This window comes from Bradyrhizobium sp. AUGA SZCCT0177, from assembly GCF_018130125.1.
Classification (GTDB): domain Bacteria; phylum Pseudomonadota; class Alphaproteobacteria; order Rhizobiales; family Xanthobacteraceae; genus Bradyrhizobium.
In genome coordinates, this window is record NZ_JAFCMA010000014.1 from 112379 (window position 1) to 169146 (window position 56768).

At 63.0% G+C, this 56768-nt stretch carries 52 protein-coding genes (1 of these 52 cut by a window edge); 28 read left to right on the top strand and 24 right to left on the bottom strand.

Annotated features, from left to right (window positions below; translation table 11 throughout):
* Together JQ597_RS18135 and JQ597_RS18140 are read right to left on the bottom strand one after the other, a co-directional pair.
* Positions 1–1000, bottom strand: the 5' portion of a protein-coding gene (locus tag JQ597_RS18135; RefSeq protein ID WP_212265602.1) for a hypothetical protein. It extends 518 nt beyond the left edge of the window; 1000 of the gene's 1518 nt are visible here — the first part of the coding sequence; it begins with the start codon at positions 998–1000; its stop codon lies beyond the left edge, outside the window.
* A gap of 203 nt (positions 1001–1203) precedes the next feature.
* A complete protein-coding gene (locus tag JQ597_RS18140; RefSeq protein WP_212265603.1) occupies positions 1204–2181 on the bottom strand; it encodes a phosphatase PAP2 family protein in 978 nt (325 codons plus the stop codon).
* Positions 2182–2446: 265 nt separating this feature from the next.
* Between JQ597_RS18140 and JQ597_RS18145 the strand changes: the two genes are divergently transcribed.
* Complete coding sequence (locus JQ597_RS18145) at positions 2447–3121, top strand: TetR/AcrR family transcriptional regulator (RefSeq protein WP_192736811.1); 675 nt, start codon at positions 2447–2449, stop codon at positions 3119–3121.
* A 125-nt stretch (positions 3122–3246) separates the two neighbouring features.
* Entirely contained in the window at positions 3247–3672 is a 426-nt protein-coding gene (locus JQ597_RS18150; protein ID WP_212265604.1) for an OsmC family protein, read from the top strand.
* Between the two features lie 123 nt (positions 3673–3795).
* On the opposite strand, the gene pyk is transcribed toward JQ597_RS18150, so the two are convergent.
* A complete protein-coding gene (gene pyk / locus JQ597_RS18155; protein WP_212265605.1) occupies positions 3796–5232 on the bottom strand; it encodes a pyruvate kinase in 1437 nt (478 codons plus the stop codon).
* Complete coding sequence (locus JQ597_RS18160; protein ID WP_212265606.1) at positions 5229–5813, bottom strand: DUF1036 domain-containing protein; 585 nt, start codon at positions 5811–5813, stop codon at positions 5229–5231. Before JQ597_RS18160 ends, pyk begins: the two co-directional genes overlap by 4 nt.
* 196 nt (positions 5814–6009) lie before the next feature.
* Between JQ597_RS18160 and JQ597_RS18165 the strand changes: the two genes are divergently transcribed.
* The 3 genes from JQ597_RS18165 (at position 6010) to JQ597_RS18175 (ending at position 8805) form a co-directional block, all read left to right on the top strand.
* Positions 6010–6312, top strand: a complete 303-nt coding sequence (locus JQ597_RS18165; RefSeq protein ID WP_212265607.1) for a DUF1244 domain-containing protein — start codon at positions 6010–6012, stop codon at positions 6310–6312.
* Positions 6313–6583: 271 nt separating this feature from the next.
* Entirely contained in the window at positions 6584–6856 is a 273-nt protein-coding gene (locus JQ597_RS18170; RefSeq protein WP_212265608.1) for a DUF2312 domain-containing protein, read from the top strand.
* A gap of 182 nt (positions 6857–7038) precedes the next feature.
* Entirely contained in the window at positions 7039–8805 is a 1767-nt protein-coding gene (locus JQ597_RS18175) for an adenylate/guanylate cyclase domain-containing protein (protein WP_212265609.1), read from the top strand.
* Positions 8806–8891: 86 nt separating this feature from the next.
* Here the strand turns inward: JQ597_RS18175 and mepK are convergent, their stop codons facing one another.
* From mepK to JQ597_RS18200, 5 genes are all read right to left on the bottom strand, one after another.
* Positions 8892–10541 carry a peptidoglycan L,D-endopeptidase MepK gene (gene mepK / locus JQ597_RS18180; protein ID WP_212265610.1) on the bottom strand — a complete coding sequence of 550 codons (1650 nt, stop codon included), beginning with the start codon at positions 10539–10541 and terminating at the stop codon, positions 8892–8894.
* Positions 10542–10824: 283 nt separating this feature from the next.
* Entirely contained in the window at positions 10825–12987 is a 2163-nt protein-coding gene (locus JQ597_RS18185; protein ID WP_212265611.1) for a L,D-transpeptidase family protein, read from the bottom strand.
* Positions 12988–13340: 353 nt separating this feature from the next.
* The gene (locus tag JQ597_RS18190) at positions 13341–14846 is read right to left on the bottom strand and encodes a sigma-54-dependent transcriptional regulator (RefSeq protein ID WP_212265612.1); all 1506 of its coding nucleotides are present in this window, start codon (positions 14844–14846) and stop codon (positions 13341–13343) included.
* Between the two features lie 101 nt (positions 14847–14947).
* A complete protein-coding gene (locus JQ597_RS18195) occupies positions 14948–15583 on the bottom strand; it encodes a TerC family protein (protein ID WP_212265613.1) in 636 nt (211 codons plus the stop codon).
* A gap of 126 nt (positions 15584–15709) precedes the next feature.
* Positions 15710–16051 carry a hypothetical protein gene (locus tag JQ597_RS18200; RefSeq protein ID WP_212265614.1) on the bottom strand — a complete coding sequence of 114 codons (342 nt, stop codon included), beginning with the start codon at positions 16049–16051 and terminating at the stop codon, positions 15710–15712.
* A 101-nt stretch (positions 16052–16152) separates the two neighbouring features.
* On the opposite strand from JQ597_RS18200, the gene JQ597_RS18205 reads away from it, so the two are divergent.
* From JQ597_RS18205 to JQ597_RS18270, 14 genes are all read left to right on the top strand, one after another.
* Positions 16153–16485 (top strand): helix-turn-helix domain-containing protein, encoded by a 333-nt coding sequence (locus tag JQ597_RS18205; protein WP_212265615.1) that lies wholly within the window; start codon positions 16153–16155, stop codon positions 16483–16485.
* On the top strand, positions 16482–16925 hold the full coding sequence (locus JQ597_RS18210) for a hypothetical protein (RefSeq protein WP_212265616.1): 444 nt from the start codon (positions 16482–16484) through the stop codon (positions 16923–16925). Before JQ597_RS18205 ends, JQ597_RS18210 begins: the two co-directional genes overlap by 4 nt.
* Before the next feature lie 40 nt (positions 16926–16965).
* Positions 16966–18843 (top strand): M3 family oligoendopeptidase, encoded by a 1878-nt coding sequence (locus JQ597_RS18215; protein WP_212265617.1) that lies wholly within the window; start codon positions 16966–16968, stop codon positions 18841–18843.
* A 74-nt stretch (positions 18844–18917) separates the two neighbouring features.
* On the top strand, positions 18918–19505 hold the full coding sequence (locus JQ597_RS18220; RefSeq protein ID WP_212265618.1) for a dioxygenase family protein: 588 nt from the start codon (positions 18918–18920) through the stop codon (positions 19503–19505).
* Positions 19506–19618: 113 nt separating this feature from the next.
* Positions 19619–19879: an AbrB/MazE/SpoVT family DNA-binding domain-containing protein gene (locus JQ597_RS18225; RefSeq protein ID WP_192736949.1), complete on the top strand. Its 261-nt coding sequence runs from the start codon at positions 19619–19621 to the stop codon at positions 19877–19879.
* Complete coding sequence (locus tag JQ597_RS18230; RefSeq protein WP_212265619.1) at positions 19876–20262, top strand: type II toxin-antitoxin system death-on-curing family toxin; 387 nt, start codon at positions 19876–19878, stop codon at positions 20260–20262. Before JQ597_RS18225 ends, JQ597_RS18230 begins: the two co-directional genes overlap by 4 nt.
* 80 nt (positions 20263–20342) lie before the next feature.
* The gene (locus tag JQ597_RS18235; RefSeq protein ID WP_212032862.1) at positions 20343–20495 is read left to right on the top strand and encodes an aa3-type cytochrome c oxidase subunit IV; all 153 of its coding nucleotides are present in this window, start codon (positions 20343–20345) and stop codon (positions 20493–20495) included.
* Positions 20496–20631: 136 nt separating this feature from the next.
* Complete coding sequence (locus tag JQ597_RS18240; RefSeq protein ID WP_212265620.1) at positions 20632–21756, top strand: Re/Si-specific NAD(P)(+) transhydrogenase subunit alpha; 1125 nt, start codon at positions 20632–20634, stop codon at positions 21754–21756.
* Positions 21757–21775: 19 nt separating this feature from the next.
* A complete protein-coding gene (locus JQ597_RS18245) occupies positions 21776–22093 on the top strand; it encodes a proton-translocating transhydrogenase family protein (protein ID WP_009398926.1) in 318 nt (105 codons plus the stop codon).
* A gap of 43 nt (positions 22094–22136) precedes the next feature.
* A complete protein-coding gene (locus JQ597_RS18250) occupies positions 22137–23534 on the top strand; it encodes an NAD(P)(+) transhydrogenase (Re/Si-specific) subunit beta (protein ID WP_212265621.1) in 1398 nt (465 codons plus the stop codon).
* 17 nt (positions 23535–23551) lie between these two features.
* Positions 23552–24358 carry an alpha/beta hydrolase gene (locus JQ597_RS18255; RefSeq protein WP_212265622.1) on the top strand — a complete coding sequence of 269 codons (807 nt, stop codon included), beginning with the start codon at positions 23552–23554 and terminating at the stop codon, positions 24356–24358.
* Positions 24359–24415: 57 nt separating this feature from the next.
* Positions 24416–25513 (top strand): calcium:cation antiporter, encoded by a 1098-nt coding sequence (locus JQ597_RS18260; protein ID WP_212265623.1) that lies wholly within the window; start codon positions 24416–24418, stop codon positions 25511–25513.
* Positions 25514–25544: 31 nt separating this feature from the next.
* Positions 25545–25829 (top strand): cupin domain-containing protein, encoded by a 285-nt coding sequence (locus JQ597_RS18265; RefSeq protein ID WP_192736790.1) that lies wholly within the window; start codon positions 25545–25547, stop codon positions 25827–25829.
* Between the two features lie 226 nt (positions 25830–26055).
* Positions 26056–27015: a hypothetical protein gene (locus tag JQ597_RS18270; RefSeq protein WP_349628852.1), complete on the top strand. Its 960-nt coding sequence runs from the start codon at positions 26056–26058 to the stop codon at positions 27013–27015.
* A 214-nt stretch (positions 27016–27229) separates the two neighbouring features.
* On the opposite strand, the gene JQ597_RS18275 is transcribed toward JQ597_RS18270, so the two are convergent.
* Positions 27230–27862, bottom strand: coding sequence for a tetratricopeptide repeat protein (locus JQ597_RS18275; RefSeq protein ID WP_212265673.1), 633 nt, complete (start codon positions 27860–27862; stop codon positions 27230–27232).
* 194 nt (positions 27863–28056) lie between these two features.
* Complete coding sequence (gene rpsU, locus JQ597_RS18280) at positions 28057–28365, bottom strand: 30S ribosomal protein S21 (RefSeq protein ID WP_192736788.1); 309 nt, start codon at positions 28363–28365, stop codon at positions 28057–28059.
* A gap of 264 nt (positions 28366–28629) precedes the next feature.
* On the opposite strand from rpsU, the gene aqpZ reads away from it, so the two are divergent.
* Complete coding sequence (aqpZ, locus tag JQ597_RS18285; protein WP_212265624.1) at positions 28630–29352, top strand: aquaporin Z; 723 nt, start codon at positions 28630–28632, stop codon at positions 29350–29352.
* A gap of 43 nt (positions 29353–29395) precedes the next feature.
* Here the strand turns inward: aqpZ and JQ597_RS18290 are convergent, their stop codons facing one another.
* Positions 29396–30496 (bottom strand): 5-(carboxyamino)imidazole ribonucleotide synthase, encoded by a 1101-nt coding sequence (locus JQ597_RS18290; protein WP_212265625.1) that lies wholly within the window; start codon positions 30494–30496, stop codon positions 29396–29398.
* On the bottom strand, positions 30493–30981 hold the full coding sequence (purE, locus tag JQ597_RS18295; RefSeq protein ID WP_212265626.1) for a 5-(carboxyamino)imidazole ribonucleotide mutase: 489 nt from the start codon (positions 30979–30981) through the stop codon (positions 30493–30495). Before purE ends, JQ597_RS18290 begins: the two co-directional genes overlap by 4 nt.
* A gap of 151 nt (positions 30982–31132) precedes the next feature.
* Between purE and JQ597_RS18300 the strand changes: the two genes are divergently transcribed.
* Positions 31133–31819 (top strand): GGDEF domain-containing protein, encoded by a 687-nt coding sequence (locus JQ597_RS18300; protein WP_212265627.1) that lies wholly within the window; start codon positions 31133–31135, stop codon positions 31817–31819.
* A gap of 135 nt (positions 31820–31954) precedes the next feature.
* Here JQ597_RS18300 and JQ597_RS18305 read toward each other — a convergent pair whose 3' ends face one another.
* The 3 genes from JQ597_RS18305 to JQ597_RS18315 all read right to left on the bottom strand — a co-directional run bounded on the left by JQ597_RS18305 (position 31955) and on the right by JQ597_RS18315 (position 32983).
* Complete coding sequence (locus JQ597_RS18305; protein ID WP_212032854.1) at positions 31955–32206, bottom strand: hypothetical protein; 252 nt, start codon at positions 32204–32206, stop codon at positions 31955–31957.
* 23 nt (positions 32207–32229) lie between these two features.
* On the bottom strand, positions 32230–32442 hold the full coding sequence (locus tag JQ597_RS18310; RefSeq protein ID WP_212265628.1) for a hypothetical protein: 213 nt from the start codon (positions 32440–32442) through the stop codon (positions 32230–32232).
* A gap of 334 nt (positions 32443–32776) precedes the next feature.
* The gene (locus JQ597_RS18315) at positions 32777–32983 is read right to left on the bottom strand and encodes a YdcH family protein (protein WP_079538570.1); all 207 of its coding nucleotides are present in this window, start codon (positions 32981–32983) and stop codon (positions 32777–32779) included.
* Between the two features lie 239 nt (positions 32984–33222).
* Between JQ597_RS18315 and JQ597_RS18320 the strand changes: the two genes are divergently transcribed.
* On the top strand, positions 33223–33408 hold the full coding sequence (locus JQ597_RS18320) for a YdcH family protein (protein WP_192736781.1): 186 nt from the start codon (positions 33223–33225) through the stop codon (positions 33406–33408).
* 101 nt (positions 33409–33509) lie between these two features.
* Here the strand turns inward: JQ597_RS18320 and JQ597_RS18325 are convergent, their stop codons facing one another.
* Positions 33510–34613: an NAD(P)/FAD-dependent oxidoreductase gene (locus JQ597_RS18325; protein ID WP_212265629.1), complete on the bottom strand. Its 1104-nt coding sequence runs from the start codon at positions 34611–34613 to the stop codon at positions 33510–33512.
* Between the two features lie 259 nt (positions 34614–34872).
* Between JQ597_RS18325 and JQ597_RS18330 the strand changes: the two genes are divergently transcribed.
* Together JQ597_RS18330 and JQ597_RS18335 are read left to right on the top strand one after the other, a co-directional pair.
* On the top strand, positions 34873–37575 hold the full coding sequence (locus tag JQ597_RS18330) for a sensor domain-containing protein (protein ID WP_212265630.1): 2703 nt from the start codon (positions 34873–34875) through the stop codon (positions 37573–37575).
* 156 nt (positions 37576–37731) lie between these two features.
* The gene (locus JQ597_RS18335) at positions 37732–39225 is read left to right on the top strand and encodes a glycerol-3-phosphate dehydrogenase (protein WP_212265631.1); all 1494 of its coding nucleotides are present in this window, start codon (positions 37732–37734) and stop codon (positions 39223–39225) included.
* Between the two features lie 51 nt (positions 39226–39276).
* Here JQ597_RS18335 and JQ597_RS18340 read toward each other — a convergent pair whose 3' ends face one another.
* Positions 39277–40590, bottom strand: a complete 1314-nt coding sequence (locus tag JQ597_RS18340) for a tetratricopeptide repeat protein (protein ID WP_212265632.1) — start codon at positions 40588–40590, stop codon at positions 39277–39279.
* A gap of 267 nt (positions 40591–40857) precedes the next feature.
* Between JQ597_RS18340 and JQ597_RS18345 the strand changes: the two genes are divergently transcribed.
* Genes JQ597_RS18345 through JQ597_RS18355 form a run of 3 tightly spaced genes read left to right on the top strand, consistent with a single transcriptional unit; the run spans position 40858 to position 43684 of the window.
* Complete coding sequence (locus JQ597_RS18345; protein ID WP_249133838.1) at positions 40858–41958, top strand: ABC transporter ATP-binding protein; 1101 nt, start codon at positions 40858–40860, stop codon at positions 41956–41958.
* Positions 41955–42869: an ABC transporter permease gene (locus JQ597_RS18350; RefSeq protein ID WP_212265634.1), complete on the top strand. Its 915-nt coding sequence runs from the start codon at positions 41955–41957 to the stop codon at positions 42867–42869. The genes JQ597_RS18345 and JQ597_RS18350 overlap by 4 nt, the downstream gene beginning before the upstream one ends.
* Positions 42869–43684, top strand: coding sequence for an ABC transporter permease (locus JQ597_RS18355; protein WP_212265635.1), 816 nt, complete (start codon positions 42869–42871; stop codon positions 43682–43684). Before JQ597_RS18350 ends, JQ597_RS18355 begins: the two co-directional genes overlap by 1 nt.
* Positions 43685–43785: 101 nt before the next feature.
* On the opposite strand, the gene JQ597_RS18360 is transcribed toward JQ597_RS18355, so the two are convergent.
* From JQ597_RS18360 to JQ597_RS18385, 6 genes are all read right to left on the bottom strand, one after another.
* Entirely contained in the window at positions 43786–44652 is an 867-nt protein-coding gene (locus JQ597_RS18360; RefSeq protein WP_212265636.1) for a carbohydrate ABC transporter permease, read from the bottom strand.
* Positions 44649–45521, bottom strand: coding sequence for a carbohydrate ABC transporter permease (locus JQ597_RS18365; RefSeq protein WP_212265637.1), 873 nt, complete (start codon positions 45519–45521; stop codon positions 44649–44651). Before JQ597_RS18365 ends, JQ597_RS18360 begins: the two co-directional genes overlap by 4 nt.
* Positions 45522–45710: 189 nt before the next feature.
* Positions 45711–47096: an ABC transporter substrate-binding protein gene (locus tag JQ597_RS18370; RefSeq protein ID WP_212265638.1), complete on the bottom strand. Its 1386-nt coding sequence runs from the start codon at positions 47094–47096 to the stop codon at positions 45711–45713.
* Positions 47097–48141: 1045 nt separating this feature from the next.
* Entirely contained in the window at positions 48142–48528 is a 387-nt protein-coding gene (locus JQ597_RS18375; RefSeq protein ID WP_212265639.1) for a response regulator, read from the bottom strand.
* The gene (locus JQ597_RS18380) at positions 48525–52685 is read right to left on the bottom strand and encodes a GAF domain-containing protein (protein WP_249147976.1); all 4161 of its coding nucleotides are present in this window, start codon (positions 52683–52685) and stop codon (positions 48525–48527) included. Before JQ597_RS18380 ends, JQ597_RS18375 begins: the two co-directional genes overlap by 4 nt.
* A gap of 1153 nt (positions 52686–53838) precedes the next feature.
* On the bottom strand, positions 53839–55761 hold the full coding sequence (locus tag JQ597_RS18385) for an AsmA family protein (protein WP_212265641.1): 1923 nt from the start codon (positions 55759–55761) through the stop codon (positions 53839–53841).
* 250 nt (positions 55762–56011) lie between these two features.
* On the opposite strand from JQ597_RS18385, the gene JQ597_RS18390 reads away from it, so the two are divergent.
* A complete protein-coding gene (locus JQ597_RS18390) occupies positions 56012–56719 on the top strand; it encodes a CoA transferase subunit A (RefSeq protein WP_212032631.1) in 708 nt (235 codons plus the stop codon).
* The last annotated feature ends 49 nt before the right edge of the window (positions 56720–56768 follow it).

Here is a 56768-nt window from a genome sequence, read left to right on the forward strand (position 1 = left end):
TTCCCAACTGCTCGGCAAACGGCTTGGCCACGACCAGTGGTGCGATGAAGGCGAAGATTTCGATGTTCCGGGAATGCGACAGCGCCATCCAGAGCAGGCCGAGCAGCAGGATGATTCGCGGCACCGACAATGAGAGGCCACGATAGAAGCCGAGACCGATCAGGCCGAGCAGCGTGAATTCGAAAAAGCTCCAGGTGGCGAAATTGGCCGGCATCCATTCCCAGATCATGGACAGCAGCTTGCCGAGGCTGAGGATTTTTGCCGCGCCGATCAGCGTGTTCCAGCCATAGGGGGTGCAGCAGCACGCCGCGACGGCGGCAACACCGAACATCGCCCATTGCATCGTCAGCCTGATGCGGTCCTTGCGTTCGCAGGTCCAAAGCGCTTCCAGGCCAATCGGTCCGATCAGTGCCAGTCCGAGAACAAAACCGCCGTGCAGATTGGCCCAAAGGGCAAGCACCGGCAGCAGCCACCATGACGGCGCGCTCCGGCGATCCGCGGCCGCCAGCAGCCCGCCGAGGAACGCGACCATGAACGGGAACGCCAGCATGTGGGGGCGTGCCAGGAAGTGGGTCGCCGACTCCAGCACCGCAAGCGTGACCAGCAGGATCGCGCGGGTGGGGTCGAGATAGTCGGCAAACAGGTACATGAAGATCGTGACCGTCGCCCCGATCGCGAGCGAGGTCAGGACGACCGGGCCGGCCCAACCTAAAGATTCATAGGAAACGGCATAGAGCACCTGGGACAGCCAGGAGCTCGACATCCAGGGTTCGCCAAACCGGGTGAAGGTATGAACGTCGGTGTAGGGCACGGCGCCGTTCTCGACGATCCACTGCCCGATCCTGATCTGCCAGAGCGTGTCGGAATCCCGCAGCAGGATTTCCCCGAGCGACAGGAAGATCAGATAGGCGACGAGCCCGGTCAGCAGCGGAATCAGCACGCGCCCGAGGCTGCGGACACTGGCGCCATTAACAATCGGATTGGCGAAGGAAATGGTCATCGGATTTTGGGCCGGCTTCTTGCGTTGATTTGACAGGCACGGCGTGCCGCAGGAACTTTCGCCAGCTGACCATGGCAGCGATACATTTTGGTGAATTGCGGGCTCACGCGCCTGACAATGACGATGTTTGGCGAAGAAGCCGTTAACCAGGCGGACAAGCGTTTTAGTCAGAATTTACCATCGCGAGGGACGACGATGGCGGCCTAATCCAATGCCGGCACCAGGGCTACCTGCGGCGCGGCGTGTGCCTTCGACGACGCGGGCACCACGATGTTCACGAGATATTTGGCAAGGCAGATGCCGATCACGGCCAGCGCGATACCGCCGAACACGTCGATCATGTAGTGGGCGCCGATCACCGGCGTCGAAGCCATCATCAGGATATTGAGGACGACGGCGGCCCCTCCAACATAGCGCACCGGCCAAAGCGCCCAGATGTAGAGCACGGCGGATGCCGCGTGGAAGCTCGGGAAGGATACGATGCCTGTGATCTTGAGCAATTCGAGATGCCGCAGCGAGCCGTCGCGCAGCGCCAGGATGTCGCGCAGCTGCGCCTGATACATCGAGGCATCCAGGGACGAGAATTGCGCAGGGTCGATGTTGAGGCCGTAGTAAGTTCCGACCGCCGGCGTGAACGTCGAAATCACGAGCGTCATGATCAGCGTCAGGCTGAACGCAAGCACGAACACCTGCAGCCGCACAAAACGCGATGTCAGGGCAAGGACCAGCGGGATCGCGACCAGGATGATCTTGATCAGGGTGTAGCTGCGCACCAGCAAAGCGCCCAGCCACTCACGGTCGTTGACGTATCGCGCGATCATTTCCGGATCCATGCCCATGGCGCGATCGATCGCGAGCAAGGCGCGGTCCTGCAGCGGCCAGTTGGTCACAGCAGCGACGTAGGTCAGCGGTCCCATGATCGTCGCGATCAACAGCAGCTGGGAAATCGCCCCCAGTGGAAAGATCAGCTTGGGATCCGCCTGATCGCCCTTGGCGAAGGCATGGAGGTAGGCGATCAGCGCCAATGCCGCTGATATCCCCAGGGTAATGGCCAGCGCGAGCGGTTTCATCGTGAAACCGCAGAGCGCGCCCCCGAGCAGCACCACGGCGCCCATGGCAGCAATCGGAATCCAGTTCAGCTGAAACAGCCGCCAGGCCGTGAAAGCGTTCGAATTGACCATGCCGCACCCTGCGAGGTTGTAGGGCACAGTTGCGCGGGAAGGCTTAATATTCGGGAAACGGCTATGGTTATCGGCCCACCAATTAGACGCTGCGTTCAGTGGGCATTTGTGTCCCATACCGTCATATTTGCTTCTTGTCTTCTGGCCTGAATAGTTGTTCAGTTCTTCAAAGCGATTGGGGACAATTGCTCAAAACATTGAAGACGCAGCGCGATCTTGCAACCCCTCCCGGGTGCGGACGCGCCCGGGGATGGGGAAGCGCGCCATGGTCTATCGGCGAACCCAGCAAGTGGTGAAACGGCTGGCGGCGCGGCGCAGCGCCATTCTGGCGGCGGCGCGGGACGCTGCGGCGGACGGCGGCATGGCGGCCGTGCAGATCGCCCCCGTGGCGGTCCGCGCCAATGTCGCGGCCGGAACCGTCTATCGCTATTTCCCGTCCAAGGCCGAACTGATTTCCGAATTGATCGCCGAAGTCTCGCGCGACGAATTGGCCGCGATCCGCCGCGCGGCGGAGGCGGCGCCCGGGCCGTCCTCGGCGCTGGCCGCGGCGGTCACGACGGTTGCCGTCCACGTGCTGTCACAGCGCAAGCTCGCCTGGGGGATTCTGGCGGAGCCGGTCGATGTCGACGTGTCGGCTTCGCGGCTCGCCAGCCGCCGCGAAATCTCCGGCGAGATCGCAGCAAGGATCGAGGCGGCCGTGCGTGCCGGACATCTGCCGGCGCAGGATACCGCGCTCGCCGCCACCGCGCTGCTCGGCGCATTGCACGAGGCGCTCGTCGGCCCGCTGGCCCCGGACAATATGGACGATTCCGCAAAACTGCGTGACGCCGTGCAGACCGTGACGCTACTGGCGTTGCGCGCGGTCGGTGTCATGGACGCCCGCGCCCGCGGCCTCGTGGTGCAGGCGGTGCTGCCGGCCAAGGCGCTGGTGGGTGCGTAGGGCATGATCGCTCGCGACAAACGCGGAACGCGTTTGCGCTGATATCACCGGCAATTGACATCGCTCTGACGCAACCATCAGCCAGATTGCGCATGATCGGTCATTCAGCGGTGAACGAGCATTCCATGACGACGACATCAGGCTCGGCCAAATGGCAGGGCGGCATCAAGGACGGCAAGGGCGCGATCTCGACCAAGAGCGGCGCGCTGAACGACTATCCCTACGGTTTCGCCAGCCGCTTCGAGGGCAAGCCGGGCTCGAACCCGGAAGAATTGATCGGAGCCGCGCACGCCGCCTGCTTCACCATGGCGCTGTCGCTGATCCTCGGTGAAGCCAAGCTCACCGCCGAGCAGATGGAAACCAAGGCCGACGTCACGCTTGAGAAACAAGGCGACGGCTTTGCCATCACCTCGGTGCATCTGACGTTGAATGCGAAAATTCCCGGCGCCGACAAGGCGAAGTTCGAGGAACTGGCGGGCAAGGCAAAAGCCGGCTGCCCGGTATCGAAGCTGCTGAATACCAAGATCACGCTGGACGCGACGCTGCAGTGATCATGTCATTCCGGGGCGATGCGAAGCATCGAACCCGGAATCTCGAGATTCCCCGGGGCGCAATTGCGCCCCTGAGGTCTGGTCCTCGGACCATCCCGGAATGACGGCGCTAAGGGCACGCCGTCACTTATCCGCTTTGCCTTCCGGGCCGACATAGGCGATGCGCACCATGTTGGTGGTGCCGGCGATGCCGAGCGGTACGCCGGCGACGATGATCACGCGCTGGCCCGCCTTGGCGAAGCCGTCGCGGAACGCAATCGAGCCGGCGCGATCGACCATGTCGTCCTGGTCGTGCGCGTCTTCCGCGACCACGCAATGCACGCCCCACACGACAGACAATTTGCGCCCTGTCGCCAGGTTCGGCGTAATCGCCACCACCGGCGGCTTCGGCCGTTCGCGCGCCACGCGGATCGCGGTCGAGCCCGAACTGGTCCAGCAGATGATCGCGGATAATTCCAGCGTCTCGGCGATCTGCCGCGCGGCGTCCGCGATGGCGTCGCCGACGGTCTGCTCCGGCTCGGGCCGCTGCGCCGTCAGCACCGAGCGATAGGTCGGATCGCGCTCCACTTCCTCGCCGATGCGGTTCATGGTCGAGACCGCCTCGACCGGGAATTTGCCGGCGGCGGATTCCGCCGACAGCATGATTGCGTCGGCGCCCTCATAGACCGCGGTCGCGACGTCGGAGACTTCGGCGCGCGTCGGCACCGGCGCCTGGATCATCGATTCCAGCATCTGGGTAGCGATCACCACCGGCTTGCCGGCGCGGCGCGCCATGCGCGTCATTTGCTTTTGAAGACTGGGCACCCGCTCCAGCGGCAGTTCGACGCCAAGATCGCCGCGCGCCACCATCAGCGCGTCGGAGACCTCGAGGATTTCGCCGAGCCGGTCGATCGCCTGCGGCTTTTCGATCTTGGCCATCACGGCGGCACGGCCGCGGATCAGCCGCTTGGCCTCATTGACGTCCTCGGCGCGCTGCACAAAGGAAAGCGCGACCCAGTCGATCCCCGTCGTCACCGCCGCTTCGAGATCGGCGCGATCCTTCGGCGTCATCGCCGAGACCGGCAGGTCGGTGTCGGGCAGGCTGACGCCCTTGCGGTCCGACATCTTGCCGCCGATCACCACCCGCGTCACCGCGCGATCGGGCGAGGTTTCCTCGGCGATCAGCCGCACCTTGCCGTCGTCGAGCAGCAATGCGTGACCCGGCCGCAGCGCCGCCAGGATTTCCGGATGCGGTAGCTGGACGCGGCTGTTGTCGCCCGGTGCCTTGTCGGAATCCAGAACAAAACTCTGGCCGTTCTTGAGCTGGGTGGCGCCTTCATTGAACGAGCCAAGACGCAGCTTCGGTCCTTGCAGATCGACCAGGATGCCGATCGGCCGGCCGTAGCTGCTCTCGACATTGCGAATGGTCGCGACCAGTTCGCGCATCTTGTCGTGCGAGGTGTGGCTCATATTGATGCGGAACACATCGGCGCCGGCCTCGAACAGCTTGCGAATCATCGCGCTGTCCGACGATGCCGGGCCGAGGGTGGCGAGGATCTTGATACGACGGAGGCGCCTCATTGCTTGGGCGCCGAAGCTGGCGGCTGCCCGGATCCGCCTTGCGGCGGTCCGCCCGGCGACAGGCCCGGTACACCACCGGGACCGACCGTTCCCGGAATCCCCGGCACGCGCTGCTGCGCGGGTTGTTCATTGGCTTCGGTCAATTGCACGGTCCATGCTCTCTGTTCGCCGGTGTCGACCTCGAAGAACCCGGTGCGGTCAAAACCGCGCGCCAGGCAATTCTCGGTACCCTTGATGGTGAATTCCTTGTCACGCGAACACATGAAGGCCTGCCCCGACCATTCGCCGCCGCGGTCATAGTCGAGCGCGTAGATATAATAGAACCGTGCGACAAGCGTTCCGCGCAGCAGCGTCTCGCAACTGCGCGAGGAAACGTTCCACCAGCCCTCGGTGGTCCAGCCCTCGGCGTCCTTGTAACCGAGCGCGATGCCGACCCGGCTCGAGGTGTTATTGCAGAGGCGAAAGTCAGCCGCTGCCGAACTGTTCCACAGGCCCGTCACCGCCAACGCCAGCGCCGGCAGGAGGCCGGCAGGCAGGCGAGCGGGGAAGGGGCGTGAAGGCAGAGAATCTGTTCCGATCATATGGCGAAGCTATATCAAATCATTGACGATTTCGCTTGCCCGGCGGGAGCTGTCAACGCCGGGCAAGCGCGTTTCCCACGATGCGGGACGTCCGGATTAACCGGTCCCGTGCTGGTTTGCGCGCCGATATGGCAAAATCTGTGACAATTCCCACCTGATATTAATATGCTCAGGAATAACCCTGCGGGACCAAGCCATGACAATTGACGACAAAACCAGAACAGAACTGGAAGCCGCCGTTTTCCGGCGCCTGGTCGAGCACCTGCGCGACCGGCCCGACGTCCAGAACATCGACCTGATGAACCTGGCCGGCTTCTGCCGCAACTGCCTGTCGAACTGGATGAAGGAAGCGGCCGACGGCAAGGGTGTGGCGATCAGCAAGGATGAGAGCCGCGAGGCGGTCTACGGCATGCCCTATGAGACCTGGAAGTCGAAGTTTCAGGGCACCGCCAGTCCCGAGCAGCTGGAGGCGATGAAGAAGACCCATAGCGGGCATTAAAGCGTTGGCGCGCTTCGTAGCCCGGATATCCGGGAAGATCGTGCCTCCGTCCCGGATGTCGCGGAGCCTGTCATCGGGCGCGCATTCGCGCGACCCGTTGGCTCATCCGGGCTACAATGTACCTTCCTGTGGGCGCGCTGTGGATGAGCGCGATGGTGCCTTGACGCAAGGCGCCGCACTCTTGAGGGTCAATCTCAGAAAGCGCCGCGCGGTGAAGCGTGCGGCGCTTGATCTTTCAGCCCTACCATTCAGTTCCACTCAGGAGTACCCGATGGCCAACTCTGCCGCCGCCGTCCAGGAAGAACCCGCGACGAAGTTCGCAAAAGACCAGCTCAAGGCCATCGTCGAGCGCATCGAACGGCTGGAAGAGGAAAAGAAGACGATCTCCGACGATATCCGCGACGTCTATGCCGAAGCCAAGGGCAATGGTTACGACGTCAAGGCGCTGCGCACCATTGTTCGCCTGCGCAAGCAGGACGCCAATGAGCGCGCCGAGCAGGAGACGATTCTGGAAACCTACATGCAGGCGCTCGGGATGCTGTGAGGCGCCAGCCAGAGCCCCGTTCCGATGGAATCGGAACGGGGCTCTGGATTCTTGGTTTGACGCGTTTTCTTGACGCGAACCGGCGTCCACTTCGCTGGAAAACGCTCTAGCAGGCACTTCCGGGGAAACCAGCTTGGGCCACGGCTCCGCCTCTGTTAGGCTGCCCGCAAGGGAACCTGGAAATGGACGTGCCTGGACCAGAGCGGAGGCTCGCAGCGGTCCTTGCCGCCGACATGGTCGGTTATAGCCGGCTCATGGAGGTTGACGAGACGGGGACGCTTGCCCGTCTCAAGACCCACCGGATCGAACTCATCGATCCGGTCATCACGAAGAACCATGGCCGCATCATCAAGACCACCGGCGACGGCATGCTGGTCGAATTCCGCAGCGTCGCCGATGCCGTGCTGTGTGCTGCCGAGATTCAGCGCCGGATGGCGCGGCGCAACGCCGACGTCTCGCCGGCGCGCTGGATACAGTTCCGGATCGGCATCAATCTTGGCGACATAATCGTCGAGGACAACGACATCTTTGGCGACGGCGTCAACGTTGCGGCGCGTCTCGAAATGCTCGCCGAGCCTGGCGGCATCTGTGTCTCCGGCGCGGTGCGCGATCAGGTCGGCCAACGGCTGGATGACGTCGCATTCGAGGATCTCGGCGAGCAGAGCGTCAAGAACATCGTCCGTCCGATCCGCGTCTTCCGGGTTCGGCTCGACGCCGATCCGGAAGCCGCGCCAGAGGGCGCGAAGGACGCTGCGGTGGCGGCGCCGGCCTCCAAGAAGCCGTCGATTGCCGTGCTGCCGCTCGCCAACATGAGCGGCGATCCGGAGCAGGAATTCTTCGCGGACGGCCTCACCGAGGACATCATTACCGAGCTGTCACGGTTCCGCGATTTGCTCGTCATCTCGCGCAACTCGACGTTCGTGCACAAGGGCAAGGCGGTCAACGTGCGGGAGATCGCGCGCGAATTCGGCGTCGATTACGTCCTCGAGGGGAGCGTGCGCAAGGCGCGCGATCGCGTCCGCGTCACCGTGCAGCTGATCGATGCAGAAACCGACCAGCACGTCTGGGCCGAACGCTACGACCGCGAGCTTGAAGACATATTCGCCATCCAGGACGAGATCACTCATGCGATCGTCGCGACGCTCCCCGGCAGGGTCGAGGCCGCCAGGCACGACCGCGCAAAACGCAAGCCGACCGACAGCATGGCGGCTTACGAGTGCGTGCTGGCTGCCAAGGTGCGGCACCACCGCTCGACGCGCGAGGACAATGCTGAAGCGCAGCGCCTGCTCGACCGCGCCCTCGCGCTCGACCCGAACTATGCGCATGCCCACGCCTGGAAAGCATGCGTGCTGGGCCAGACGTGGGTCTATGGCTGGTGTGCCGATCGCGATGCCACCTTCGAGCAGGTGGCCGCGGAGCTGGAGGTCACGCTGGCGCTCGACGACAATGACAGCGACGTGCACCGGATTCTCGCCGCGCTGAACCTGAACCGTAACGACCATGACAAGGCCGCGTATCACCAGGAGCGAGGGCTCGCGCTCAATCCCAACTACGACCTTGTCGTGGTGCAGCAGGGCGAGCTTCTAACCTGGCTCGGGCGGCCGGAGGAAGGCATCGACTGGATCAAGAAGGCGATGCGCCTCAACCCGTACCACCCGGAGCGCTTCTGGAGCCACCTCGGGCGCGCTTGCTACTGCGCCGAGAAATATGCCGACGCCATCGAGGCCTTTTCGCGGATCACGCGGCCCGACTACACCCATCATGCCTTCCTCGCAGCCACGTTTGCGCAAATGGGCAACGCGGTCGCCGCCGCTGCGCACGTCGCCGAGGTTCTAAAGTCAGAGCCGGCATTCTCGGTGGCCGTTTACCTCGTCACCCAGCACTACAAGCACGCCATCGACCGCCAGCGTCACGAGGCTGGCCTGCTCAAGGCAGGCTTGCCGGCCTGACGCAGCCGAGCACGAACACGGTGATCACGGCGCAGGGGCCGCGCTCTCGCGAGGATGATTTCGAGACCGATGGAAGTTGTGCCTGCTTAGCGCAGTGACGCCGTGCGCACGACGAAAGACTGCGTGGTGAGCTTGGCGGTCGCCGATCCGGTAAACCGGTCGGTGGTCATCCCCAGCATCGGATCTTCCGAGAAGCCCATCGTGATCGCGTACGGCGGCTTGACGAAGTAGCTACGCATCAGCGTCATGTCGGTATCGCCCAGCACGGTCGTCGACATCGCGTTGCTCGCGCTCGGTGCCAGCATCACGACCCGCATCCAGACATCGTTGCCCTTGGCGGCGGCAAGCCGCGTCGAGGTCGAAATCACGCCGGCCTGACCCTGCGACCCCTTGGCGACGACACTGTTGATTTCGGTGGCGGCAGCGGCGGCATTACGCGCCGGCCGCACGGTGCGCGGGATCGGCGCGGAGGCTGCGACGACGTTGGCGCGGTCAACCGGCGAGGAGGCGGCCGGCGCGTAGGCCAGTGCCTTGTTGAAAGCCTCGGCAACGCTGGCAGTCGGCTGCGGATCGGCGGCGCCGACGGCCTGACGGGCCCTGAGGGCTGCGAGCTGCACGGGGGTGGGCTGATTGGCCGTCGTCGGCGCATCGCCCCAGAAGCCGCGGGCGTTGATGATGTCGGCGGGTGTCTGCGGTTTCGGCTCGGCTGGCTTGTCGGCGGAAGCCTGCGCGGCCGGTTTGGATGGCTCCGGTTTGGATTTGGGCGCCGGAACGATCTGCGCATCAGCCGAGGCCAGCTGGATCGTTGCCGCGACCGGCTTTGCGCGCGGCGTCGGCACGATCTCGGCGGATTTGGTGTCGGCGGCCTTCGGGGCCGCGGCGGCGGCCACCACAGAAGGAGCGGGCTTCTCGTTCCTGACGGTGACGGGGGCGCCGCCCTCATCATCCTCGTCACTGGATTTGCCGCCCTTGAACAGCGAGGCGAACAGGCTGGGCTTCTTGCCCACCGTTGCAGCGTCGTCGCCACTGCCGCGCTTCTCGATGTCGGCGCGGGCCAGTTCATAACCCTTCAGCGGACCACCATTCGAGGGCAGGTGGACGGTGCGGCCATTGGGGAACACCCGGGCTAGCTGATCATGCGTCATGCGCGGCCAGTGACGGACGCTGCCGGTATCGAGATGAACGAACGGCGATCCCGAGGTCGGGTAGAAGCCGACGCCACCGCGCTGCAGGCGAAGTCCGGCGGCGCGGATCTGCTCGAGCGCAATGCCTGGGATGAAGAAATCCATCGCGTGGCCGAGCGTGTGCTGGCTGTGGCGGGCCACGCCGGACGAGCGGCGGCGGAGCATGGCATTGGTGGCGGGGGAGCGGTAGGCGGAGATGATCTGGATCGGCTGCTTGCCGTCGACGTCGCGGTTGACTTCCCAGAGGATGTCGAAGAGGTGACGATCCATCGTGGTCTGGTCCTGGCTGCGCCAGTCGCGGAGGAAGTGATTGAGTTTCTTCAGCGCCTCTTCGTCGTAACGCCCGTCGCGCTTGAAGGTGACGGTGAGGTCTTCGTTGGAGTGGGTGTGGTGGAAAGAAAGCGTCCGGGTCTCGTTCAGCGCGGTCGCGTCATGCACCGACCCGGCTCCGGCAAGGAGCAACAGCGAAGTCAGGCCGATTTGATATCCGGCCTTCGGCAGACGAAGCGAATTGATTTGGCGCGCGAAACCAGTCAGCACGTATGAGCCCACCCAGTCGACGAGCGATCACGGATCTCTTTCGCAAACCAGGCCTCCCAAGGACCTGCGAAAGAGGGTGAACGCTTTATTAAAGCGGGAGGGTTAACCGAAGTTTACCGACCCGCCCCCAAGTTAGGCTTAACCTAACCCGTCGACTGTGGCGAAAAAGTGCCCTGTGCCAAAACCGAGATGGATAATGGTTAACGTAAACGATCTCGCCAAAGCGGCGAGATCGTTGATTTTACTTAAAAATTTCGAGAGGCAGCCGGGACCCGGGGATTAAGACCCCCGGGGTTTAACGGGTGATCACCCGTCGCTGCTGCTGGGGTTGCGCTTGCGGCCGGCGGCCGACTGGCGCGGGGGGCGTGACCGATGGTCCGCCGAACAGCCGCTCGAAGAACGAAGGACCGGAGCTGCCGTAATCATTGTTGAAGGCGACGTTGGACGGCAGTGACGCGCCGCTCGGCCGGACGTAGCTCGGGTTGGCATGGGCCACAACGTTCTCCAGGTCCCTGCTCCCGGAATTCTTGAGCAGCGGCAGCATCCTTGCGTCGCGGCCGTAGACGTCCCTGCGCAACTGCAGCTTGCCGGAATCATCCACGAACGCGGTCTGATAGGTGATGTGGACCGGGACCGGGGTCGGGAATTTCAGGTCGATCTCGCTGCGGCCATACATGCTGCGGATTTTTTCCGGCGTGTATTTGTCGTTCGGCATGACGATGTTGAGCAGCGTCGAGGCGTATTGATCCGGATTCTGCACCCGCATGCAGCCATGGCTGAAGGCGCGCTCTTCCTTGGCGAACAGGTTTTTGTCGGGGGTGTCGTGCTGATAGACCAGGAACTTGTTCGGGAAGTTGAAGCGGATCCGGCCGAGCGCATTGGCCTCACCCGGCGGCTGCGAGATATGGATCGAGCCGTCACGGTTGCGTTCGAGCTTCAATCCCATGCGTTGCAGCACGGTCGGATCCTGCTGCAGCGCCGGCAGATATTCGTTGTAGATGATCGACGGCGGCACGTTCCAGGTCGGATTGACGGTGATGAACTTCATCGTCTCGGTCAGCATCGGCGTGGCGTGGTTTCCCGGCTTTCCGGTCACGACGCGGGTGGTCCAGACCTGGGCGCCGCCCTGCATCACCTTGAGCGTGAAGTCGGGGACGTTAAGAATGACATAGGCGTTGTTGAGCGACGGCACACCGAGCTGGCGCGGCAGCCAGCGCAAGCGTTCCATGTTGAGGATCACGGTGTCGATCTGGCGATCCCGCTTCGGGCTGTTGATGGCCTTGACGGTCTTGTCGTCGAGCACGCCGGTCGGCTTGAGGTCGGCGCTTTCCTGGAATTTGCGTACCGCTGCGGCGACCTTGGCATCGTACTTGGTGTCGTCGGGATTTTCGGTGACGCCGAGCTTGGCGCGCAGTTGCGGCACACGCGGATCTTCGGGGGCGGCCTCCGGCTGTTTCTTGGTCGCCGCCTTGAATGCGAGCGGAGCGCCTTCCGCGATCTGCACCACCGGGCCTTCGCCCTGACCGCGCAGTTCGGCGAGCTTGGCCTTCAAATCCTTGTAGAGCTTGAGCGGCGGGTTGTAGCCCTCGAGCGCTGCGGAAGCATCCTTGGCGGTCGAGATGTTGGCCAGAACTTCGGCCGGATCGGTCGGATGCTCGGGATAGAGGATGTCGGCGGCGACCTGCGACCAGTGCATCCGGCTGCTCTGCGCCTGGCGTGCATAGTCCAGCATGCTGGCGGTCAGCTTCAGTTCGGCGTCTGCCAGCTGGTCGGGCGAGGTGGCGGCTGCAAAATCCGGCACCGGATAGTCGGCGGGGTTGAGGCCGTCGGCAGCAGCGTCCTTCAGGCGCGCGACGACGCCCTTGGCGCCGGCGGTCAGTTTGCCGGCCTGCGTCCACTGCGGCGCAAATTCGCGGGCGCTGTAGAATTTTTCGACCGCGGCGCGCTCGCCCTTGCGATCGAACGTGCGCAGCGCCTTGCTGGCAAGCATGTCGCGCAATTTGTCGGCGACCGGCTGATCCGCCGGCGCGACACTGCTCGCGGCCTTCACCGGCTCCGCGGCAGGTGCTGCAGCCGTCGCGGGCGCAGGCGTTGCGGGCGTCGTGGTCGCGGTGTCGCTCTTGGGAGCGTCGCTCTTGGGGGTGTCGGCCGCGGGCGCGGTGACGGTTTCGGCCGGCTTCGGATCGGGAACGGTCGTGCTCGGTGCGGGTGCTGCCGTCTTGGCTGGATCGGGCACCGACGCGGTGGCGTCGATCTTAAAATCGCTGGCGGTCGGCGGCGGAACGTTGGCCGGCTCGGGACGCGGAACTGCTGCATCGATCGCGAGCTCTGCAGCGCTGGCCCGGGGCGTATCGCTCTGACCCGCCAGTGCAGAAGTCGCGGACACCGCTAGGAAGGTTGCCGCGACGGCGATCAGCACGCGGTCAAATCCAGCACGGTTGGTCGAACAGTCACGCATCGTCACACCCCCCTTGGGCGGAACTGCCCCGGCATGGAGCAGTCCTTCAGGTATCGCTCGTCACAGCTTGCGCGAAAGCGCCGGCCTCGATCGCTTTAAGTCGGTACGCCTGCACGCAACGATTCAAACGCAGACGATACATGCGCCCCTTTCATGCAGCCAGCGCCATGGGGGGCAACTCACGACAAACTGACCTCAAACCACCAGTTGCAATTCGGGTGGCGCGGTTTTGCCATGCCCCCTGACATTTGTCTGTCACCGGCAAGCCACGGTTCGAAGGTTCCCGAATCCCCGATGGCGCTCAAGCCCTTGCCACGGGAGCGCCACAATCGTCCGTGGCGCTCAATTGCTGCTCAGTTGGTATCTTGCGCGCCCTCAGCCGGATCGTTGGCGGCGGCCTCATCGAGTTTGCGATAGAGCGTGGAGCGGCCGATCTTCAGCCGGCGCGCCACTTCCGACATTTGCCCGCGATAGTGCGAAATCGCGAAACGGATGATCTCGTTTTCCATTTCCTCGAGCGGCCGCACCTCGCCCGCGGAGGTCAGCATCGCGAGACTGCCGGTGTTGCTCAGCGGCGCAATCGGTATCTCATTACCCGACACCATCGCAGGAGCCGTCGACGGACCGACGATCAGCGGTTCGCCGTGCATAGCCTGGGTGTCCGTGTCCGGGACGATATGGTGGGCGGCGGCATGCGGGAAGTCCGACAGGCCAAGCTGGTCGCTCTCGCTCAGCACCACGGCGCGATACACGGTGTTTTCGAGCTGGCGGATATTGCCGGGCCAATCGAGCTGCGCCAGATGCGTCATGGCTTCACCGCTGATGCCGGTGATGGTGCGGTTCTCTTCGGCGCTGAACCGCGCCAGGAAGTACCGCAACAGATGCGGGATGTCTTCCCGTCGCATGCGAAGCGGAGGAATGGTCAGCGGCAGCACGTGCAGGCGATAGAACAGATCCTCGCGGAATGCGCCGTTCTTCACGAGGTCGAGCAGTTTGCGGTTGGTCGCCGAAATGATGCGGACGTCGACCTTCACCGGCTTGCGGCCGCCGACGGCCTCGACCGTGCCTTCCTGCAATGCGCGAAGCAGCTTTACCTGGGCTGCAAGCGGCAGTTCGCCGACCTCGTCGAGGAACAGCGTGCCGCCGGACGCTTCGACGAACTTGCCCATGTGGCGTTCGGTGGCGCCGGTGAAAGCGCCCTTCTCGTGACCGAACAGGATCGATTCCACCAGATTGTCGGGGATCGCGCCGCAGTTGACGGCCACGAACGGCTTGGCCTTGCGCTCGCTGCTGCCGTGGATGGCGCGGGCAAACAATTCCTTGCCGACGCCGGACTCGCCTTCGATCAGCACCGGAATGCCCGATGAGGCGGCCTTCTGCGCCGTGCGCAGCACGCCTGCCATGGTTTCGCTGCGGGTGATGATATCGGCAAAGGTCAGCCGGCCTTCGCGGCTGTGACGGATGCGCTGCAATTCGCCCTTCAAGGCCTGCGTGTTGAGCGCGTTGCGCAGCGACACCTGCAGCCGTTCGAAGCCGGCCGGCTTGACGACGAAATCCTGCGCGCCGGCGCGCATCGCCGAAACCACGTTGTCGATGCCGCCATGGGCGGTCTGCACGATGACGGGAACGGTCAATCCGGCATCACGAATTTTTGCGAGCACGCCGAGTCCGTCGAGACCGGGCATCACGAGATCGAGAACGACGGCATCGATCGCTTGCGCGTCGGGGGCGGTCAGCAAGGCCACGGCGGCGTCGCCGCTGTCGACGACGAGGGACTCATAACCGCATTTCTGCACCATGTTTTCCACCAGACGGCGCTGCACCGCGTCGTCATCAGCAATCAGAATGGTAGCAGCCATGGTTTACCCCGCACGTTACGCTAACTGTATCGAATCGGGGCACTCTCGCCTATGGCGATTAACGCACACTTAATTGTTGGAGGGCGGCTGTGTGAGAGCGGCTAAGCGTTGAGGTGTGGCCACACCTCCAGAACGCCGCGATAACACATGTCGAAAGCCACATAGAGGATGATCGCAAGGCCGACATAGGCGATCCAGCGATGCTTTTCCAGGAGCCGCGCGATGAAGTTGGCGGCGAGCCCCATCAGCGCAATGGAAAGTGCCAGACCGAATATCAGGATCATCGGATGCTCGCGCGCCGCACCTGCGACGGCGAGCACATTGTCGAGCGACATCGACACGTCGGCGAGCGTGATCTGCCAGACGGCCTGGCCAAGCGTCTTCTGGCGGCCCGCACCGGCTGGTGTATCGATCGCTGCGGACGACAAACTCTGAAACTTCGGTTGATGCGACGTATGCAGCTCGCGCCACATCTTCCAGCATACCCAAAGCAGAAGAACGCCGCCCGCGAGCAGCAGTCCAATGATTTGCAGCAACTGAACCGTGACGGAAGCGAAGCCGATGCGCAGGATCGTGGCGGCCAATATGCCGATCAAAATCGCCTTCTTGCGCTGACCCTCGGGTAGCCCGGCGGCTGCGAGCCCGATGACGATCGCATTGTCGCCCGCGAGCACCAGGTCGATCATGATGACCTGGAAAAGCGCTGTCAGGTGTTGCGAGGTAATTAAGTCCAGCATGCAGGGCCACTCCGTTCAGGAGTCCAATCCGACATCGCAGTTCGCTTGAACTGCCAGAGGGGCCCGGGCTTGGACGTGCACAGTCAAAAAAAGACGAAAGGTCGATCAGCGGAAAAACTGTTCCCGCTACTCAGGTTGGTCCGAAAAGGCGAAGAGCCTGATCATCTGGTCCGGCTCGATCAGAACGGACAGCACGACGCCGATGAAAGTCAGGCTGCCGGCGAGGTCGAACCACATGGTGCGGAACCGGTCGCGTCGGCACAGCAGCGCGAAGCCGGCCGTCGTCGCGCCGATCGCAAATAGCAGGGTGACAATCGCGGGCGTCAGCGCATCAACAGGCACGAGGTTGCGGATTCCGAGCGTCGCGATCAGTGCCACCAGCAGGATGCCGGCCATCAGCTCCTTGCCACGGGTGGTGTTTTCCTGGCCCTTGGTCCGGACAATCTGACTGCGATCTGCGATAGCCATGGATTATTGTCCTCCCAAAGACTCGCGAACTGAGGGAAACCGCGAGATTGTGGTAGGGAACATTGGCTGTTCCGGAATTCAATCTAGGTAGTTTAGTAATCATGAAACGAGCAAAACATCAAGATGTTTTCGCTGGACAGCTGCCGGGCAAGGTCGCCACGGAAGCCCGGCAATTGCGGAAACAGGCTGGGGATTGGCTCAAGCTGCGCAGGGCCGATGCCGGATTGTCGCAGGCTGATCTCGCCGCGCGGCTCGGTCTCAAATATTATACGTTCATCTCACAGGTCGAGAACGGGTTCAGCCGCGTTCCAACTGAAATCATGGGCGCATGGGCCAGCGAGCTGGGTCTTGAACAGGCGGCGTTCGCTAGGCATCTATTACTGTACTACGAGCCGGAATTGCACCGGCTGCTGTTCGGAGCGGAAAGCAAATGAGCGTGGTTGCGTTCGAGCGCACACAGGAAACCGGCATCTGGAGCGAACGGGAACTCAATACAATCTGCGCGGCATTGCAGGCTGCGCTCGCGCCGTCGACCGGCCGCGAATGGGAAACCGGCACCACCGAAAAAGGCGATGCCCAGTTCTATCTGTTGGGTCCGCTTCCGGATCAGGCCTGCGAGCTGTGTGTGTCCCGGATCGGGGCGCGCTATATCCTGGAAGACGGATCGGGCCGGCTGCTGTTCGAGCATCGAAACCTCGATATCGTCGCGCTGCATGCGAGGGCGGCGGTCCCGTCCACGTCGTGGCTGATGGTCAAGGCGATCACGCTGTGGTGTGCGATTCGGAGCGCCTTTCACGAAAAACTCGAGCCGATGATCGCGGAGACCGAAGAGCTGCTGGTGCAGCTCGCGCCGCAGCTGGCAGCGTTCGCCTGATCGCCTCGTCAAAAATCATCACGCCAATTTGAAAGTGTTCATGAACGCGAAATCTGCGACATCCCGCGCCAGCAAGACGTCCCGCAAAACCGCAATCAGCAAGGGAACTGCCGTCCGCAAGGCCACCGCAGCCAAATCGAAGACCGGCAAACTGCCGGAATGGAATCTGGCCGACCTCTATTCCGGCATCGACGCCCCCGAAGTCGCGCGTGACTTGCAGGAGATGGATGCCGAATGCATCGCGTTCGAGACGGACTACAAAGGCAAACTGGCCGAAAACGTTGCAAAGGATAGTGGCGGGCAGTGGCTCGCCGCAGCGGTCAAGCGCTACGAGGCGATCGACGACCTCGCCGGCCGCCTTGGCTCCTATGCCGGCCTTGTCCACGCCGGCGACAGCGTCGATCCCGCGATCACGAAATTCTACGGCGACGTTTCGGAGCGGCTAACGGCCGCATCGGTGCATCTGCTGTTCTTCGGGCTTGAACTCAACCGCGTGGACGACGCCGTGATCGAGCGCGCGCTGCTGACGCCCGAACTCGCCTACTATCGCCCGTGGATCGAGGATCTGCGCAAGGACAAGCCGTACCAGCTCGAGGATCGCGTCGAGCAGTTGTTTCACGAAAAATCCCAGAGCGGCTATGCCGCCTGGAACCGGCTGTTCGACCAGACCATCTCCGGCCTGCGCTTCAAGGTCGGTGGCAAAGAACTGGCGATCGAGCCGACGCTCAATTTCCTGCAGGACCGCGCGCCGGAAAAGCGCAAGGCCGCGGGGCAGGCGCTGGCGAAAACCTTCAAGGAGAATGAGCGGACCTTTGCGCTCGTCACCAACACGCTCGCCAAGGACAAGGAGATTTCCGATCGCTGGCGTGGCTTTGCGGATGTCGCGGATTCCCGGCATCTCAACAACCGCGTCGAGCGCGAGGTGGTCGATGCGCTGGTCGGATCGGTCAGGTCGGCCTATCCGCGGCTGTCGCATCGTTATTACGCGCTCAAGGCCGGCTGGTTCAAAAAGAAGAAGCTGGCGCATTGGGATCGCAACGCGCCGCTGCCGTTCGCGGCGACCGGCACGATCGCCTGGCCCGAGGCCCGCAACATGGTGCTGACGGCCTATCGCGGCTTCTCGGTCGAGATGGCCGATATCGCCGAGCGTTTCTTCACCGACCGCTGGATCGACGCGCCGGTGCGGCCGGGCAAGGCGCCCGGTGCGTTCTCGCATCCGACCACGCCGTCGGCGCATCCCTATGTGCTGATGAACTATCAGGGCAGGCCGCGCGACGTGATGACGCTGGCGCATGAACTCGGCCACGGCGTGCACCAGGTGCTGGCGGCCAAAAATGGAGCGCTGATGGCGCCGACGCCGCTGACGCTCGCCGAAACCGCCAGCGTGTTCGGCGAAATGCTGACCTTCAAGCGGCTGTTGGGACAGACCAAGAATGCGAAACAGCGTCAGGCGCTGCTCGCCGGCAAGGTCGAGGACATGATCAACACCGTGGTGCGGCAGGTCGCGTTCTATTCGTTCGAGCGCGCCATCCACACCGAGCGCAAGAACGGCGAATTGACCGCCCAGCGCATCGGCGAGATCTGGCTCAGCGTGCAGGGCGAAAGCCTCGGGCCGGCCATCGACATCCGTCCGGGCTACGAGAATTTCTGGATGTACATCCCGCACTTCATCCATTCGCCGTTCTACGTTTACGCCTATGCGTTCGGCGATTGCCTGGTGAACTCGCTTTATGCGGTCTACGAGAACGCCTCCGACGGCTTTGCCGAGCGCTACCTTGCGATGCTCGCGGCCGGCGGCACCAAGCATTATTCCGAACTGCTGAAGCCGTTCGGGCTCGATGCCAAGGATCCCAAGTTCTGGGACGGCGGGCTGTCGGTCATCGCCGGCATGATCGACGAACTGGAAACGATGGGCTGACGCACACGCCGCGGCGACAAGCTTCGGCCGTCGTCGCATCCCATCATGACGGCGACTTCAGGAGTGGAGCGCTCATGGTCGACACGCCGACACGACGCGCAGTGCTTGGAGCGGGCGCCCTCGTGGCCGGTTCGCTGTTCGGGATCGAAAGCGGTGTTGCCCAGGCGCCGCTTCCGCCCACGCCCGCCTGCCACGACGGCGAGGCGGCAACGCTGGCGCAGACCGAAGGGCCGTATTTCAAGCCGTCCTCGCCCGAGCGGGTCGAACTGTTTGAAGAGGGGATGGCGGGGCAGCCGATCGAACTGGTCGGGTTTGTCCTTTCCCGCGACTGCAAGCCGGTCTCTGGCGCTTTGCTGGATTTCTGGCAGGCCGACGGCAGGGGCCAGTATGACAATTCCGGCTTCCGGCTGCGCGGTCATCAGTTTACCGATGCGGAAGGGCGCTATCGATTGCGCAGCGTCGTGCCCGGCGTTTATCCCGGCCGCACCCGCCACATCCATGTGAAGGTGCAGCCGCTCGGCGGCCGCGTGCTGACCACCCAGCTCTATTTTCCCGGCGAATCGCAGAACCGCTCCGACGGCCTGTTCCGCAAGGCGTTGCTGGTGCGCACCGCCAAGAACGCCGGATGGCTCGCCGGGCGGTTCGATTTCGTGGTCGGCTAGGCGCTTTAGCGCCGCGCAGGCATTTTCGGTAAAACATTTGTTGAACAGGCGGGCACGCCGTGTTATACGTTCCGTACAACGGAGCTGGTACTATGACCAAGACCCCTCGCGGCATGAACGAAGCCCCTCGTGAGTACAAGATCGAGGATACCGCGCTTCAAATTCGGAAGATTGGCAATTCGGTCGGCGTGATCCTGCCGAAAGAGCTCCTTGCCCGGCTGAATCTCAAGGAGGGCGACAAGTTCTATCCGGTCGAGCAACCGGATGGCAGCCTGCGTCTTTCGCCGTTCAACCCCAAGCATGCGCGGACGATGGAAATCGCCCGCCAGATCATGCACGAATACCGCGATACGTTTGCCGCGCTTGCAAAATGAGTGAGCCAATCTGGCTCGATGTCGACGAAGTCATCGACATGCATGCCGGGCAACTAGCGATATTTGGCGGACCAGAAGGCCTCCGGGATCACGGCCTTCTGGAGTCGGCGGTTATGCGGCCGGTCAATCAATGGGCTTATGGACAGACTGATATGGCCGCGCTCGCCGCAGCCTATGCGTTCGGTCTTGCCCGGAACCACGCCTTTGTGGACGGCAACAAGCGCACCGCATTCCACGCCATGATGGTGTTTTTGCGGGTCAACGACATCCCGTTCGCGCCCGATCCGGCGCACGCGACGGCCATCATCCTGTCCCTGGCCGCGGGCGAGGTCAGCGAGGAAAGCCTGACCCGCTGGATCCGGGATAATTGGCCTTCCGAATGACCCGATAGGCTTTGTCCCGTTGCCCTGCTGGCGGCTTTGCGGTAATTGCACGCCAGATCGTGGATTGACTGGGGATACCGATGGCAGACCATAGCGAAGTGGCCTACACGACCGCTGACGGCAACGATTATCCGGCCCATGAGCAGACCTATGAAGGGTTCATCATGCTGGTCAAATACGGCACCGTGGCCGTCGTCGTGATCGTCGCCCTGATGGGCTACTTCCTGACCTGATGCGTCGCCGGCTGTACCGCCCGGGCGGCGGTGACCAGAAAAATTTGCACGTTGCCCGGTCATGAAACCGGTATCCAACTAAGCGGAAATAACGCTAGTTTGCTTGCGCGCGCGCCCTCGCGCCGCCGGAGGCCCCATGAAGATTGCCGTTGCCAAGGAAATCGATCCGTCCGAACCGCGGGTGGCTGCTTCTCCCGACACCGTGAAGAAGTTCAAGGCGATTGGTGCTGAAGTGGTGGTGGAGCCGGGAGCAGGCATCAAGTCGGGCCTGCCGGATTCCGAATATATCGCGGCCGGCGCCACCATCAGTGCGGACGCGCTGAAGGATGCCGACATCATCATCAAGGTGAAGCGGCCGGAGGCCTCTGAACTCGGCCAATACAAGCGCGGCGCCCTGGTCATCGCCATTATGGACCCCTACGGCAATGAGGCGGCGCTCAAGACCATCGCCGACTCCGGCGTGTCTGCCTTCGCGATGGAATTGATGCCGCGCATCACCCGCGCGCAGGTGATGGACGTGTTGTCCTCGCAGGCCAACCTCGCCGGCTACCGCGCGGTGATCGAGGCCGCTGAGGCGTTCGGCCGTGCTTTCCCCATGATGATGACCGCAGCGGGCACGGTTCCCGCGGCAAAAGTGTTCGTGATGGGCGTCGGCGTTGCCGGCCTGCAGGCGATCGCGACCGCGCGCCGGCTTGGCGCCGTCGTCACCGCGACCGACGTGCGGCCCGCCACCAAGGAGCAGGTCGAAAGTCTCGGCGCCAAATTCCTCGCTGTCGAGGATGAGGAGTTCAAGAACGCACAGACCGCCGGCGGCTATGCCAAGGAAATGTCGAAAGAGTATCAGGCCAAGCAGGCCGCCCTGACCGCCGAGCACATCAAGAAGCAGGACATTATCATCACGACCGCGCTGATCCCGGGCCGCCCGGCGCCGAAGCTTGTCAGCGCCGACATGGTCAAGTCGATGAAGCCCGGCTCGGTCCTGATCGATCTGGCGATTGAGCGCGGCGGCAATGTCGAGGGCGCCAGACCGGGCGAAGTCGTCGATGCCGATGGCGTCAAGATCGTCGGCTACACCAATGTCGCGGGCCGTGTCGCGCAGTCCGCCTCGAGCCTGTACGCCCGCAACCTGTTTTCCTTCATCGAGACCATGATCGACAAGCCGAACAAGGCGCTCGCGGTCAATTGGGAAGACGAACTGGTGAAGGCCACCGCGCTGACCAGAGACGGCGCCGTCATCCATCCGAACTTCCAGCCTAAATAGCCAGCCTAGGAGAGCCGCCATGGATCATATTGCACAGGCCGTCGATCCCTTCGTGTTCCGGCTGTCGATCTTCGTCCTTGCCGTTTTCGTCGGCTACTTCGTGGTCTGGTCGGTGACCCCCGCGCTGCATACGCCGCTGATGTCGGTGACGAATGCGATCTCGTCGGTGATCGTGGTCGGCGCGCTGCTCGCGGTCGGCGTTCCCATGATCTCGAGCGGCAGCGGCTGGGCGCGCGGCTTCGGCTTCATCGCGCTGATCTTCGCTTGCGTAAATATCTTCGGCGGCTTCCTTGTCACCCAGCGCATGCTGGCGATGTACAAGAAGAAGGTAAAGTGAGCGGCGTGCACCTCGGGGTGGCGAAGACAATAGGGGACCTGAGATGAACGCCAATCTGGCTGCAGTATTGTATCTCGTGGCGGGTGTGCTGTTCATCCTGTCACTGCGCGGCTTGTCCAGTCCGGCATCGTCCCGCCAGGGCAATCTGTTCGGCATGGTCGGCATGGCGATCGCGGTCGCGACCACGCTCGCCAGTCATCCGCCGGCGGACGGCCTCGCCTGGGTGCTGGTGATCCTTGGCATCGCCATCGGCGGTGGCATCGGTGCGGTGATCGCGCGGCGGGTGCCGATGACCTCGATGCCGGAACTGGTCGCCGCCTTCCACTCGCTGGTCGGTATGGCCGCGGTGCTGGTGGCCGCCGGCGCGTTCTACGCGCCCGAAGCGTTCGACATCGGCAAGCCCGGGCAGATTCACGCCGCGAGCCTGATCGAAATGTCGCTCGGCGTCGCGATCGGCGCGCTGACCTTCACCGGCTCCGTGATCGCGTTCCTGAAGCTTTCCGGCCGCATGAGCGGCGCGCCGATCATCCTGCCGGCGCGCCACATCATCAACATCGCGCTGGGTCTGGCGCTGGTGTTCTTCATCTTCGGTCTGGTGCGGTCCGGCAGCGCGCTCGACTTCTGGCTGATCACGATCATCGCGCTGGTGCTCGGCGCGCTCCTGATCATCCCGATCGGCGGGGCCGATATGCCGGTCGTGATCTCGATGCTGAACTCCTATTCCGGCTGGGCCGCCGCCGGCATCGGCTTCACGCTCGGCAATTCCGCGCTGATCATCACCGGCGCGCTGGTCGGCTCTTCGGGCGCGATCCTGTCCTACATCATGTGCCATGCGATGAACCGCTCCTTCATCTCGGTCATTCTCGGCGGCTTTGGCGGCGAGACCGTCGCAGCCGGCGGCGGCGGTGGCGAGCAGAAGCCTGCCAAACTCGGCTCGGCCGACGACGCGGCCTTCATCATGAAGAACGCGCAGAAGGTGATCATCGTGCCCGGCTACGGCATGGCCGTGGCGCAGGCCCAGCATGCGCTGCGCGAAATGGGCGACCTCCTGAAGAAGGAGGGCGTCGAGGTGAAGTACGCCATTCATCCGGTCGCGGGCCGCATGCCCGGCCACATGAACGTGCTGCTCGCCGAAGCCAACGTGCCCTATGACGAGGTGTTCGAACTCGAGGACATCAACTCCGAATTCGCCCAGGCCGACATCGCCTTCGTGATCGGCGCCAACGACGTCACCAATCCGGCGGCCGAGGACGACAAGACCTCGCCGATCTACGGCATGCCGGTGCTGCAGGTCTGGAAGGCCGGAACCGTGATGTTCATCAAGCGCTCGCTGGCGTCGGGCTATGCCGGCATCGACAATCCCTTGTTCTATCGCGACAACACCATGATGCTGCTCGGCGACGCCAAGAAGGTGACCGAGAACATCGTCAAGGGGATGTAACCCGCTCACGGGAAGTCATGACCGTCCTGAAATGGCTGCTGATTGTCGTTTCGGTCGGGTATGCCTGCGGGCTTGCCGCGCTGTTCTTCTTGCAGCGCTCGTTCCTGTTTCCGATTCCCACGGCGGAGCGCACGTCGCCGCAGGTGGCCGGTTTTCCGGAAGCCGAAGAGCATGTGCTGGCCACCGCGGACGTTGAAAAGATCATTGTCTGGCATGTTCCGGCCAGGCCCGGTCGTCCCGTCATTCTCTATTTCCACGGCAACGGCGATTTCCTCGCCGGCTTCTTCGGCCGCTTTCGCGAGTTGATCGCCGATGGCACCGGTGTCGTCGCGATGTCCTATCGCGGCTATGCCGGCTCCAGCGGGAAGCCGAGCGAGCGCGGATTGCTGCAGGATGCGGCTGCGGCCTATGCCTTCACGACGGCGCGATACAGCGCGGACAGGATCGTGGCCTGGGGCTTTTCGCTCGGCACCGGCGTCGCGGTGGCGCTGGCGGCGGAACAGCCGATTGGCAAGATCATTCTGGAGGCGCCCTATACATCGCTTGCCGACGTTGGCGCTGCCGCATTTCCGATCTTCCCCGTTCGTTGGGCGATGAAAGATCCATTCCATTCCGACCGGCGCATCGCCGGGGTGAAGGCCCCGATGCTGATCCTGCACGGCGCGCGAGATGCCACCATCTCGATCCGATTTGGCGAGCGCCTGTTCGCGCTCGCGCATGAGCCCAAGACGTTCGTCAGGTTCCCCGACGGTGGCCACAACGATCTCGACGCTTACGGCGCGACGGCAGCAGCGCGAAAATTCATCAACGCCGCAAAAGGCTGACTGCGGCGATCGTTTACTGCATAGTCGGACCGTAATCATTTCGAGGATTCTGACCGCATGAGCGCGCACGGCCCGATGCCGAAATCGTCGTGGATTTTCCCCGCATTGGCGGTAGCGCTGTTCGTGGTCGCCACCGCGCTCGGGCTGACCTTCACACCGACGGCCGGCGGTTTGCTGTTCGCGGCGCTGCTGCTGGCGATCCTGTTCGGCACGGTGTTTGCCGCCGTGCATCACGCCGAGGTGATCGCGGAACGGATCGGCGAGCCCTACGGCACGCTGTTATTGACGCTGGCAGTCACCATCATCGAGGTCGCGCTGATCGCGACCATCATGCTCGGCGACAAACCGGTGCCGGCGCTGGCGCGGGACACGGTGTTCGCGGTTGTCATGATCGTGTGCAACGGCCTGGTCGGCCTTTGTATCTTCATCGGCGGGCTGCGCTATCGCGAGCAGGATTTTCAGGTCTCCGGCGCCAATCTGTATCTCAGCGTGCTGTTCGTGATGGCGACCATCACGCTGATCATGCCCAACTACACGCTGACGGCGCCGGGACCGATCTATTCGGCGGCCCAGCTCGGCTTTGTCAGCGTCGTCACGCTCATTCTCTATTGTGTGTTTCTCTATACCCAGACCATCCGGCATCGCGACTATTTTATCAACGATGCCACGGGCGACGCGGGCGACGGGGCGCTGCTGTCGAACCGGATGCTGGCGTTGAGCATTGCGCTGCTGCTGCTCGCGCTGCTGGCGGTGGTGCTGTTGGCCAAGAAATTCTCAGTTGTGGTCGATTTAACCATCGCCCGTGTCGGCGCGCCGCCGGCTTTCGCGGGCGTGCTGGTGGCGTTGTTGATCCTGCTGCCGGAAAGCGTCGCCGCCATTTCTGCCGCCCGCAAGAACGACCTGCAGAAGAGCATCAATCTCGCGCTCGGCTCGTCGCTTGCGACCATCGGGCTGACGATCCCCGCCGTCGCCGTCGCCGCTTACGCGCTCGACAAGCAATTGGTGCTCGGCCTCAACACGCAGGAGATGGTGCTCTTGGTGCTGACCTTCGTCCTCAGCATGCTCACCTTCGGCACCGGACGCACCAACATCCTGTTCGGGCTGGTCCACATGGTGGTGTTCGCCGTATTCCTGTTCATGGTATTCGTGCCGTAGTTCCCTTGTCGTTCCCTGGAGTTCATCCAAAATGCTCAGCGCCACGTCAGACGTTCAGGTCGACACCCCGGAAGTTCGCGTCACCGAGTGGCGGCTGGCGCCGGGCAGCGCTACCGGCCACCACACCCATGGGATGGATTATGTGATCGTGCCGGTGACATCGGGCGAAATGACCATCGTGGCGCCGAACGGCGAACGCTCGAAGGCGCAGCTCGCCGTCGGTAAATCCTATTTCCGAAAGGCGGGCGTCGAGCACGACGTGCTCAACGAAACGGCAACCGAGATCGTGTTCCTGGAGGTCGAACTGAAGCCCTGACCGTCCGTTATCGGCAGCGCCGCAACCGACCCATTTCGGCCGCAGGTGCTGACAAGCCGTTAATTGTGCGGCTCCCGGAACGTGCCGCAACAAGGGCCCCGCGTCGCCCTAGGGCGGTAGAAACGGAACTCATGAGGATCTGCACAATTGCCACCGATCCGTCGCAGTTGATCCCTCAATATGCCCAGAAGTTCCAGCATCAAACTTGCCGCGGGGAGTGGCCGGCATGCTGAAGAAGTATATTTCGAAATTCACGATCGACATCCTGCCTTCGGTGGCAGCGACCGTCATCGGGGCTTACATCGTCAATCATTACATCGTCACCAGGCCGGGCACGGATGCCCCTGTCGCCGCCGCCGTATCGGCTGCCGACCCCAAAGCTCCAGCCAAGGCCGCTGAAACCGGCAACCCGCCGACGGCGGGCGTCAGGGCCAAGGGCATTTCCGAAAAAGCCCTCCTCGAGAAGACCGCGGCCGAACGGCCGGCGGTGGTCGAGAAGGTTGAAGCCAAAGCGGATGTGAAGGCGGACGTGAAGCCTGAAGTAAAGGCTGACGCGAAGTCCGCCGATGCGCCGGCCGAGACCGCGAGCGTTCCGGCCGAGCCACGCGCCACCCGCGCCGCGCCGCGCGAACGCGAAAAGGAAAAGATCAGGGTCGTGCTGCCGTCACCGGTGCAGCCCGTGGCGCCGGCCGTCGCGGCCGCGCCGCCGGCGCCTGTTGCCGCGCCGCCGGTCGAAACCGCTGTTGTGCCGGATGACCGCCGCGACGCCAACGACCTCGCGCGCGCTGCAATCGAGCGTCTGCGGGTCAACAATGATGGTTCGCCGCGTGCACCCGAAGTGGTGCGCACGCCCGAAGCTCAGCGAGTAGAGACCCCGCGGATCGAGACGCCACGAAGCGAAACGCCGCGGGTCGCAACCGCGCCGGCGCTTCGCCCGCTGCCGCCGCCGATCTCGGTCTCGACGCCTTCAGGCGGGGAGATCTTCGATCAGGGCAGGCCGCCTTACGCAGCCAATACGTCTGTCGATCCGCGCCGTCCGACGCCGCCGGCCGAAATTCCGGTCTCGCGTCCGCTCGATTTGCGGGCCGATGTGCCGGAGCCGTCGGTGCGCGAGCGTACCACGGCCGTAGCCGAGGACGTGCTGTCGGCGGCGAAGTCGGTGTTTCACGCCGTCCTGCCGAAATAATCCATAGATCGTGTCTTCTCGTGCCCCGGACGCAGGCATCGCCGCGACCGGGGCCTCTACTTTGCATGGGGTTGTTTTCGCGATTTTGCGTCGAGAGCCGCGTTCCGATTGAATCGGATCGGGGTTCTGGATTCCTGATTTGACGCGTTTTCTCGACGCGAACCGGTATCCACCCCCGGATCAAGTCCGAGGGCATGCTTCTCGGGAAAACGCGCTACCCGCCCGTGCGGGCCAGGCCGCTGCGTGCGGCTTCGTCCTTGGGGCGGATTGCAATGGCGCGGCCATAGGAAGCGGCCGCCTTGGCCTTGTCGCCGAGCCGTTCATAGGCCTGCCCGCGGGCTGACCACGCCGGTGCGCTATTGGGATCGGCCTGCACCGCCTCGTCGAGGTCGGCGGCCGCTTCCTTGGCCTTGTCGATCGCAAGATAGCTTGTTGCGCGGCCGAGCAACGGTTCGACCTTTTGCGGCGTCAGGCCGTTGGCGGCGGTGAAATCCTCGATCGCTTGCTGGTACTGTTTCTCGCCTTGATAGATCAGCCCGCGGCCGTAGAGCGCTTGGACGTTGTACGGATCGAGAGCGAGGGCGCGATCGAATTCCGCCAACGCCTCTTCGTTCTTGCCGGACTTGGCCAGCACCTGGCCGCGGCTGGCATAGCCTTGCGAGTCGCTGACGCTGCGCGCGCTGATATTGTCGGTCGGTTTCTGCGCCACGGGCTGCGGCTTTGGGCTGTCCGCGCCCCACGATCCCAGATCGAACGAGCAGCCGCCAAGCGGCATCGTCAGCAGCGCGACAAGTACGACCGTACGGCGTACGCCACGAGAAAACGAACAGGAGGCCGGAATGGCCATATGGCGGAATGCTCGCGCGTTCATGGCGCATAGGTAGCCCGGCACGCCGCAAAATGCATCGGTCAAAATAGCCGCAACCGGCGGACCGAACCCGTCAGGCCCTCGGACCGACAAACAAAAAACCCAAAGAAAAAAACCAAAGAAAAAAGCGCAGGCCGGGGCCCGCGCTTTCCAATTCAAATCTGCTCGGTCGTTCAGCGCGGTCCGCGCGGACCTGCACCCGGGCCGCCACGACCGCCACCGGGACCACCACGGTCGCCACCGGGGCCAGCACCGAACACCGGCTTCGGCTTCATCGGCAGCAAGCCTTCGCGCTGCAGCTTCTTGCGAGCCAGCTTGCGCGCGCGGCGCACGGCTTCGGCCTTTTCACGGGCCTTCTTCTCGGAGGGCTTTTCGTAATGGCCGCGGAGTTTCATCTCGCGGAAAATACCCTCGCGCTGCATCTTCTTCTTCAGCGCCTTGAGGGCTTGATCGACATTGTTATCGCGGACGAGAACCTGCACGCGGCATCCTCTTTCAATTGATCGGATAGGAATTCTGGTAAAGCTAACGAGCTGGCGAAAGGCCTAGCCCTTAACCTGAACGCGGGCATTTACCAGACAAAACCTGGGATGTCCACCTGTGAAGCGAACAGCCGGACCAAGTTAAGCCATGAAATGCGGCAAATCTGACGCTGTTCGGCCCTGATTTGGGAAGTTATGTGCCCAGACCGAGGCTGTTCCCGGAGTTTTTGAGCAACCCGGCAGCAACAATCTGGGGAGACAACCATGGATACGAAGAAATATGCCGCCGAGGCCATCGGCACGTTCTGGCTGACATTTGCGGGATGCGGCAGCGCCGTCATCGCCGCCGCCTTTCCGCAGGTGGGTATCGGACTGGTCGGGGTGTCCTTTGCGTTCGGACTGAGCGTCGTCACCATGGCCTATGCGATCGGCCATGTATCCGGCTGCCATCTCAATCCGGCCGTCACGGTGGGGCTTGCCGCAGGCGGGCGCTTTCCAACCGGGCAAATCGCGCCCTACATCATCGCGCAGGTGATCGGCGCCGTTGCGGCGGCGGCGCTGCTTTATGTGATCGCGAGCGGCGCTGCCGGTTTCGACGTCACCAAGGGTTTTGCGTCGAATGGCTATGACGCGCATTCGCCTGGCAAGTACAGCATGGTTGTCTGCTTCATCACCGAGGTGGTGATGACCATGATGTTCCTGTTCATCATCATGGGCGCGACCCATGGCAAAGCGCCGGCGGGCTTTGCACCGCTGGCGATCGGATTGGCTCTGGTGATGATCCACCTCGTCAGCATTCCCGTCACCAACACCTCGGTGAATCCGGCGCGCAGCACCGGGCCTGCGCTGTTCGTCGGCGGATGGGCGCTGGCGCAGCTCTGGCTGTTCTGGGTGGCGCCGCTGATCGGCGGCGTGCTGGGCGGGGTGATCTATCGCTGGCTCAGCGAGGAGCCCTCCGGCGTCGTCGAGGGCCGCAAGTCGGCCTAGCGCGAGGCCGCCTAGCGCAAGCCTGCGTGATGCGGGCTTGCTGCTATTTCTTGCGCGGCGACACTTCGGTGACGTGACCCATCTTGCGGCCCGGCTTCGGCGCGCCCTTGCCGTAAAGGTGCACGGTGGCGCCGGGAACCGTCAGCCACTGCTCGTAGCCGAGGATGTCGTCGCCAATCAGGTTCGTCATGGTTACCTCGCCATGACGAACCGGTTTGCCGAGCGGCCAGCCGGCGATGGCGCGGATGTGCTGCTCGAACTGCGAGATCGAGGCGCCGTCCAGCGTCCAGTGTCCGGAATTATGCACCCGCGGCGCGATCTCGTTGACCAGCACTTTCGGCCCGCCATTTTCCGCTACCACGAACATTTCGACCGCGAGCACGCCGACATAGTTCAGCGCGGTTGCGATCTGCTCGGCGACGCCGCGAGCCTGCGCCGCCAGCGCATCCGATATCTGCGCCGGCGCGCGCGAGATTTTCAGGATGTGGTCGCGGTGCTCGTTTTCGGTGACATCGAAACTCTCGACCTGGCCGTCGACCGAGCGCGCAGCGATCACCGAGATCTCGCGTTCGAACGGAATGAAGGCCTCGAGGATCGCCGATTTGGTACCGAGGTCCTCCCAGACCCGGGTGAGATCGTCGCCATCGCGGATGATCGCCTGGCCCTTGCCGTCATAGCCGAAGCGGCGGGTCTTGATCACGGCGGGCAGGCCGATCTTCTTGATCGCCGCCCGCAGGGTTTCCACCGACGACACGTCGGCATAGTCGGCGGTGCCGATACCGAGGCGCTTCACAAAATCCTTTTCGACCAGCCGGTCCTGCGTGGTCTCGAGGATCTTCTGGGCCGGCAGCACCGGACGGCGCGCCGCCAGCACCATGGCGGTGGCGGCCGGCACATTCTCGAATTCATAGGTGATGACGTTGACGTCGTTGGCGAACAGTTCGAGCGCCTCGACATCGGCATATTCCGCGCAGGTGGCGTTCAGCACCACGTCGAAGGCCGGCGAATCCGGATCCGGTGAAAACACCTGGCAGCGGAGGCCGAGGCGCGCCGCGGCCATCGCCAGCATCCGGCCCAATTGCCCGCCGCCGAGAATTCCGATGGTGTCGCCGGGCTTCAGCTTCACATTGTTGGAAGCCGTCACGCCAAGCCCTCCGGCCGCTCTTTGACCGCATCGGTCTGCTGCTTGCGCCAGGCGGCCAGGCGCGTCGCCAGCGCCGGATCGTGCAACGCCAATACGCTGGCGGCGAGCAGGGCGGCGTTGATCGCGCCGGCCTTGCCGATCGCAAGGGTGCCGACGGGGACGCCCGCGGGCATCTGCACGATCGAATAGAGCGAATCGAGGCCGGACAGCGCCTTGGATTCGACGGGAACGCCGAACACCGGGAGTTCGGTCAGCGCCGCCGCCATGCCCGGCAGATGCGCCGCACCCCCGGCACCGGCGATAATGATCTTGAAGCCGGCCGCCTTGGCGCCCTTGGCGAAAGCAAACAGCCGGTCGGGGGTGCGATGGGCCGAGACGATGCGTTTTTCGCAGTCGACCCCGAGCGCCGCCAGCGTGTCGGCGGCGTGGCGCATGGTCTCCCAGTCCGACTGGCTTCCCATAATGATGGCGATCGGTGCGGTCATCTCGTCAATTCTATTGGGGAATCCAGAAACATAGGCCGATTATAGGGGCGGCCCGGGCGTCATCCAAGGCATGGCAAGGGATTAGGAATGGACTATCCTGTCTTGGTGAATCCGGGCAAGCCTTCATACGCATGCCTGCACAGGGAAGGTCATGAAGAAGAAAACCAGGGCAGCGGCTGCGGGAACCGCAAAACGCCCGAAAACGGCCCCGGCAGGACGAAAACCCGCGCCGCGCGGGATCCGCAAGTCCGCAAGCCCGTCCCCGGCTCCGTCCGTTGACCCCAAATCGACGATCCGCCGGCTCAAGACGCAATTGGCGCGGGCTCGGGCTCGTATCGAGGAGCTGCAGGCCTCGGCCGATACCGATTTTCTGCTGGATATTCCGAACCGGCGCGGTTTTGAGCGCGAATTGCACCGCGCGATCGCCTTCATCAAGCGTTACCACGCGAGCGGTGCCCTGATCGTGCTCGACGTCGATCGCCTGAAGCCGATCAACGACGCTTTCGGTCATGCCGCCGGCGACGAGGTGCTCAAGGCCATCGTGAAGACGCTGCTGGCTCACGTGCGCGCATCTGACGTGATCGGCCGGCTCGGCGGCGACGAGTTCGCGCTGCTATTGTGGAATCTCAGCGAAACCGATGCCAGGGCCAAGGCGGCGTTGCTGGAGGGGGCGATCGATCGCCTCACCTTTGTGTTTGGTGGCAGCACCGTTACTGCGGGCGCCTCCGCCGGCGTCGCGATCCTCGGTCCTCACGCGGAATTGGGCCGCACGCTGGAAGAGGCCGATAGCGCTATGTACATCCGCAAGGCGCTGCGGCGGCATGAGGCCGATTTGTAGGGTGGGCAAAGCCAACGGGTCGCGCGAATGCGCGCCCGATGACAGACTCCGCGTGCCCACCATCTTGTTTCGCGAATTAATTTGGTGGGCTCGGCGCAGTGCGCCTTTGCCCACCCCACGATCGCTCGCTAACGGTCAAAGCCCGCTCAAATCTTCCGGCACGTTGCCGAACTTCCGCAGCAATTGCGCGTCGCCGAATTCGCCGATCATGGGATCGCCGCTGCGGCTGAACGCGACTGCGCCGATGCTGCCGGGGGCTCGCGACAGGATCTCGGCGCGGCGCAGCGCGGTGGTCGGACTCTGGCACTCCTCGGCAGCGCCAGCGACCGGCGAGCCGTCATCGTCCTGCAGGAATGGCAATGCAACGTAATAGGTGACATCGGCCATCATCGTCGCTCCGGTTTCGCTGCTCAGGCAGCGGTGCTGCTGGTGCGCAAGGATTGGGTCGGCACGCAGCCGGCGGATATCGCCGCCTTCAATTCCTCCAGCTCGGCTTCCAGATATTCGTTGGCCATGATCAGCGCCTTGATGGTCGAGCGCAGATTGCCGTCGCACATCGCGATCGCCTGATCGCAGGCTTGCTCGTAGCGGCTGTTGTCGGACAGGGACGGTGGTGCGGACATGGCGGAACTCCCTTTGCTGGCGGCAGGGAAGTATGTTCCTCTTTTGTTCTTTTGGAGTCAAGCCAAGAACGTGCGCGAAAATTCGTTTTCCCGCGCTCAACCGGCTGCCGGCGACGCGATCGAGATGCTGAAAATTCGTCGCAACCGCGGCGCCTTGTGGATGTCGGGGAAAAGGGGATCGGCGCAGGCAGGCGGTCTTTTGGCTATAGCCCCACCGTTCCGAAAAAAACTCGCACCGGCCGGGCGAACCGATCGGCGACAGCCAGGTTGCGGCTGCTCATCGGGGGGCGGCTTGTCCGCTGCGGCATCCGGCGCCGGCGTGATCAGCCTGCGATCAGGCAATGATATCAGGCGTGATCTGGTCTTCGATGAAGGCGATGCGGTCGCGCAATTGCAGTTTGCGCTTCTTCAGCCGCTGCAGCCGCAGCAGATCCGGCGCCGGCGACTGATGCAGCGCGTCGATCGCCGCATCGAGATCGCGATGCTCCTGCTGCAGCCGGGCAAGCTCGTTTTCGAGCTCGCGCTCATCTTCGTTGGTCATGGCGTACGCTTACTGCAAAAGCACGATGAGGTTGTAGACGGCTTGCGAAGCCGCCAGCGAAATATCGTCCCTGCGGGCCCGGTCCGCAAGCTGACCCGGTTCCATAGTCACGATTGGTTACAGATAAATCCGAAAAAATGAGAGGCCCGATTCTGGATAGCCATCGACAGATTCGGCGGCTGGTGTACACTCCTTCGTCCGGATCGAATCTGAGGTTTCACCCACCGAGGAGATTTCGTATGGCTCTACAGGCGCATCTTGTTGAACTTGAACGTAAACACAAGATCCTCGAAAACGAATTGCACGAAGCGCTCGTGCACCTTTCCACAGACGACCTGCACATTGTCGAGTTGAAGCGTCGCAAGTTGATGGTCAAGGACGAGATCGAGCGGTTGAAACAAACCGCCAGCGATACGGTCCACTAAACCGGTCTCCAGCAGAATAGCGAAACGTAATTCACCGTCGGATGGGCGCTGATGCGCTCATCCGTATAGGTTGTATTGCGAAATTATCTTGTATTTATCGCTTACTGCTCTGCCAGTTCACCAACATGATCAGCGATCGCCAGGGACGACGTCAGTCCCGGCGATTCGATGCCGAACAGGTTGATCAGTCCAGTGACGCCGTGCGCGCGCGGTCCCTGGATCAGGAAATCCTGCGTGGCAACCGCAGGTGGCACGATCTTCGGCCGGATTCCGGAATAGCTCGGCATCAGCGCCCCGTCCGGCAGCGCCGGCCAATAGCGCCGGATCGCGGGATAGAACCTGTCGGCACGGGCCGGGTCGACGGCGTAGTCGATGCTCTCGACCCACTCCACGTCCGGACCGAAGCGCGCCTGTCCGGCCATGTCGAGGGTGAGGTGCACGCCAAGCCCGCCGGGCTCCGGCACCGGATATATCAGCCGTGAAAACGGCGCCCGCGCGCTGCAGCTGAAATAATTGCCCTTGGCGAGATACGCCGGCGGTATCAGCTCGATCGGCATGCCCTCGATGCTGCGCGCGACTGAAGGCGCGCCCAATCCCGCTGCGTTGATCAACAGATTGCATTCCAGAACCATCGGCGCATCGCCGCCCGTCTCGATTTCAATCCTGCTCGCGTTTGCCCGGGCGCGCAGCAGCGGCGTGTAAAACGCGTAGGCGGCACCAGCTTCCTCGGCATCGCCCATCAGCGCCAGCATGTAGGCGTGGCTGTCGATGATGCCGGTCGACGGCGAAAGCAGGGCCGCGTCGCAATTAAGCGCCGGCTCGAGTGCGCGCGCCGCTTCGCCGGTCAGAAGCTGCATGTCGTCGACGCCATTGGCTTCGGCATGGGCGCGGATCGATTGCAGCTTTTCGGTTTCCGCAGGTGTCGTCGCGACGATCAGCTTGCCGCAATTGCGATGCGGGATGCCGTGGTCGCGGCAATATTCGTAGAGCGCCCGTTTGCCACTGACGCACATCTGCGCCATCAGGCTGCCGGCGCGGTAATAGATACCGGCGTGGATCACTTCGCTGTTGCGCGATGAGGTGATGGTGCCGATGCCCTCGGCCGCCTCCAGCACGATGACTTCGCGGCCGTACTGGGCGAGACGCCGCGCGATCGCGAGCCCGATCACCCCCGCTCCGATGACGACGCAATCAACCTTGTCCATGTACGCTTCAGGCCCGGAAATCTGGCGCGGGATCACGCCCGCGACGCTTGTTTTATTATCGTTTCGTTCAGAAGTATGCCCCAACAACCCGTTGGATTACCTCGACATATGCCCTGAGGTCCCATCCTGTTAGTGAAGCATTAATCATGTCAGGGCAATTGCCGTAATTTGAGTCGCATTTTCCGGTTGCAAGGGTAGGCGTTTACCCGATCCAAACCCGTCAAGCCAGACACTCCACCGGGAAATCCGCGGGTGAATGATGGCTGGCAAGAATTGGCAGGCAGGCGGGAGGGATTCGATTCCGGCGCTGGCCCTCGTGTGTCTGCTCGCCACCTCTGCGTCGTGCGGGTTGGCATGGGCCGCGCCGCCCGTCGCCGGCGGCTTGGCGCCGTCGGGCTATTCCGGCGAACTCGACCCCAGCATGATCTGGGAGATGCTGATCGGCGGCATCGTGGCCGTATCGTTTCTGGCAGCGGCCGGGCTGTGGGTGCTGTCGGCACTGCGCCGGGTCAAGCGCTCGCAACTCCGGCGCAGTGCGTTCGTCAGCTCAGCCCTGAACAATCTCAGCCAGGGCGTGGTGATGACCGACGTCCGTCAGCGCATCATCTACTGCAACGACCGCTATCTCGAAATCTATGGCCTGGTCCGCGCGGACATTCCCCGCAACATGACCGGGCCGGAACTGCTGGAGGTGCGGCGCAAGCGCGGCGCACTGGATGTCAGCGTCGACGAATTCTATGCCCAGGCCGCCACCGCGGACGGCCTGATCACCGAACTGCCAAACGGCAAATCGGTTCTGGTCAAGTATTTCCGCCTGCCGAATGGCGGGTCGGTCGCGACCCATGAGGATTGCACGGAGCAGCGCAAACTTTCGCGCAAGCTGGCATCGACCACGCAGTTCCTGGAATCGGTGCTCGACAACGTTCCGGTCTGTGTCGCCGCCAAGAACATCGAGGACGGCCGCTATATTTTCGCCAACCGCGCGTTCGAGCGTTTCTCGCGCTTCTCGCGCGACCATATCGTCGGCAAGCGCGCCGACGAGATATTCCAGCCCGAAACCGCACGCACGATCGACACCGCGGACCAGTCGGCGCTGAAGGCGCCGGAAGGCTACCACCGCACCGAGTTCGAGGTCGAGCGCGGCTCCGAGAAGCGTGTCCTCGCATCCAACCGCGTGATCGCGCGCGGTGAGAACAACCAGCCCGAATTCCTGATAGCGCTGTTCGATGACGTCACCGACCGCCGCTCGTTGTCGCGCGAGCTGGAGAGTACCAAGAAGTTCCTCGAACTCGTGGTCGACAACATTCCGGTCTCGCTGATCGTCGAGCGCGTCTCGGACGGAAAATATCTGCTCGCCAACCGCAGCGCCGAAACCATCCTCAACCGCCGCCGCGAGGACGCCACCGGACTGACGGCTGCCGATATCTTCAATCCGCGCGAAGCCAAGCTGATCATCGCGCGTGACGAGGCGGCGATCAAGAAGCGCGGCCTTCTGACCGAGGAACACCCGATCTCGACCAAGGATGGCCTGCGGCTGTTCCTGACCCGCCGCATGACGGTGCTCGATGATGCCGGTGAGCCGCAATATCTGATCAAGACCCATGAGGACGTCACCGATCGCCGTCAGACCGAGTCGCGGATGGCGCACATGGCCTATCATGACGGCCTGACCGATCTGCCGAACCGCGCCGCCTTCCTGCAGGCGCTGGCCCAGATGATCGAGGCCTGCGAGGGTACCGAAGAGGAATTCGCGGTGCTCTGCATCGACCTCGACGGGCTGAAGGAAGTGAACGACGTGTTCGGTCACGCGATGGGCGACAAGGTGCTGACCGAAGTGGCCCAGCGCCTGCAGGACTGCGCCCGCGGCGGCGTGGTGGCCCGGCTCGGCGGCGACGAATTCGGGTTGATCATCGACGGCAAACAGCCCTCCGCGGGCATCGCGCTGGCCGAGCAGGTCGCGATCGCGCTGGCGAAGGAATTCCAGATCGACGGCAAGCCGGTTCGGGCCGGTGCCACCACGGGCATCTCGGTATTTCCGCACAACGGGTCGGACGCGGCAGCCCTGCTCGCCAATTCCGGCGCGGCGCTGTTCCGGGCGAAAGCAAAATCGCGCGGCTCGATCAGCGTCTTCGAGCCCGAGATGGACCAGCAGATCCGCGACCGCCGCGTGCTGCATCAGGACCTCTCGGTCGCGATCAAGAACGGCGAATTGTCGCTGTACTACCAGCCGCAGGCCGCTTCGGGTCCGACGGTTGCCAGCAGCGAAGTGATCGGCTTCGAGGCGCTGGCGCGCTGGATGCATCCGGTACGCGGCTTCGTGTCGCCAGGCGATTTCATTCCGCTGGCGGAAGAAAGCGGCCTGATCGTCGAAATGGGCGAATGGATCCTGCGCGAAGCCTGCCGGGAGGCGGCCTCCTGGCCGGTACCGATGCAGATCGCGGTCAATTTGTCGCCGGCGCAGTTCATGCACGGCGATGTGGTCAGTCTAGTGCATTCGATCCTGCTCGAAACCGGGCTGGCGCCGGATCGGCTCGAGCTCGAAATCACCGAAGGCGTGCTGATCGAGGATTTCGATCGTGGCCTGGCGCTGCTCCGGCGGCTCAAGGCGCTCGGCGTGCGCATCTCGATGGACGATTTCGGCAGCGGCTACTCCTCGCTGAGCTACCTGCAGGCGTTCCCGTTCGACAAGATCAAGATCGACCGCGCCTTCGTCATGCATCTCGGGCGCAATCCGCAATCGGCCGCGATCGTGCGCGCCGTCATCGACCTCGGCCACGGCCTCGAAATGTCGATCGTCGCCGAGGGCGTCGAAACCCAGGAACAGCTCGGCTTCCTGTCGGAAGAGGGCTGCGACGCGGTGCAGGGCTATTTCATCGGCAAACCCCTGCCGATCGGGCAATACGCCGCGCTGGTCGGGCGCAACGTCATCAACGGTATCGAGTCCACGCGCAAGACCGGGTAAAGCCTGCGAGCAGGCTCTTCGCTTTTGTTTGACGCGTTTTCTATCGCAGATAAGTCTACGCAATCTGCGTAAACTTGATTGCTATGCGAACCGGTATCCACTTCACTCGCAAACGCTATCTTGTAGTGCACCTCGGTTCTCGACTGTAAGCGTTGCATGGCGGATTACGATCTTGCGATCATCGGCGGCGGGTTGAACGGCGTTGGCATCGCGCGCGATGCCGCCGGCCGCGGCCTGCGCGTGATCCTGCTGGAGCAGGGCGATCTCGGTGCGGGCGCCTCCTCGGCCTCGCCGCGGCTCGTCCATGGCGATCTGGCGGGGCTGGAGCGGCGTCGCTTCCTTCGCGTCCGCGCGGCATTGGCCGAGCGCGACATTTGGCTCCGGATCGCGCCACATCTGGTGCGCCCGATGCGCTTTGCCATCCCCGCCCACACCGACGAACGCCCGGCCTGGCAGTTGCGGTCATGGCTGTTGCTGTATGACCGGCTGGCCTCGCGCGCGCCGTTGCCGCGCTCCGCCACCGTCGACGTCACCCACCATCCGGTCGGCAACCCGCTGAAGCGGCCGTTCGGAACCGCCTTCGAATATTCCGACTGCGTTGTCGATGATTCCCGCCTGGTGGTGTTGACCGCCGTCGATGCCGCGGCGCGGGGGGCCGCGATCCGCACTGGTGCCCGCTGCACCCGCGCCGAGCGGGGCGAGACCTGGCGGCTGGTGACGATCGATCGTGGCCATCGTCAGGTCGTGACCGCGCGGGCGCTGGTCAACGCCACCGGAGCCTGGACCGCGACCGTCGCCGAGACCGTGCTGCGCCAGCCGCCACCCAAGCTTGCCACGATCCAGATGAGCCAGATCGTCGTCCGCCGCCTGTTCGACACCGACAACGTCTACGTATTCCAGAACAGCGACAGCCGGCTGATTTTCGCCAGCCCCTATGAGCGCGATTTCACCCTGATCGGCACCGTTGGCCACGCCTTTAAGGGCGATCCCGCCATAGTCGCGATGGCGGCCAACGACGTGGCTTATCTTTGCGATGCCGCCAACCGGTATTTTCGCGAGCGGATCGAGCCGTTCGACGTGGTGCGGACGGTTTCCGGCGCCAACCTGGTGCTGAACCCCGCGAACAACCGGGCAGCGTGGGACGGCGCGATGAGCTTCGACCACACTCGCCGCAAGGCGCCGCTGATCACGATCTTCGGCGGCGACGTCACCACCTCGCGGCTGCGCGCCGAAAGGGCCGTCTCCAGGCTGACGCCGTTTTATCCGATGTCGCCGCGCTGGACTGCGACGGCGCCGCTGCCCGGCGGCGATTTTGCCTGGAGCCGCTTCGAGAACGAGGTCGACGAGGTGCGCGCGCGCTGGCGGTTTCTCAGCGAGGATCACGCCCGCCGCCTGGTCGGCGCCTATGGGTCGAACGTCAAGGCGATCCTTGGCGAGGCCAGGGATCGCGGCGATCTCGGCCCGGCGTTTGGGCCTGGACTGACGGGCGCGGAAGTGCGCTACCTCATGAAGCACGAATGGGCGCGCTTCCCGGACGACATTCTGTGGCGGCGCTCCAAGCTCGGCCTGACCATGCCGCCGGCGGACCGCGAGGCGCTGGCGGCGTTCATGGCGACGGTGTCATCGGAGCTGGCATGCGGCGCTCGATAGATCCGACGATGGTCCTTGCCGCCGCGCGGCGGCGATCGAAATGTTCGCCGTTCAACGCCGCGCCTGAACCTCCCGCGACCAGGCCGCGTCACGTGCGGACGGCCTGCGCTCGAGCCGGGTGGAGATCAGCCCGGCGGCCTTCTCGCGGTGTCCACCGCGCAAATACGCCACGATCAGCGTGTCCTCCCACAATTCGCGCTGGGCGTGGCTGCCGCCGATCCGCACCAATTCGGCCATCGCGGGTTCAAGCAGGCGGATCGCGCCGTCATGATCGCCGCCGGTGAAGGCCCGCATGCCGCGGCACATGTCGATGGCCGCGCGGCCCGGCGGCAGTTTACCGTCGGCGGCACGGGCCTCGAGCTGCGCCAGCCGCGTATCCAGCGCCTCGCCGCCGATTGCCGCGGCGGCCAGCGCATGATGCACGTCGGCGAAATGCGCCCCGGCCTGCGGGAAATATTTTTCGCCATAGGCGGCGACATCGCGCCAATGCGGCTCCAGCCCGGATTTGCCGGCCAGCGACAACCGCCACAGCAGCGAAGCGCCGTCGGTGAAAATATTCAGCGGCGGGTAGGGCCGATCGGCCGGCTTGATTTGCTGTTCGTAGATCGCAAGCGCGCCTTCGAGATCGCCCTCGTCGAGCGCGGTCAGCGAGATGTGCCACCACAGATGCCCGTGCAGAAAGCTCTTGCGGTCATGCGCGGGAAGCCACGCGGAAAGAAACTGACGGCCCGCCGCCAGGTCGCCTTGCTCGAACATCGCGTGCGACAGGCCGTGCGCGGCGTTGGCGTTTTCAGCCCGCAACCCCATCGCGCGTTCGCTCAAGGCGCGGCCAGTGGCGAGATTGCCGGCTTCGGTATGCGACCAGCCGAGATAACTCAGGAACCACCAATCCTCGCCGTAATGCCTGGCGACACGATCGCATACCGCAAGCTTGGCGGCGTCGTGGTCGGCGCGGCCTGAAAACGCGTAGAGCCCGAAGGCGCCAAGCAGCATCGACAGTACCAGCGCATCGCGGGGATATTCTTCGAGATGCGCTTCCGCGCCGCTGACGGCCACTTTCGGCTTGCCCTCGATCACGGCAGCCATGATCTCGATATGCCGGCGCTCACGCGCGTCGGCGCTGGCGGCCAGTTGTCGTGCATGGGCGGCCATGTTGCGCGCTTCATTCCCCTGCATATTGAGCTGATGCAGGCGGGCCCGAGCGATATGGGCCAGCGCGAAATCACCATCTTCCCGGATCGCGCGGTCGAAGGCGTCCTCGGCGCCGTGCCAGGCCGACAACATGCAGTCCATGCCGTCGCGATAATGCGCGGCGGCGCGGTCGGAGGTCGTTGTCAGCGGCAGATCATATCGGTCCCGGTTCATTTTCTTGTTCCGTGATGCGCGCGGTGAGTGCCAAGCCTAGCAGAGACATGACCGGCGACAGCGATAATATTGTGACTGTGCGGCGCGAAGCGGTTGAGCCGGTGCCGATCCGCCGCTAGCGTGCGGCAGCGAGGGCTGGCAGGGGACATGACCGAGGAATTGCCGGAAATTACGCCGAAGGCCGATGGGGTCAGGGACCCCGCAAAGCCGGAGCCGCCGCCTCAAGCGGCTGTAAGCCCGGCGCCGCAGTTCGAGCCGGCCGCCGACATGCCGCTGCTGCGCATCGAGGGGGTCGGTAAGACGTTCGGCAGTTTCCGCGCGGTGGACCGACTGTCGCTCGATATCCGCGCCGGGGAATTTTTTGCGCTGCTCGGTCCGAGCGGCTGCGGCAAGACCACGCTGCTGCGCATGCTCGCCGGTTTCGAGACGCCGGACGAGGGCCGCATCCTGCTTGGAGCAAAGGACATCGCGCAGGTGCCGCCGCATCTGCGTCCGGTCAACATGATGTTCCAGAACTACGCGCTGTTTCCGCATCTGTCGGTGCGGGACAACATCGCGTTCGGCCTGAAGCGCGCCGGCATGGCGCGCGACCAGATCGCCACCCGCGTCGCCGAGATGGTTGCGCTGGTCAAGCTCGAAGGCATGGAGAAGCGCAAGCCCGATCAGCTCTCCGGCGGCCAGAAGCAGCGCGTGGCGCTGGCGCGCTCGCTGGCCCGCCGCCCGCAGGTGCTGCTGCTCGACGAGCCGCTGGCTGCGCTCGACAAAAAGCTGCGCGAGAGCACGCAGCTCGAATTGATGGACCTGCAGCGCCGGCTCGGCATGACCTTCATCATCGTCACCCACGACCAGGAAGAGGCGATGACGATGGCGGGCCGGATCGGCGTGATGGATGCCGGCCGCCTCGAACAGGTCGCCACCCCGCGCGAACTCTACGAGGCACCGCATTCGCGCTGGATCGCGGAGTTCATCGGCGACGTCAATCTGTTCGATGGCGAGGTTGGCTGGCGCGAAAATAACCGGCTGCTGGTCACGACCAAGGAGGGTGTCACGCTTGCGGTCACCGAGCCGCGCCAGCGGGTTACCAAGACCACGGTCTGTGTCGCGATCCGCCCCGAGAAGGTGAAACTGTCGCGCCGCGCCCCGGTGTCGGATGCGGCCAATACACATGCGATCAACCGGCTCGAGGGCGTGGTGACAGATGTCAGCTATCTCGGCGGGCTCACCGCGTACAAGGTCAAGCTGGAATCCGGCGCGGTGGTGCGCGCATCGATGGCCAATACCGCGCGGCTCGACATGGATGCCTATCTCGCGGGCCAGCGCGTGGTGGCGTGGTTCACGCCTGACGACTGCATGGTGCTGGAACAATGAGCGCGCGCCCCATCTTCGCCCGCCCGGCGCGGCTGGCTGCGATCGCGCCCTATCTGTGGATGGTGCTGTTCTTCCTGGTGCCGTTCGGCTTCGTGCTCAAAATAAGCCTGTCGCAGACCGCGATCGCACAGCCGCCCTATGTGCCGCTGTTCGACCTCACCGAAGGCTGGGCCGCGATCAAGGCGGCGTTTGGGCAATTGTCGCTGGATAATTTCAAGCTGTTGATTTCGGACAGTCTCTACATCTCGTCCTACCTGCGCAGCATCTTCGTCGCGGTGACCTCGACGGCGATCCTGCTGCTGATCGGCTACCCGATCGCTTATGGCATGGCGCGGCTGCCGCAGCGCTGGCAACCGATCGCGATGATGCTGGTCATCGTGCCGTTCTGGACCTCGTTCCTGATCCGGATCTATGCCTGGATCAATATCCTGCAGCATGACGGCCTGCTCAATAAGGTGCTGCTGGGGCTGCATATCGTATCAACGCCCGTGGTGTGGCTGTCGACCGACAGCGCGATGTATATCGGCATCGTCTATTCCTATCTGCCGTTCATGATCCTGCCGCTGTACGCCACGCTCGCCAAAATGGACGGCGCGCTCATCGAGGCGGCGTCCGATCTCGGCGCTTCGCCGGGACGCGCGTTCTGGCTGGTGACGTTTCCGCTGTCGCTGCCCGGCGTCGGCGCCGGTGCGCTGCTGTGCTTCATCCCGATCGTCGGCGAATTCGTGATCCCCGACCTGCTGGCGGGTTCCGGTTCGATGATGATCGGGCAGACGCTGTGGCTCGAATTTTTCACCAACAAGGACTGGCCGGTTGCTTCCGCTGCCGCCGTCGCGCTGCTGCTGCTGTTGATACCGCCGCTGCTGCTCTATGACCGGCTGCAGCGCCGCACGCTGCGGGGAGGGGGCTGATGGCGCGCCAGGTGAACCGGATTTCGCCGTTCAACATCACCTCGCTGGCGCTGGGGCTGGCGTTTCTCTATCTGCCGATCGTCATTCTCGTCATCTACTCGTTCAACGCCTCGCGGCTGGTGACGGTGTGGGGCGGCTGGTCGCTGCGCTGGTACACTGAGTTGTTCAACGACCGCGCCATGCTGGACGCGGCCTGGATGAGCCTGCGCGTCGCCGCGGTGTCGGCGACGGTGGCAACCCTGCTCGGCACACTCGCCGCGATCGGGCTGGCGCGCGGCGAACGCTTCAAGGGGCGCTCGCTGTTCTCAGGCATGCTCTATGCGCCGCTGGTGATGCCGGAAGTGATCTCGGGCCTGTCGCTGTTGCTGCTGTTCGTGGCGCTCAACGCCGAGCGCGGCTTCTGGACCGTAACCATCGCGCACACGACGTTGACGATGTGCTTCGTCACCGTGGTGGTGCAGTCGCGCCTCGCCTCCATCGACCGCAGCCTCGAGGAAGCCGCGATGGATCTCGGCTGCGATCCGGTGAAGGCATTTTTGTCCGTGACGCTGCCGCTGATCGTTCCGGCAATCGTTGCCGGCTGGATGCTGGCGTTCACGCTGTCGCTCGACGACGTCGTGATCGCGAGTTTTACGACGGGCCCGGGTTCGGCGACGTTGCCGATCCGGATCTATTCCGAAGTGCGGCTCGGGGTGAAGCCACAGATCAACGCGATCTGCACCATGGTGATCGCGCTGATTGCTGTCGTGATCGTGATTGCGTCTTTCGCCTCGAAGCTTTCGAGTTCGCAAGGCGAGAGCGCGGCGCCTCTGTAGCTTTTCGTCATTGCGAGCGAAGCGAAGCAATCCATCTCGGCCGCGCCGCAAGGTATGGATTGCTTCGTCGCTGCGCTCCTCGCAATGACGGAAGCGAGGCTTTACGACTTCACCGCACCCGCCGTCAGCCCGCCCACCATATACCGCTTGAACGCGTAGTAGATCGCGGCCGGCGGCAGCGCGTAGATGAAGCCGGTGGTCATCAGCAATTCCCAGGGCGAATCGTCCGCGGCGAGGAAGTTGCCGAGCGCCACGGGCAGCGTGATTTCGGTGTCCTTGGAGAGCAGCAGGAACGCGTAGAGATATTCGTTCCAGGCGAGCAGGATCGCGTAAGTGCCGATCGCCACCAGCGACGGCATCATCAGCGGCACGTAGACCAGCCTGAACAGCTGCGGGATGGTCGCGCCGTCCATGACGGCGGCTTCGTCGAGTTCGACCGGCAGCTTGTCGGAAGCCTGCTTCAGCACCCAGATCGCGTAGGGGGAGGCGATCGTCACCATCGCCAGAATCAGCGACCAGTGATTGTTGAGCAGGCCGTAATTGCCCATCGTCCGGTACATCGGCACGGCGAGGAACGCCGCCGGGATGAAATAGGTGAACAGCGCCAGATTCATCACCCACCGCCCGCCGGGCACCTTGAGCCGCGAGATCGCAAACGCCGCCGCGGTCGCGATCAGCAGCGTCAGCGCGCCGGCGGCCAGCGCGATCACGATCGAATTCCAGAACTGGATCCAGAAGTCCCGCAGGAAGTAATGCTCCTGATGGAACACGATGCGGAAATTATTCAGTGTCGGATGCGCCGGCCAGAGTTTTCCGGAGAACGCATCCTCCTTCGGCGAGATCGCGAACAGGAACATGTGGTAGATCGGGATCATGGTCCAGAGGAACACGGGAATCCCGATCAGCAGGAGGCGGGCTTCGACGCCGACTTCGCGCCAGGTTGGAAGCTTTGGCGTTGGCAGTTTCATCGCGACAACCGTTTCATCATGAAATAGATCAGCGGCAGCACGAACGGCAGCGCGCAGACGATGGACGCCATCGCCAGGCTGAGCTGATCGAGCCGCAGATAGCGAATCCCCAGGGTCGCCAGCACATGGGTGAGATCGGCGGGGCCGCCGCCGGTCAGCAGATACACGCTGTTGAAGTCGCCCAGCGTCCAGATCATCGAGAGCAGGGTGCAGGTCAGATACAGCGCCTGCATCGATGGCCAGGTGATGAAGCGGAACTTCTGCGTCCGGCTCGCGCCGTCGACTTCGGCCGCCTCGTAAAGATCGTGCGAGATCGCAAGCCGCCCGGTCATCAGGATCAGCGTCCAGAACGGCAGCGATTTCCAGATGTGCACGCCGATCGCCATGGAAAGCGCCACGGCGGGGTCATTGAGCCAGTTCGGGCCGTCATCGCCGGTGAGTTTGAAGATCAGCGTATTGACCACGCCCCATTCGGGGTTGAACATGAAGCGTACGGAGAGAATGGTCGGGATCGAAGGCACCGCCCAGGGCAGGATGAACAGCACCGACAGCCATTTGATCCAGGGGCGCTGCTGGGCGAAGAAGCCGGACAGGAGCAGCGCGATCATCATTTTGAGGTTGATGCCGACCAGGAGAAAGATCAGCGTATTGACCGCGGCGCGCGCGAAGATCGGATCGTGCCAGAGCGCGACATAGCTCGCCGGATGACGCGCCAGCCACAGCCCGTACCCGACCGGGTAGACCACGAAGGCCAGAAACACCAGCAGGTAGGGCGCCACCAGCACGATGCCCCAGACCTGCGTGGTGGTCAGCCGGGCCGACAGCGGCGGGCCTGGCATCGCCTGATCGCCCGAGATCGTAATCGCCATATTCAGTTACTCTTGTCAGCCATGCCGGCCGCAATGCGCGGCCGGTGTTGGTTGGTACACCTCTCCCCGCTTGCGGGGAGAGGTCGCCGCGCTCTTGCGCGGCGGGTGAGGGGGTACTGGACTCTCAACGAGCGTCACTCGTGGAGAGAGCCCCTCTCCCCGCAAGAGCGGGGCGAGGGAGAAGCAAGATCAACCCGCGATTTGCTTGAGGCGGGCGATCAGTTCGTCGACGGCCTTGTCGACCGGAACCTTCTCGCTCACCACCCGGTTCATCGCCTTGGCCCAGACGTTCTCGTTGTTCAGGATCGTGAACTTCCAGTTCTTGGTGAAGTCGAACGGCGTGGTGCCGCCAGTGAACTGAGTGTAGACGGCTTTGCGATGCCGGTCAGCCTGCCAGAACGGGCTCTGCTGGCTTGCGGTCGTCACCGGGAACCAGCGGCCGAGCGCGCCTTCGATATAGGGCCGAAGGTTTTCCTCCTGCAGCAGGAACTTGATGAACTCCTTGCCCTCGGCCTTGTTCTTGGCCGCGGTGAACATCAGCCCGGTCTTGACGTCGGAGCGGTACTTGATCGGCGTGCCGTCCGGCTTGTTGGGGAACGAGGCGGTGATGATGGTCTCGTCGTAGTTCTTCTTGCCGAGCGCCCGCTGTTCCGGCGTCAGCGCCGGGTTGTTGGCGTCGTCGAGCCATTTTGCCGCGATCGAGATCGTGAAGTTGTGCGTCATCACGATGGTCTTGTTGTGGAACGCGACGTTGTTGTCCGGATCCTTCCAGGTGGTGGAGGAGGGCGGCGAGCAGCCCCTGGTGTAGGTGTCGGTGTAGTCCTTCACCGCCTTGATCAGGTTTTCGCGCACCTTGGGATCGTCGACCAGAAGCTTGCCGTCGTCATCGACCAGCTTGACGTTGTAGGCGTCCATGAAGGTGTAGAACGACTGGAACGAGTCGGTGGATTCCACGCCCATCGGCTGGCCGACGGCGTAGATGCGCTGGCCGGTGGCCTTGCGGATGGCGGGTTGCACCTTGTCGCACCAGAACGACCAGTAATCTTCCCATTTGGTCGGAATGTCGCTTTGCTTGAAGCCGGCCTGCTCCAGCATGTCGCTCCAGATCTGGACGTGCATGCTCTGCTGCTTCAGCGGATAGCCGTAATAGGCCTTTTTCTTGGCCACATCGTTGTAGAGCAGCGCGGTCTCCAGCGTGTTCGGCGCGAACGCCGACTTCATCGGCAGCAGAATGTCGCCGAGGTCCTCGAGCTTGCCCTCAAAGGCCCATTTGCCCTGCGCCTGCACATCGTAGCTGTCGGAATAGGCGACGTCAGGCACGGTGCCGGAATCCAGCGCCGCCACCGTCTTCGGGATCATGTCCTGAATGGCGTATTGCGACAGTTCTACCTTGATGCCGGTCTTGGCCTCGAACTTCTTGATCGCCTCGAGCAGCGCGTCGTCCTCGGACTTGTAGAAGCCCTTGCCGAACCAGACGGTAATGGTTTTTTGCTGGGCCATCGCAGGCGCTGTGGCGTAAAACAGCCCTACAGCCGCGACCGCGAGTGAAACTGCACCAATTCCCTTGAATCTCACGTTGTTCTCCCTGAATTTTGCCGGGGTTTTTTGACCGGTTGGATTAGTGATAGCGCAACCAAACGGCGCGATCTAGATGGCGCGTTGCAAACTTTCTGTTGGGGAGGGTGTTCCAAAGAGGTCCGTCTTCGCAACGACGTCGTTTCAGTCTTGTCGTCCCGGCCTGACGCGCAATCGCGTACAGGCGCCGCCCTCCATCTTGATTGTGAGAGGGATTGAAGTTCCAGCCAAATCCAACTTCGGCATCGCCCCATACAACATGTGCATCGGCGGCTATGGGATACCGGCTTTGCATGCGCAATTGCCCAGTTGGGCCGAGGTGACACAGTTTCGCATTCTCGCGGCTTGATAAGCCCGAGCTTTGCCAGAAATCTCCTTGCCCTCGAAGACAGAGGGCGCAGGGAATGCCGGATGCGCGCTGCACCCGCGGTCTCATGTGCGTTCTGTGCTAAAAAAGCTGCACATGAGCATACAGGGCAGCGGAGAACATCCGACATTCCCTGCGCAGTGGCTTTACGGCTTATGACGCGCTCTCCCCGGTGAGACGGCCTCTATTGCCACCGTCACCCCTCGGAAGCGTTGGCTCCTTCAGAGCTTGACGCCGTTACGGGCGCCAGGACCACACGCTTTCACCGTACGCATCAGCCGCGACCGTCAATCGCAACGTCAACGTCCACCGCATCCCCGCCCCTCGTCATGACGACGGCCGACGCCCCTCTGAGTGGGACGGGATGGCTATTGATGTGCAGGTGATTTGGGTCGAAGGAAAGGGAAATATTTTTGATTTTCGGAAATTCTGGACTTGACATGATTTCTGACAATCGTAAGTGATTTGCCCGTCGGGTTGATTTGTCGCGCTCTCGCTTGCAGATTGCTATTGCGTACGCCTCGACGCAGTTCTCAGGGCGTAGGCAGATTGCGGGTGAATCAAGCGATCACCCGGCGTCTGCTTTACCCTGGACTACGGACGCAATTCAGGCGTGGTGTGAGGTCCGAAAAGTGCCAGAAGCGGACATCGACAGGTGGCGACGCGAGTTGGCGATCACTAAGCTTGGCCCAAGCGCGTATCGATTTCTGCTCTCAGCAGGGTGAAGTCGATGGGCTTGGTCAGCAACCCCGTCGCGCCGCCTTCCATCGCCTTCCGTCTGGTCTCGGGATCGCCATAGGCAGTGATCATGATGATGGGGACGTCGGGTCGCATCTCTCTGACTTTTGGTAGCATTTCAAGTCCGGTCATGCCGGGCATATTGATGTCCGAAAGAATCAATACCAGGGTCTGCTCGATTGAGCCTGCAATCCGCGCCAGAGCATCCGCCGCCGAAACGGCGAAGTCCATGACGAAACGTTGCGCCCTCAGATCGCGTCGGAATTGCTGGCGGAACAACGCCTCGACGTCGGGCTCGTCGTCGACCACAAGAACCAAAATGCTCACGCCTCACCTCGATCCCTGCCAGAAACATTGCTCTTTCTTGGCAGGACGATGATGAACTCTGTAAACTGCCCAGGCTCGGTCGTCACATCAATTCTGCCCCCGTGTTGCTTCACGATGATGTCGTGCGTCATCGAGAGACCAAGGCCGGTTCCTTCACCGGCTGGTTTGGTCGTGAAGAACGGGTTGAATATCTTCTCTTTGACATCATCTGGGATGCCGGTCCCGTTATCGCGAATACGGATTTCGACCTTGTCGCCGAGGTTCTTCGTCGTGGCGGAAAGCATTGGCTCGAAGACGTCACCAGTTTCCACTTTGCGTTTCGTCGCAGCGTAGAACCCGTTCGAGATCAGATTGAGCAGGACCCGCGTGATCTCTTGCGGATAGACGTCAGCCATGCCGACGGTCGGATCGAGATCGCGTTGGAAGGCAATACTGAAGCCTGCCTTTTCTGCTCGGGCACCGTGGTAAGCAAGGTTCAGACTCTCATCCAAGAGCGCATTGATGTCCGTGGGCCGCTGTTCGCCAGAGCCCTCGCGCGAATGCAGCAGCATGTTCTTGACGATGGAGTCGGCGCGCTTGCCGTGCTGCACGACTTTTTCGAGGTTGTCCTTCAAAAGCCGCGTCAACTCGTCGACTTCCGCCCGCATCTTGCCATCGAGCGGGGCCGGCTTGAGCACGTCGTTCAGCTCGTCCGTCAGTTCCGCCGACAGCGCCGAGAAATTATTGACGAAGTTGAGCGGGTTCTTGATCTCATGCGCGATGCCAGCCGTGAGCTGGCCGAGCGAAGCGAGTTTTTCAGTCTGGACCAGTCGCTCTTGCGCGCTGTGCAAGTCCTGTAGCGATCGAGTTAGATCATCCGTGCGATGCCGCAGCTCATTAAGGAGGCGTGTATTGTCAATAGCAATGACTGCTTGGGCAGCGAAGTTCGTCAGCAAATCGATCTGTTGATCCGCAAACGGCCGCACTTCCGTACGGTAGATGATAATTGCGCCTCTTAACTCACCGTTTTTGAGCATTGGGACACCGACAAGAGATCGTGCACCTCCGAAGGTACCGGCCGGGCCGGGGACAACCTCCGCAGCCTCGTCGGCTGTGTGGCTCGGTTGCTTTGTCCGCATAATCCGATCGAGCACTCCCGATGCAGGTCGAAAGGGTCCGCGTTGTTGCATGTATTTTGTATATTCTGCGGATGCGCCTCGAGCCGACACGTACTGAAATCCACTTACATCAAAAGTACATAGGACGCCGAACTGAGCCTCGCAGAGACGCACCGCGTTCTCCAGCAAAACTTGAAATACCGGCTCCAGCTCACCCGGCGAAGAACTGATGACTTTCAGCACGTCCACGGTGGCGAGCTGCTGCTGCAGCGCCTCCGTGAGGTCGCGCGTTTTTGCCTGCACCTCGTCAAACAGCCGAACGTTCCCGAGGGCGATTACTGCCTGATCGGCAAAGGTCTGCAGCAGAGCAATCTGTTTTTCGCTAAACGGCTGCACTTCAGTGCGGCGAAGCGCGATCGTTCCGATGCTTTCACCCTCGCGCAGCAAAGGTGCGCTCAAAACTGTGCGAATGCCCTGGTGGCGCGCTAGTTCTCGGCCCTCGGGGAACTCTTCGCCTTCGGAGGGAAGATCGTGCACATGGACCGGTACCCCATCGACGACAGTGCGTCCCATGACCCAATTCCGGTTAATCGGCCATTTCTCCATATCGATTGGTATTGATCCGTGGTGCGCGCTGAAGCGCAGGTCCTCGCCGTCTTTCAGGAACACAAGAGCGTCAGAGGCATCGCAAAGCTCGCAGGCAGTTTCGACGATTGCCTTAAGAACCGGCCTTACCTCAGTTGGCGAGGATGCGATAACGCTGAGAATCTTGCCGCTCCCTGTCTGGTAAGACAGCGCCTCGCTCAGATCGCGCGTCTTGGCCTGCACTTCTTGGAACAGACGAACGTTGCCGATGGCGATCACGGCCTGATCAGCGAAGGTTTGAAGCAAGGTAATCTGCTTTTCGCTGAACGGGTGAACTTCGGTGCGGCGAAGTACGATAGCGCCAATGCTTTCGCCTTCGCGCAGCAGCGGCACGCTGAGGATGGTGCGATGGCCCATGCGCAGCGACAGCTCGCGGCCATCGGTGAAGTCGGCGTGCTTCTCGTCGCTCAGATCCTCAATGTGAACCGGCGTCTGGTCGACGAAGGCGCGGCCGGCGGTCCAGCGGCGGTTGATCGGCCACTTCTCGATGCCGATCGGAATTGGTCCGTGATGCGCGCTGATCCGCAGATATTCGCCGTCCTGCAGCACCACCGTCGCATCATAAGCATCGCAAAGCTGGCAGGCGCTTTCGACAATGGCATTGAGAACAGGCCCTACGTCGGTCGGTGAGGACGCGATCACTCTGAGGATGTTGCTGCTCTCTGTCTGATAGGTCAGCGCCTCCGTAAGGTCGCGCGTCTTCGTCTGCACCTCGTCGAATAACCGGACGTTCTCGATCGCGATCACTGCCTGGTCGGCGAAGGTCTGGACCAATTCGATTTGCTTATCGCTGAAGGGGCGGACATCACGGCGTGCCAACACGAAGACGCCGATGGGTGCACCCTCGCGCAGCAAAGGGACACCGAGCCGCGTGCGCACTTCCGGATCTTGAAATCGGTAATTTTGGTCAGTCTGAGAGTCTTCGATATGAACGGTTTTACCTTCAAGCAAGACCCGTCCGATTGTGCTGCCCGTGCCCAGCTGGAACGAGCAGTTTTCAAGAAACACCTTCCTGGGAGGGGAAAGCCCACAGCTTGCCGTCAGGCGGTAGGCGTCATCTCTGGGCTGAAATATCGTGCCCTCGTCGGCTTCGCACAGGCGGGCCGCGGATACGACCAAAGTTTCCAACACAGTCTGCAGATCGAACGCCGAGCGGCTGATCACCTTGAGCACGTCAGCGGTGGCGGTCTGCTGTTGTAGAGACTCCGAGAGGTCGGCGGTCTTCGCCTGAACCTCCTTGAATAGGCGCACATTCTCGATGGCGATCACGGCCTGGTCGGCAAAGGTCCTAAGAAGGCTGAGTTCCTTCGGCGTGAATGCGGCATTTGGCTCGCGTAGCACCGAGATTAGGCCGATCCCCTGGCCCTCCCAGATCATTGGGGTCATTACGACGGAAAAATTGCCAAACACCTGAACCACGCGACGTATGCTCGAAGGTACGTCAGCACCATACATCACGTCGGGAAGATAGACTTGCCGTCGCTCGCCAAGGACGCGGGGAGCCGATGTCTGTTCGATTGGCAGCGGGTACACCTTGTCGATTGCTTCGTAGCCAGTTCCACGGCGTGCCGCCACATGCAGCAACCCATCGCCAGGAGCGAGAAAGATCGAAACCTGCCTGCAATCGAAAAGCCGTTCCGTGCTATCGAGTATGCGCTCGAAGACCGGCTGCGTGTCGGTCATTGACCTCCCGATCACCTGCAGCACTTCCGATGTGGCGGTCTGATGCTTCAACGCTTCCTGCGTTTCGTTGAACAGCCGGACGTTCTCGATGGCGATGACGGCCTGGTCGGCGAAGGTCTGCATCAGTTGCACGTGATGCTCGGCGAATGAACCTGTCGTAGCGCGGGTGATGCTGACGACGCCAATCGGCACGCCGTTGCTCATTAGCGGCACGAACAGCATGCTGCGGAAGCCATGCAGCCGCGCGATTTCCTTGATCGGCGCGTGCGGTATCTCTTCGGTGTCCGGGATCGGGAAGGGCTTGCCTTGCTGGGCCAGCCGGAACGCCTCGAACGCATCGACCGGCCTGGGAAAATCCGCTTGGAGGGCTGCATCGGCAGCCGGACTTACCGGGGTGAACGCGGCGAGATGCACAGTATCGTCGAGAAAGCGGAAGACTGCAGTGGAGAATCCGCCGAGCAGCCGGTTGGCGCTTGAGGCAATCGCCTCAAACACCGGCTGCACGTCCGACGGCGAAGAGGCTATGACCTTCAATATCTCGGCAGTCGCCGCCTGCTGCTCGCGGGCTTCCTTCAGGTCTTTGATCGGATCGGAGACCGAACGACGCTTAACTCGGGCGGCTGCTGGCGCAGTGCGGGGCTTGGTCTTGGTGGTCTTGCGGCCCTTTGCTGGGCTTGCGTTGCGGGCTTTCGCCTCGCTCTTCTTGCCGCCCGTTCTTGATGGCCGCGCCATGTCTGCCCCCAGGGTCAGGACGAGCATCTTATCGGGCTAGACCGTCCTTCAGAAGGGGCGGATTGGGCTGAGCCACAGGTGCCAGCAGGCCAGGCAAATGTCCGTTTCGGGTCATTTGCGGACGTGAGCCTCTGCGTCGGCGACTTCCGATTTGCCCCCAAAAGCAGACATCACGATCTTTGCCGGATTCCTGCTTGCTCCCAAGATCGGCTCGAGGAGATGGCGGAGGCGTTGTCCGTTGGGTGCTAGCTTGCGCCCGATCCAGGTGCCGGACTGAGCGGAGCGCCCCCTACCGAAAAGGGGCCGGCAGGCTTGGGAAGCGGAGGAGGAGTTGGAGGAAGAACTGGAGGGAGTACTTTTCGCGATGCCTGGATGACCCGCGTGCGAGGATTTGGACGTGGGATGCTGGAAGTCGTCAACGGTGGGATGCTGGAAGTCGTCAGCGGCGGCGCCTGATTCTGCAGAGAGCTCACCTGCGCCGTCAGCAAGGAGAGTTGACGGGTTATTCTTTTCAAATCCGCCTGTTGGGCTGCGGAGCTCTGCATGAGCGACATCAACACATCGGCGTTTTGCTCCTGCGACGTCTGAATGTCCCGCAGTCCCGCCCTGACAACCGGATCCGGTACGAGGACTGGAGCCGGGTTAGGTGGAGGAGGTGCAGCGACGCGTTTGAAATTTGGTGGGGAGAAGCGGCTGAAGTCCGGCAAGGAGAACCGGTCGACGCTCGGCAAAGAGAACTGATTGAAATCCGGCAGAGAGAGTCCGCGAAAACTCGGCAAGGAATTGGCGGTGGCGGCACCCATGATGGCCAGGGCAGCCAGGGACACCGCTATCACCGGCGCCCGGTTTGAGGCCACCTGCGGTGGCGCCTCGGGCTGTTTGCCCCCTTGCGTTTCCCTGCCCGGTGCTTCGGCCACCTGTGTTCCCTACGTCTCAGCCCGGTCGCGAGATTCTTCCCATCACCGGTCAGCAAAAGAGCCATCGTGGTGACAAACCAGCAATGGCTCGCGCGCGCTTGCCCACCTGAATTCGGCTCAAATCATGGGCTCGTATGGTTAATGTTCAGTTATTCCGGAAGACCAGCTGACGTCGGTGCCCGTCCGGGCCAGGTCGAAAGCGTTCATCGTGAACAGGCTTGTCTGTCCTGCCGTCGTCAGTTCGGCTTCGTGGCACCTTCTGCCGCCGCAGGTGCCGCCGGCCTTGGACCGCCGCCGGTGATCCGCTCGATCACCGAGCGCACGGCGTCGCGGGTCTTGCGATCCTTCACTGCATCCAGCAGCGGGGCTGCGCCCGGCGAGCGGCGGATCAGGCTTTCGGGATCGGGGAACACCAAGGGATCGTCCCACGGGCCCTGCACCACGAACGGCAGGTCGAAGCCGGGCGGCGCGTTGGGGGCCGCGGTCAGGCTGGCGACGCCCTTCAGATCGTATTCGCGCGCCGGCACCGAGGCGGTGCCGGTCAGCGTGAGCCGCGTCGTGGGACCCTCGACGCGGACGTCTTCGGCGGTCGCGATGCCATCGTTGAACTTTACCGCCACGTTGAGCGTATCGAACGGCGTCGAGCCGTTGCGGAAATTGCCGCTGCCGGACAGCGGCCGCCGTTCCAGCCGCTTCAACAGCTGCTCGACATTGAAGCCCGCGATCGCGCCGTCACGGCCGGTCAGGGTAGCGGTGCCGTCGAGCGAGGTGACGAGCCCGAACGGACTGGAGCCCGAGGCCACCAGCGAGACATTGAGATTGCCGCGGCCGGAGAGCTTGTTGATACCGAACAATTCGGATGCGCAGGCGTGCAGGTCGACATCGGTGAACTGGAACTGGGCCTTGACGTCGGCGATCGCGTCCGAGCGCGCGACGCCGAACGTGCCCTTGGCGATGCCGCCATACATCTGCGCCTCGGCGACCGAGAGCGCGAGCGCGCCGCCGCGCAGATTGGCGCCGAAGGCGGTGCGGCCGAGCTTGGTCGAGCCGACCGTGACCTTGGCGGCCGACAGCCGCATGTCGAGATCGGTGGTCGACAATGAGTTCAGGTCGAACAACTGCCGATTCCAGTCACGCGCGCCGCTCGCCAGCAGGCGGAAGGTCGAAATGTAAGGCGTGAAATCCAGCGCCCCGGCGGCCAGCGTCGCCTGCAGCGTCTGCCGGCCGTTATTGGCGAAGGTCATCACGCCTTCGGCGACGTTGCCGTCGAGTTCGACATTCACATTGGTCAGCGCAACGGAACCGCCGACCACATTGGCGCGGGCCTTCAGCGCGAAGCGGCCGAAGCCGCCGCCGGGCGGCGACTGTCCCATCCAGCGCAACGCGTTGCGCAGCGACGGGCTGTCGATCGTCACCGTGCCTTCCATCATCAAGCTGGTGCGGTTGGCGAGCGCGCCATCGAATGCCAGTTTGAGCGGCGCGCTGACCAGCCGCGCCTTCACGCCGGAGCGATCGCCCGACAGCAGCGCGACGAAATCGCTGGCGCTGACCGAGCCATCGACGCGCTCGCCGCGCCAGTCGAACTGCCCGGTGGCGGCGAACGAACGCGAGATCGACGGCCAGGCCAGCGACAGGTCGATATCGCTTAGCGCCTCGGAGACCTGGCTGGTGGCGTCTTCATAGTTGAGCACGCCGTCCTGGATCCGGATCTCGGAGAACGACACCTGATTCTCGGCGCCCGGCTTCATGGCGCGCGCGATGGTCTCGACGAACGGCGTCCAGTTGCTCTCGCCATTGCCGTCCCTGACGACGCGGATATGCGGCCGCAGCATCATGACGTCGGCGATCTCGAACCGTCGCAGCAACAGCGGCAGCAAGCGCAGATTCGCCGTCAGCACGTCGACCTGCAGCGCGGGATCGACGGTGGCGCCGCCCTTCAGCCTGACATTGTGAAACGAGACATAGCTGCCGGGAAATACCGAGACGTCGATCGCACCCGAGACGACCAGATCGAGCCCGGTGACGGCGCGAATCTGCGCCTCGACCGCCTGGCGCAGCGCGTCCCGGTTGAGGAACCAGGAGGTCCCGATCAGGCCGATCAAAGCCAAGCCGAGAAACGCCGCAATCGGCATCCCCAGGCGCTTCATTCCTTGGGCCATCGTCAAAGACATATCCAGGTCGGGTTGAGGTCGAGGGTTTGGTTGTCCGGGGCGGCCGCGCCTAGCTTTCAGCCCTTGCCAACCCACGCAACCTGAAGGGTTTTCTTGACGCTTTCAAGGCCATCCTGGCGTTGTGAACCGCGGCCGATGGTCCAGAAGCGCGCGCATTGACGCAGTGCGAAGATTTCGCCTAATAATCCTTAAGATTATGCCGGCCTTAAGCCGTTTCCTCCATCAGGTCAGACATCCCATGAACAAGGTTTACCCCGACGCCAAATCGGCACTCGATGGCGTTCTGAAGGACGGCATGATGATCATGTCGGGTGGTTTCGGTCTTTGCGGTATCGCCGAGACCCTGTCGGACGCGATCCGCGAATCCGGCGTCAAGAACCTCACCGTCATCTCCAACAATGCCGGGGTCGACGGCATCGGGCTGAGCCGGCTTCTGGAGACCCGGCAGATCAAGAAGATGATCTCGTCCTATGTCGGCGAGAACAAGCTGTTCGCCCAGCAATACCTCGCCGGCGAACTGGAACTCGAATTCAATCCGCAGGGCACGCTGGCCGAGCGCATCCGCGCCGGCGGCGCCGGTATCCCGGCCTTCTTCACCAAGACCGGCGTCGGCACCCTGATCGCCGAAGGCAAGGAAGTGAAGGAATTCGACGGCGAGAAATACATCATGGAGCGCGGCCTGTTCGCCGACCTCGCCATCGTCCACGCCTGGAAGGGCGATACCGCCGGGAACCTGGTCTATCGCAAGACCGCGCGCAATTTTAACCCGATGATGGCAACCGCTGCCAAGATCACCATCGCCGAGGTCGAGCATCTGGTGCCGGCCGGCGAGATCGACCCCGATCACATCCACACGCCCGGCATTTTCGTCAAACGCATCATCGACGTCGGCACCGGCAAGAAGCGGATCGAGTTCCGCAACACCCGTCCGCGTCCCGCGGCGTAACCAAATTACAGCGCATGATCCGGAAAAGTGGACACCGGTTTTCCGACAA

Bases quoted from the DNA above. Each gene is read 5' to 3' on its own strand.
- JQ597_RS18140 (WP_212265603.1), bottom strand. From the start codon at position 2,181: ATGGTCAATTCGAACGCTTTCACGGCCTGGCGGCTGTTTCAGCTGAAC.
- JQ597_RS18145 (WP_192736811.1), top strand. From the start codon at position 2,447: ATGGTCTATCGGCGAACCCAGCAAGTGGTGAAACGGCTGGCGGCGCGG.
- JQ597_RS18150 (WP_212265604.1), top strand. From the start codon at position 3,247: ATGACGACGACATCAGGCTCGGCCAAATGGCAGGGCGGCATCAAGGAC.
- pyk (WP_212265605.1), bottom strand. From the start codon at position 5,232: ATGAGGCGCCTCCGTCGTATCAAGATCCTCGCCACCCTCGGCCCGGCA.
- JQ597_RS18160 (WP_212265606.1), bottom strand. From the start codon at position 5,813: ATGATCGGAACAGATTCTCTGCCTTCACGCCCCTTCCCCGCTCGCCTG.
- JQ597_RS18165 (WP_212265607.1), top strand. From the start codon at position 6,010: ATGACAATTGACGACAAAACCAGAACAGAACTGGAAGCCGCCGTTTTC.
- JQ597_RS18170 (WP_212265608.1), top strand. From the start codon at position 6,584: ATGGCCAACTCTGCCGCCGCCGTCCAGGAAGAACCCGCGACGAAGTTC.
- JQ597_RS18175 (WP_212265609.1), top strand. From the start codon at position 7,039: ATGGACGTGCCTGGACCAGAGCGGAGGCTCGCAGCGGTCCTTGCCGCC.
- JQ597_RS18185 (WP_212265611.1), bottom strand. From the start codon at position 12,987: ATGCGTGACTGTTCGACCAACCGTGCTGGATTTGACCGCGTGCTGATC.
- JQ597_RS18190 (WP_212265612.1), bottom strand. From the start codon at position 14,846: ATGGCTGCTACCATTCTGATTGCTGATGACGACGCGGTGCAGCGCCGT.
- JQ597_RS18195 (WP_212265613.1), bottom strand. From the start codon at position 15,583: ATGCTGGACTTAATTACCTCGCAACACCTGACAGCGCTTTTCCAGGTC.
- JQ597_RS18200 (WP_212265614.1), bottom strand. From the start codon at position 16,051: ATGGCTATCGCAGATCGCAGTCAGATTGTCCGGACCAAGGGCCAGGAA.
- JQ597_RS18205 (WP_212265615.1), top strand. From the start codon at position 16,153: ATGAAACGAGCAAAACATCAAGATGTTTTCGCTGGACAGCTGCCGGGC.
- JQ597_RS18210 (WP_212265616.1), top strand. From the start codon at position 16,482: ATGAGCGTGGTTGCGTTCGAGCGCACACAGGAAACCGGCATCTGGAGC.
- JQ597_RS18215 (WP_212265617.1), top strand. From the start codon at position 16,966: ATGAACGCGAAATCTGCGACATCCCGCGCCAGCAAGACGTCCCGCAAA.
- JQ597_RS18220 (WP_212265618.1), top strand. From the start codon at position 18,918: ATGGTCGACACGCCGACACGACGCGCAGTGCTTGGAGCGGGCGCCCTC.
- JQ597_RS18225 (WP_192736949.1), top strand. From the start codon at position 19,619: ATGAACGAAGCCCCTCGTGAGTACAAGATCGAGGATACCGCGCTTCAA.
- JQ597_RS18230 (WP_212265619.1), top strand. From the start codon at position 19,876: ATGAGTGAGCCAATCTGGCTCGATGTCGACGAAGTCATCGACATGCAT.
- JQ597_RS18235 (WP_212032862.1), top strand. From the start codon at position 20,343: ATGGCAGACCATAGCGAAGTGGCCTACACGACCGCTGACGGCAACGAT.
- JQ597_RS18240 (WP_212265620.1), top strand. From the start codon at position 20,632: ATGAAGATTGCCGTTGCCAAGGAAATCGATCCGTCCGAACCGCGGGTG.
- JQ597_RS18245 (WP_009398926.1), top strand. From the start codon at position 21,776: ATGGATCATATTGCACAGGCCGTCGATCCCTTCGTGTTCCGGCTGTCG.
- JQ597_RS18250 (WP_212265621.1), top strand. From the start codon at position 22,137: ATGAACGCCAATCTGGCTGCAGTATTGTATCTCGTGGCGGGTGTGCTG.
- JQ597_RS18255 (WP_212265622.1), top strand. From the start codon at position 23,552: ATGACCGTCCTGAAATGGCTGCTGATTGTCGTTTCGGTCGGGTATGCC.
- JQ597_RS18260 (WP_212265623.1), top strand. From the start codon at position 24,416: ATGAGCGCGCACGGCCCGATGCCGAAATCGTCGTGGATTTTCCCCGCA.
- JQ597_RS18265 (WP_192736790.1), top strand. From the start codon at position 25,545: ATGCTCAGCGCCACGTCAGACGTTCAGGTCGACACCCCGGAAGTTCGC.
- JQ597_RS18270 (WP_349628852.1), top strand. From the start codon at position 26,056: ATGCTGAAGAAGTATATTTCGAAATTCACGATCGACATCCTGCCTTCG.
- JQ597_RS18275 (WP_212265673.1), bottom strand. From the start codon at position 27,862: ATGGCCATTCCGGCCTCCTGTTCGTTTTCTCGTGGCGTACGCCGTACG.
- aqpZ (WP_212265624.1), top strand. From the start codon at position 28,630: ATGGATACGAAGAAATATGCCGCCGAGGCCATCGGCACGTTCTGGCTG.
- purE (WP_212265626.1), bottom strand. From the start codon at position 30,981: ATGACCGCACCGATCGCCATCATTATGGGAAGCCAGTCGGACTGGGAG.
- JQ597_RS18300 (WP_212265627.1), top strand. From the start codon at position 31,133: ATGAAGAAGAAAACCAGGGCAGCGGCTGCGGGAACCGCAAAACGCCCG.
- JQ597_RS18305 (WP_212032854.1), bottom strand. From the start codon at position 32,206: ATGGCCGATGTCACCTATTACGTTGCATTGCCATTCCTGCAGGACGAT.
- JQ597_RS18310 (WP_212265628.1), bottom strand. From the start codon at position 32,442: ATGTCCGCACCACCGTCCCTGTCCGACAACAGCCGCTACGAGCAAGCC.
- JQ597_RS18315 (WP_079538570.1), bottom strand. From the start codon at position 32,983: ATGACCAACGAAGATGAGCGCGAGCTCGAAAACGAGCTTGCCCGGCTG.
- JQ597_RS18320 (WP_192736781.1), top strand. From the start codon at position 33,223: ATGGCTCTACAGGCGCATCTTGTTGAACTTGAACGTAAACACAAGATC.
- JQ597_RS18325 (WP_212265629.1), bottom strand. From the start codon at position 34,613: ATGGACAAGGTTGATTGCGTCGTCATCGGAGCGGGGGTGATCGGGCTC.
- JQ597_RS18330 (WP_212265630.1), top strand. From the start codon at position 34,873: ATGGCTGGCAAGAATTGGCAGGCAGGCGGGAGGGATTCGATTCCGGCG.
- JQ597_RS18335 (WP_212265631.1), top strand. From the start codon at position 37,732: ATGGCGGATTACGATCTTGCGATCATCGGCGGCGGGTTGAACGGCGTT.
- JQ597_RS18340 (WP_212265632.1), bottom strand. From the start codon at position 40,590: ATGAACCGGGACCGATATGATCTGCCGCTGACAACGACCTCCGACCGC.
- JQ597_RS18345 (WP_249133838.1), top strand. From the start codon at position 40,858: ATGCCGCTGCTGCGCATCGAGGGGGTCGGTAAGACGTTCGGCAGTTTC.
- JQ597_RS18350 (WP_212265634.1), top strand. From the start codon at position 41,955: ATGAGCGCGCGCCCCATCTTCGCCCGCCCGGCGCGGCTGGCTGCGATC.
- JQ597_RS18355 (WP_212265635.1), top strand. From the start codon at position 42,869: ATGGCGCGCCAGGTGAACCGGATTTCGCCGTTCAACATCACCTCGCTG.
- JQ597_RS18360 (WP_212265636.1), bottom strand. From the start codon at position 44,652: ATGAAACTGCCAACGCCAAAGCTTCCAACCTGGCGCGAAGTCGGCGTC.
- JQ597_RS18365 (WP_212265637.1), bottom strand. From the start codon at position 45,521: ATGGCGATTACGATCTCGGGCGATCAGGCGATGCCAGGCCCGCCGCTG.
- JQ597_RS18380 (WP_249147976.1), bottom strand. From the start codon at position 52,685: ATGGCGCGGCCATCAAGAACGGGCGGCAAGAAGAGCGAGGCGAAAGCC.
- JQ597_RS18385 (WP_212265641.1), bottom strand. From the start codon at position 55,761: ATGGCCCAAGGAATGAAGCGCCTGGGGATGCCGATTGCGGCGTTTCTC.
- JQ597_RS18390 (WP_212032631.1), top strand. From the start codon at position 56,012: ATGAACAAGGTTTACCCCGACGCCAAATCGGCACTCGATGGCGTTCTG.